Consider the following 55,454-nt stretch of genomic DNA (forward strand, 5'->3'; position numbering starts at 1 on the left):
CCGTCGATGACCTGCTCACAGCCGCGTTGATCCAGGTCAACGACTGGTACATCGACGCCTTCGCTTCGTTGTCCGCCGACGACGACCGCGCAATGGAGCAACTGGCCGAACTGATCGCCGCGGGCGGCGACCGCAACCGCGCCCACACGATGGCGGAGTACGAACTGTTCCTCATGGCGGGCCGGCGGCCCGACATGCGCGCCGAGATCGCGCGCTGGAACCAGGTGATCGACGCGTTCACCGCCAGGTTCACCGCGGACCCGCTCGACGGCACCGCGATCGCCGCGGCGATCGACGGCCTGTTCCTGCGCACGTTCACCACCGACGGACTGTCGACGGCCCCCGAGGTCCTCGCGGTGCTGAAACGCATCACCCGACGTCACCCATTCGCACCGGAGTAGCACGATGCCCACGATCCACCACGACCCGCGATATCCCGCGGCCGATTTCGACGAACCCGAGCCCTACGGCCTCATCTACCTCGGTATCGCGGTCGACCCGCCGCGCCGCGTGCCGTTCGTCCGCGGGAGCGCCCAGCGCGACGACGCCATCGAGGAGTACAAGGCGTTCGCCCGGCAGTTGGAGGAGGACGGCAACGTCGTCGAGGCCACCGTCTACGAGGCGGTGCTGATCCCGCCCATCACCGGCGGCCCGCGGTTCGACGTGGCCGTGCTCATCCGCACCACGACGCCCGACACCATCGCGGCGGTCCAGAAGGCGGCGCCGTACCTGCGGTTCAACGCCGACTTCGCCATGGCCGCGCGCAACATCAGGCGGATCGGCGAGACCGACCGGACCTCCGCGGGGACCTTCCTGTTCAACCACTTCACCGCGGCCGACCCCGAAGGGGCCGTGGCCGTGTGGGAGAACCTCACGGGCTGGTACACGCGGGAGACGGGCGTGGACAACTCCACCCTGCTGCAACCCGTCGACGGCTCGAAGTTCGCGTTCGTCAACTACGTGCGGCTGCCCACCGGCCCGGTCCGGTTCCTGCTCTCGCAGTTCGCCAAGCCGAGCTTCTTCCGCCACGTCCGGGGGCACCTGCGGTCGAACGGCATGGCGGCCATGCCCATCATGGCCCGCATCGCCTGAACCGGTGGGCCGGCGGCCCCGGGCGGGGGCGCGCGACGGCCCGCACGGTCCGGCGCCGCGCCACCGCCGCCGGGAGGCTGGGGCGCGCGCCGCCGGGACACCGGGACACGGGACGCGCGCTCTGGTGTACCGCGCGGCAGCGGGTTAACCTGCGACGGTATGACGCCGATCCCCCACCGTCCCGTGTTCATCCTGGGCTGTCCCCGATCCGGAACCACCTTGGTCCAGCTCATGGTGCACGCGCACCCGCGCTTCGCGATCCCGCCCGAGACCCGTTTCGTACTCGACGCGTACCAGCGCCGCAGGGAGTTCGGCGACCTGCGGGTGGCGGCGAACCGGCATCGGCTCGCCGCGTGGATCGTGCGGACGGAACGGCACCGGTTCGCCGACCTCGGCCTCGACCCCGACCGCACCGCCGCGGCCATCGCCGCTGCCCCGCCGACCCTCGGCTCGGCGATCGGCACGGTGTTCCGCTGCTACGCCGAGCGGTTCGGCAAGCCGCGCTGGGGCGACAAGCGTCCCGGGTACTACCAGCACGTCGACGTGATCACCCGGCTGTTCCCCGGCGCCCAGTTCGTGCACGTGGTCCGCGACGGCCGCGACTGCGTCGGCTCGCTGAAGCACCAGCCGTGGTACCGCCCCGACAGCTACGCCGCGATCGCCACCTGGGCCGAGGCCGTCGACTACGGCGACGCCGCCGCCGACCGCCTCGGCCCCGGCTCCTACCACCGGCTGCGCTTCGAGTCGCTCATCGAGCATCCCGAGCGCGAACTCGCCGCGCTGTGCGCGTTCCTCGGCGAGGAGTACGACCCGGCGATGTGCGAACCGGCCGCGGTCGCCCGTGTCGTCCTGCCCGCGCGCAAGACGTGGCACGACCGCACCCTCGGCCCGGTCGACCCGGCCGCCCAGGGGACGTGGCGGGCGCGGTTGGACCCGTGGGAGATCGAACTGTGCGAAACGGTGCTCGCGGGCCGACTGCGCGCGAACGGCTACGAGGTGTCGGGCGGGCGGCGCGCCTCCCCTTCCCGGCTCGCCCGTTACGCGGCAACGGCGTCCGCGCGCAGGCTCGCGCACCGCAAGCGGCGCATGACCGACACCGTGCGGCGGCTCGGCGAGCCCAGTCCCGCAGAGGTACCGGCCCCGCCCCACTGAGCGCGCCCCGGAACCATGACCGGTGTCCAGGGCGAGGGGATGTGCTCACGGCCCCGGCGCCCTCGTATCGCGCAGCGGGGCCGCGAGAGAACGCCCTCGTACCCGGCGTTGCGCGCCGCCGCTAGGACGCCTCGGCCGCCTCGGCGGCGATGCGGTCGGCCCATGCCGCTGCCGCGGGCGAGCCCTCGCCCAACTGGTCGCGCAGGGCCAGCACGAACGTGGTGTGCCCGTGCCCGGCGAGCGCCTCGACGACCCGCTCGGGGTCGCCCTCCTCGACCAGGTCGAGGATGCGGCTGTGGCGCGCCGCGTCCTCGCGCAGGGTCTCCATGCTGCGCCGCGCCCTGCGGTTCATCGCCATGCAGAGCCGCATCTGGAGGGCGAGGCCGCGGAACGCCGCTTCGAGCCGCCCGTGCCCGGACAGGCCGACCAGGGCGAGGTGGAAACCGAAGCCCTCCTCGGTCACGCCCGCGGAGTCGCCGGCAGCGGCCGCCGCCGCCAGCCGCGCCATGGCCTCGCGGCACCGCGCCATGGCGGCGGCGTCGTGCACGGGCACGCCGAGGCGGACCGCCATGTGCTCCAGTTCGTCGCGCAGCGTGCAGATCTCGTAGGCGTCCTGGAGGGTCACGGTGCGCACGAAGGTCCCGCGCCGGGGGACCTGCACCACCAGGCCCTCGGTCTCCAGTGACCGCAGGCCCTCGCGCAGCGGCGGCCGGCTCACGCCGAAGCGCGCGGACAGCCCCTCCTCGCCGAGCCGCGTGCCGGGGGGCAGGTCGCCGCGGAGGATCAGCTCCCTGATGCGGTCGGCCACCCACGCCGGCAGGCTCACCGGGACGTCGGACCGGCCGTGCTCGGTGCCGTTCACGCGGTCCCCCTCACTCATCGGACTCGGGCATCGGTTTATGATTGTAGACAATAGATTAAAGGCAATCGTGCGGGAACGCGGCTCATCCGGGGCCGAACCCCCGCGCGGTCGCGCCGCGCGACCGGCATCGGAGGAACTGTGCAGACCCAGAACGAGGCTCCCCTGCGGGGCGTCACCGTCCTCGAGGTCGGCGTCTTCATGGCGGCCCCTTTCGCCGCGATGCAGCTCGCCGACCTCGGCGCGCGGGTGATCAAGATCGAGCCGCCGGACTCGGGCGACCCCACCCGCGCCACCGGCCCCTTCCTCGACGGGGAGAGCTCGCCGTTCGTCCGGCTGAACCGCAACAAGGAGTCCGTCGCGCTCGACCTGAAGAGCGAGTCGGGCGCCGAGGCGTTCCGCGGCCTCGTCGCGCAGGCCGACGTCCTCGTGGAGAACCTGCGCCCCGGCGCCATGGCCCGGCTCGGCTTCGGCCCCGATGCGCTGCTTGCGCTCAACCCGCGCCTGGTCTACGCCTCGGGCTCCGGCTGGGGCCAGGACGGGCCGCTGTCGGCGCTGCCCGGGCTCGACATCATGGCCCAGGCCCGCTCCGGGCTGATGTCGATCACCGGGACCCCCGAATCCGGCCCGGTCAAGATCGGCGTGCCAATGTGCGACCTGGTGTGCGGCCTCTACCTGGCGCTCGGCGTGACCGCGGCGCTGCGGCACCGCGACAGCACCGGGGAGGGCCAGCACATCGACGTCTCCCTGCTCGAATCGGGCGTGTCCTTCGCCGTGTGGGAGGCCGGCGGCTACTTCGCCACCGGCGAGACCGGCCGCCGCAACGGCAGCGCCCACCAGAAGCAGGCGCCCTACCAGGCGGTCCGGGCGAAGGACGGCTGGGTCACCGTCGGCGCCATCACCCCGCCGACCTGGGCCGGGTTCTGCACCGCGCTGGGCCGCGACGACCTGCTCGCCGACGAGCGCTACGCCACCAGCGGCGAACGGCTCGCGCTGCGCCACGAGCTGATCCCCGCGATCGAGCGGACCACCCTCACGTGGACCGTCGAGGAGCTCGTCGCCGCGTGGGAGGCGGCCGGGGTTCCGTGCGCCCCCATCGCCGACCACGCCATGGCCTTCACCGATCCGCACCTCACCGAACGGGGCTTCTTCTGGGACGCCCCGCATCCCCGCCTGGGCGAGGTGCGCCAACTCGGGTCTCCGATGCGCATGTCGGCCACTCCGGCGCGCCGCGCCGCGGCAGGACCGGCCCTGGGCCAGGACACCGAACCGGTGCTGGCGGAGTTCGGCATCGCCGCCCCCGCGGCGGGACCCGCGGACGGGGCCGGCGAGTAGGCGGCACGCGCCCGCCGACAGCACACTGCGACACCCGACACCCCGACCGCCACCCGACACTCTACGGAGCCGCATGACCGCCCGCAGCACACCGGAGTCCGCACCCGACACCGCCGAACTCCTCGTCGAACGGGGCGACGGCGTCCTCACTGTCACCTTCAACCGCCCCGACGCGCGCAACGCCATGACCTGGGCCATGTACGAGGGCCTCTACGCGGCCTGCGAACTGGCCGACGGCGACCCCGGCATCCGGGCCATGGTGCTGCGCGGCAGCGGGACCAAGGCGTTCGTCGCCGGTACCGACATCGGCCAGTTCGCGGAGTTCACCTCGGGCTCCGACGGGGTCGCCTACGAGGCCCGCATCACCCGTGTCGTCAACCGCCTGGAGGACGTCGACGTCCCGACTCTCGCCGCGGTGCGCGGGTACTGCGTCGGCGGCGGCCTCGCCATCGCCGCGGCGTGCGACCTGCGTATCGGCGACGACACCGCACGGTTCGGCGTGCCGATCGCCAGGACCCTCGGCAACACCCTGTCGGCGAACTCCCTGTCGCTGCTGGTCCACCACCTCGGCCCGGCGCGGACGCTCGACCTGCTGCTGCGCGCCGACTTTCTCGGCGCGGCCGACGCGGCGGCCGCGGGCTTCCTCGCCGAGGTGTGCGCCCCGGCGGAGCTGGACGACCGGGTCGGCGCCGCGGCCGAACGGCTGCTCGGGCACGCGCCGTTGACCATGCGGGCCACCAAGGAGCTGGTGCGCCGCATGCGCCGCCGGCTGCTCGTCGAGGACGACGACGTCGTCGAGGCGGTGTTCGGCAGCGAGGACTTCGCCGCCGCCGTCAGCGCCTTCGGCAGCCGGACGCCCGTGCGGTGGCAGGGCCGCTGACGATCGGCCCGGTGGCGGTGCCGCGTGCGCGGCCGCGGATGGTCCCGCCCGGCCCCTCCGGGGCCGGGCGGGCGGCCCGGGGTTGCGAGCGGTGCCGGGACGCGCTCAGGAGTCGTGCAGCATGGCGCGGCGCAGCCGGGTCAGCGTCGAGTTGAGCAGGCGTGAGACGTGCATCTGCGAGCAGCCCATGGCCTCGGCGATCTGGGCCTGGGTCTGGTCGCCGAAGAACCGCAGGAGCAGGATGCGCCGTTCGCGGGGCGGGATCCCGACGAGCGCCTGTTTCAGCGCCTCGCGGTCGACCGCGAGCTCGATGCCGGGGTCGGCGGCTCCGATGGAGTCGCCGAGCATGGTCTCCTCCCCTTCCTCATTGGTGCCGTAGGGGCGGTCGAGCGACAGCGCGGAATAGGCCGAGCAGGCACCGAGCATCTCGCCGGTGGCCTTGGCGTCCAGCCCCATGTGCGCGCCGATCTCGGTGAGCGACGGCGAGCGGCTGTGCCGCTGGGTGAACTCCGTGGTGAACCGGTTCAGTTCGGCGCGGCGCTCCTGGTGGGCGCGCGGCGCGTGGACGGCCCACGTGTTGTCGCGGAAGTGCCGCTTGAGCTCGCCGGTCATCGTCGGCAGCAGGTAGGACATGAAGGGCTTGCCGCGCCCGGGGTCGAACCCGCGGATGGCCTTCATCAACCCGACCCTGGCCACCTGCCGCAGGTCCTCCTGCGCGACCCCGCGGTCGCGGTAGCGCCGCGCCTCGCGTTCGACCACCGGCGCGTGGATCTTCGCCAGGCGGGCGCAGATCCGGTGCGCCTCTTCGCTGTGGTCGGGGACCCGGGCGAGTTCGGCGAACAGCCATTCGGTGTCGTTGTCGCGGTGGGTGTCGCGGTGGTCGTCGCGCGCAGGCGGGCGGTGCCGCCTCGGCTCCGCGACGGAGTGCGTTCGCGTGGGTATTCGGGTGCCCAGCCGCGTACTGCTCATACCGGATCTCCTTCCGACAGAGCCAGATCGTCCGAACGGTGTGATGGTTACGGCGGTGTTGCTGCCAACCGCACCCGGATCGGGCGCTCTGCTCGCCGACGCCCGCAAGGGACATGTAGCCGGCCGCGTTTTCGGACCTGGAATGAGCCGTTCCCGACACGGAACCGCACAAACCCTCACATGACGGGGCCGGATCCGGGGTCGCCGGTGGGGTCGGCACTCCCGCGCGCGGGATTTGCGACTTCGTTACTGGTCGGCGCGGCTGCCCCGGGGGGCACCGGTGTTGTCACATTGTCACCGGAGAGAATGAATCAAGCGCGGTAAGGATGGGCAGGTTTGTGTTTCATGAGCCCTACACCCGATTGGGATGACCTCGACGACGAGCAGTTGCTGGCCGAAGCCGAGTCCGTCATCGACCAGGACCGGTTGAATCCCCGCGTGCTCGCCCTGATCGAGGCCATCCTCCAGGCGCCCGCCGACTCGCCTGGCGACGACTCCTCCGGCGACGACTCCCCGAGCACCGACGGGACACCGCCGCCGAACGGGTGACCGCTCGCCTCCCACCCCGCCGCCCCGCCGCCCCCGCCCCCGCATCGCCCCCGCAGCTCCGCCCCACCCCCGCAGCCCCGCACCGGCACCGCCGCTCCCATTGACCGGACGAACGCCCGCATTTTACTCTCCTAGGTAAGAGGTCTTACCAGAATATGAGGAGTGCATATGGGGCGTCTCCGCAGAACGGCAGCTGCCGGCCGGCCACCGGACGACGGGCTCACCGTCACCATCCAGCGCGGCGACCCCGGGGCACGGACCGGATTCCGCGTCGCCACCTTCACCCCGATGACCGTCCTCGACGTCCTCCTCGCCGTCCAGCGGGAGCACGACCCGTCGATCGGCTTCCGCTTCTCCTGCCGCGTGGGCATGTGCGGGACCTGCGGGGTGCGGGTGAACGGCCGGTCGGTCCTCGCCTGCCAGACGCCCGTGCCCGAGAACGGGGAACCGGTCGCCATCGCGCCCATGGCGGGGTTCCCCGTCGTCCGCGACCTGATCGTCGACACCACCCCCTTCTGGGACGAGTGGCGGCGCGTCACGCCCTACGTCGTACCGGCAGAGGACGCCGCCGAACCCGCGCGGATCGCGCCCGACTCCCCCGAGCGCCGCGCCATCGACCCCTCCCTCGACTGCGTCCAGTGCGGCGTGTGCTTCTCCAGTTGCGGTATCGCGGGCGGGTCGCGCACCTTCCTCGGCCCGGCCGCGCTCAACCGCGCACTCGTCCTCGTCAACGACTCGCGCGACACCGCGACGCAGGAGCGCCTCGACCTGGTGAGCGGGCCCGACGGCGTGGACCGCTGCCACTACATCTACGGGTGCAGCTCCGCCTGCCCCAAGGGGCTCGACCCCGCCGCGTCCATCCGCCGGCTGCGCAGGGGGCGATGAGGTGCCGTCCGACGACGCCGTCCACTACGAGGAGCTCACCACCGACGTCGCCATCGTGGGCGCCGGCGGGGCCGGGCTCATGTGCGCGCTGCACTGCCATGCCGGCGCACCGGGGCTCGACATCACCGTCATCAGCAAGGGCGCGGTCGGGCGGTCCGGGTGCACGCGCATGGTGCAGGGCGGCTACAACGCCGTCATCGACCCGGCCGACTCCCTCGACGCCCACCTCGTCGACACGCTCCGAGGCGGGAAGTACCTCAACGACCAGCGGCTCGCCGACGCCCTCGTGCGCGACGCCCCCAAGGTCATCCGCGAACTGGAGACCACCGTCGGCTGCTTCTTCGACCGCCGCCCCGACGGCGCCATCAAGCAGAAGGCGTTCGCCGGGCAGTCCTTCGACCGCACCGTGCACCGCGGCGACCTCACCGGCATCGAGATCATGTCGCGGCTGCGCGACCAGATGTTCCGCATCGGTGCACGCGAACTGGAGGACGTCCGGGCGCTCGACCTCGTCTTCGACGCCGAGGGCGAACTGGCGGGCATGACCTGCCTGGAGATCGCCACGGGGCGGTTCATCCTGGTCCGGGCGCGGGTCGTGGTCGTCGCCACGGGCGGCGCCGCGACGATGTACCGGATCGCGGCGCCCGCGCGGGAGAAGACCGGCGACGGCGTCGCCATGTGCCTGCGGGCCGGGCTGCCGGTCCGCGACATGGAGATGATGCAGTTCCACCCGACCGGCCTGCTCGCGGGGGCGTCCCGGATGACGGGGGCGGTGCTGGAGGAGGGGCTGCGCGGCGCCGGCGCCCACCTGTTCAACGCGCGCGGCGAGCGGTTCATGGCCTCCTACGACCCCGAGCGCATGGAGCGCTCGACCCGCGACGTCGTCGCGCGGGCCAGCTACACCGAGATCACCGCCGGCCGCGGCACCGAGGCGGGCGGGGTGCTGATCGACATCTCGCACCTGGGCGCCGAGGCCGTCGAGCGCTCCTTCCCCGGCATGGTGCAGCGGACCCGGCAGATCGGCCAGGACCTCGCCACCGGCCCGGTCGAGGTCTCGCCCACCGCGCACTTCCACATGGGCGGGGTGGTCATCGACCCGCACTGCCGCACGGCGGTCGACGGGCTGCTGGTCGCCGGTGAGGACGCCGGCGGGGTGCACGGCGCGAACCGGCTGGGCGGCAACGGCGTCGCCGAGTCCACGGTGTTCGGCTGCCGGGCGGGCGACACCGCTGCCTCGATGGCGGGCGGCCGCGGGCTGCGGACGCCCGACCCGGCGTCGGTGGCGGCGTCGTTCGCCCGCGCGCTCGCCCCGCTCGACGGGCCCGGCACCGAGTCGCCGTTCCCGCTGACCCGCGACCTCAAGGACCTGATGTGGGCGGACTGCGGGGTGGTGCGCGACGCCAAGGGCCTCTCTGAGGCCCGTACGGCGCTCGCGGCGCTGGGCGAGCGCGCCCGGCGCCTGGCCGTCCCCGGCCCCGCCGTCTTCAACCCCGCCTGGCAGGAGGCCCTGGACGTGCGCAACCAGCTCATCGTGGCGCGGACCATCGTGGAGTCGGCGCTGCTCCGCGAGGAGACCCGCGGCGCCCATGCCCGCTCCGACTTCCCCGACCGCCGCGACGACGTGTGGCTGCGGTCCATCAGGCTCACCTCCGACGGCCCCGACTCGGACCCGCGGCTGTGGACCGTGCCGGTGGAGTTCCCGTTGCGCGGCCCCGACGCGGACGCGGAGAGCGGGGGTGCTCGATGACGGCGGTGCAGTTCGCCTTCCTTGCCGGTCTCACGGTCGTCTCGGCCGCCATCGTCGCGTTCACCGCGCTGGTCCTGCTCAGCGCGCGCCGGATCGACGGCGGCCCGCACCTGCTCGCCGTGCTGCGCGCCCGGCTCGGACGCTCGCCCTACGACCTCGCCGAGGGCAACCGCTGGGCGTTCTACGTCCACCGCATCACGGGTTTCGCGGTGTTCGCCTTCCTCGCCCTGCACCTGCTCGACGTCGGGCTGTACGCGCTGTCGCCCGCCCTCTTCGACGAGGTGCACGCGCTGTACTCGACCCCGCTGATGCGGGTCTTCGAGTGCGGCCTGCTCTTCGCGCTGCTGTTCCACGCCTTGAACGGGCTGCGGCTGCTGGTCATCGACCTCGCCGATGTGGGCGCGCGGGCGGCGGGACGGCTGCTGGACGGGGTCGGCGTCCTCACGTTCGCGGGGACCGCGGCGGGCAGCGCGGTCATCCTGTGGCCGGTGTTCGCCCCATGACCGCCACGCCCCGCCCCGCCACCCCGCCGCCTGCCAGGGAGCCGACGATGCCGGACCAGGACACCGCCCGGGTGCGCACGGCGCGCAGCGGGACCTACCTCACCATCAGGGCCACGGGGGTGCTGCTGGCCGTCCTGGCGCTGGGCCACTTCGGTGTCACCCACATCGTCAACGACGTCGCGGCGACCGACTCCTCGTTCGTCGCGCGGCGGTGGAGCTCGGCGCTGTGGGTGGTCTGGGACGCGCTGCTGCTGGCGATGGCGCTGCTGCACGTGGGCGCGGCGATGGGCGCGGTGGTCCGCGACCACTGCCCCGGGCGGGGGGCGCGGCGAGCGGTGCTGGCGGGCATGCGCGTGCTGATCGCGGCGCTCTTCGTCCTCGGGGCGCTGACCCTCGTCGTCGCCGCGGGGTGACCCGGCGGCCGGACGGGATCGGCCCAGGATGCAGTGTTGCAGATCACAGTCTGAACGTGTCATGGTATGACCTCTTTCCACTTAGCGCAGAGGAGTGCACAGCGATGGAGCTCCGAACCTCGCCGGCCGACACGCCGGCGCCCCGCACATCGGCGCCGCTGCTCGACGTCGAACACGCGCGCGTCGGCTACGAACTGGACGGCCGCCTCCAGGTCGCCGTCGAGGACGTCAGCTTCGCCATCCACCCCGGCGAGCACGTCATGCTGCTCGGCCCTTCGGGCTGCGGCAAGTCGACCCTGCTGAAGACCATCGCCGGGTTCATCGAGCCCGCCGGCGGCTCGATCCGGCTGAACGGCCGCACGGACCTCTCCCCCGGCCCCGACCGCGCCGTCGTGTTCCAGGAGTTCGACCAGCTCTTCCCCTGGTTCCCGGTCGAGCGCAACCTCACCTACCCGCTGCGCGTGAACGGCCGCTCAAAGGCCGACGCCGCCCGGATCGCCGCCGAGTACCTCGACCTCATGGGCCTCTCCCACGCCGCCGACCGCTACCCCCACCAGCTCTCCGGCGGGATGAAGCAGCGGGTCGCCATCGCGCGCGCCATGGCGCTCGAACCGGTGCTGCTGCTCATGGACGAGCCCTTCGGCGCGCTCGACGCCCAGACCAGGTCCCGGTTGCAGCGCGAGCTGCACGAGGTCGCGCGCAGCGCCGAGGCCACCATCCTCTTCGTCACCCACAGCATCCAGGAGGCCGTCTACATCGGCCACCGCGTGGTCGTGCTCGGCACACCGCCGTCCACCGTGGTCGAGATCCTCGACGTCGCCCATCTCAGCGACCCCGCCGCACCGGAGTTCACCGACGCGATGCGCCACCTCCGGTCCCTCCTCTCCGCCGACGACTCCACCGCCGAATCCGCGACGTTCGAATGAGCTGGTGAGTGCCCATGCAGCAGACAGCAACACCCGCGACCGGGCCGCCGGACGGCGCCGCTCGGGCGCGGCCGCGCCGGGGCGGCTGGGCCGCCCTTCCCGTGGCCCCCCGCAGGGCCGCCCTCCTCCTGCTGATCCTCGGCGTCTGGCAGGGTTACGTCTCCCTGTCCGGTGTCAGCCCGCTGCTGGTGTCGGGCCCCGCCGACGTCGCCGCGGCGATCTACGCCGGGATCGCCGACGGCCGGCTGCTCGCGGCCACGGCGATCACCCTCCAAGTCCTGCTCAGCGGCATGGTCATCGGGATGGCGCTGGCCGCGGTGCTCACTACGCTGGCGTCCTGGTCGCGCCTCGGCGACGACCTGCTCGTCCTCCTCACCTCGATGCTCAACCCGCTGCCCGCCATCGCGATCCTGCCGCTGGCGATCCTGTGGTTCGGCCTCAGCACCACCGCCCTGGTCTTCGTCATCACCAACGCCGTGGTCTGGCCCATCGCCATCAACGTGAGCACCGGGTTCCGCACCGTCAACCCCACGATCATGGCGGTCGGCCGCAACATCGGGCTGCGCGGCTGGCGGATCGTGCGCGACGTCCTCATCCCCGCCGCACTGCCGCAGATCATCGCCGGGCTCAAGACCGGCTGGGCGTTCGGCTGGCGCACCATCATCGCTGCCGAACTGGTGTTCGGCGCAGCGGGCGGGCAGGGCGGACTCGGCTTCTTCATCAACGACGCCCGCTACTTCCTGCGCACGCCCGAGGTCTTCGCCGGACTGGTCACCATCGCACTGATCGGCATCGCGCTCGACCTCGTCTTCACCTGGATCGAGCGCCGCACCGTGATCCGTTGGGGGATGAAGAGCACGTGATCGGCACCGACGCGACCGCGCACCGGACGACAGGGCCGGCGGCCCGCCGAGGGCTCGCGGCACTCGCCTCGGCGGTGGTGCTGTGCACGGCCCTCGCGGCGTGCAACCCCGGGCTCTCGGGTCGCGAACTCGACACCATCAGCATCGGCTACCAGCCCGGTATCGGCTACGCGCCGCTGCTGCTGATGCGCCAGGAGCGGGTACTGGAGGAGCGGTTCCCCGACAAGGAGTTCGAGTGGCGCGAGCTCAACTCCGGCGCGGCGATCCGCGACGGCGCCATCTCCGGCGAGATCCAGATCGCCGCCGGCGGGATCGGCCCCTTCATCGTCGGCTACGGCAACGGCGTCCCCTGGAAGGTCCTCGTCGGGCTGGACGACGCCAACCTGCGGCTCATGTCGATGGACGCCGAGTCCCTCGCCGACCTGAAGGGCTCGGCGAAGATCGCCATGCCCGGCCCCGACTCCATCCAGGCGATCGTGCTGCGCAAGGCCGCGCGCGACGAGCTCGGCTCGGCGGGCGCCTTCGACTCCCAGATGGTCGCGATGGGCCACCCCGACGGCATGCAGGCGCTCATCAGCGGCCAGATGGGCGGCCACCTGACCGCCCCGCCGTTCCAGGAGCGCCTGACCAAGGAGGGTGCGAACACCGTGGTGCAGAGCTACGACGTGTTCGGCGAGCACACGTTCAACAGCGTCTACGTGCTGGAACCGTTCTACGGCGCGAACACCGAGGTGGTCCACGCGTTCCGCGACGAGGTCGCCGACTCCGTCGAGCGGTTGCGGGACGACCCCAAGGGGACCGCGCCGGAGCTGGCGGCGGTCATGGGCGGCGGCGTGACCGCCGCGGAGGTCGAGGAGCAGATCACCTCCGACGACATCAGCTACACCACCCGGCCGCGCGGGTTCATGGAGTACGCGCGGTTCATGCAGGAGATCGGCCTGGTCGAGGAGATCCCCGACGACGCGGGCGAGTTCTGCTACCCCGGCCCGCACACCAAGGACTGCACATGATGCCAGTGCGCGGTCCCGCGGTCCCACCGACGACGCCAGGAAGGTGACATGAAGCAGCTCGACGTCAACGGCGCCGACCTCTACCCGCAGCTGCGGGAGGTCGCGGCCGTCCTCTACAAGAAGGCGCTGACCGACCTGCCGCCCGACGTCCGCCGCTCGGTGGACGAGGCGCGCGAACGCGAGGAAGGGCTCGCCGGACGGCGCCTGGAGGTGATGGTCAAGACCATCCGCACCTCCGACGACACCGGCATCATCGTCTGCCAGGACACCGGCATCTGCGTGTTCTTCGTGCGGATCGGGACGGGGTTCCCGGTGAACCCGGCGAAGCTCGTGACCGCCCTGCGCGAGGGCATCGCCCTCGCGAGCGAACGCCACGCGCTGCGGTCCAGCATTGTTCACCCCCTCACCAGGGAGAACCGGCAGGACAACACCGGGCCCGGCGTGCCGGAGGTGCACCTGGACTTCGTCGACGGCGGCGAGGAGTTGGAGATCCTGCTGGTGCCCAAGGGGTCGGGGTCGGAGAACATGTCGTTCCTGCGGATGCTCTCGCCCGCCGACGGCACCGCCGGGGTCAAGGGCTACGTCCTGGACTGCGTGATCGAGGCCGGGCCGCGCCCCTGCCCGCCCACCATCGTGGGTGTCGGCCTCGGCGGGACCGCCGACCAGTGCGCGGCACTGGCGAAGAAGGCGATCCTGCGGCCGGTCGGCGAGCCGCACCCCGAGCCCGACATCGCCGACCTGGAACGGCAGCTGCTCACCGCCGTCAACACCACGGGCATCGGCCCGCAGGGGCTCGGCGGGGCGACGACCTCCTTCGCCGTCCACGTGGAGTACGCGTGGACGCACATCTCCATGAACCCGGTCGCCGTGAACATCCAGTGCTGGCGCGGCGAGCGGGCCAGCGCGACGGTCGGCCCGGAGGGGGCGGTCTCCTATGGGTACTGATGCCGCCAACGGCGCGGGCGACGGCACGGCCACCAGCGAGGGCGGCGGCCGGGTGCTGCACGCCACGACCCCGCTCGACGAGGCGTTCGTCCGCTCCTTGCGGTGCGGCGACGAGGTGTGGCTCGACGGCACGGTCTGGGGGGTCCGCGACGCCTCGCTGATCCGCTTCTTCGACGAGGGGAAGCGGGTCGACGCCGACTTCGGCGGCGCGGTGTTCCTGCACACGGCGCCGAGTGTGCGCCCCGACGGCTCGGGCGGGTACCTGCCGGTGTCCGTGGGCACGACCACGTCCATGCGCATGGACCGGTTCACCCGGGGCTGCCTCGACGAACTGGGCGTCCGCGCGATCGTCGGCAAGGGCGGGCTCTCCGCGGAGTCGCTGGAGCACCTGCGGCGCAGCGGCGGGGTGTACCTCGCTGTCACGGGCGGCGCGGCGAGCGTGCAGACTCGGCAGGTGGCCGAGATCGAGGACGTGCTCTGGGAGGACCTGATGCCCGAATGCCTGTGGCGGTTCCGGATGCGCGGCTTCGGGCCGCTGTTCGTGGGGATGGACTCCCACGGCGTGTCCGAGTACCAGCGGGTGCGCGACACCGCGCAGGAGCGCCGCGCGGCGGCCCGCAGGGTGCTGGGGCTGTAGGGCCGGGACGTGTCACTTCTGCTGATCGGCTCCGCCGGGGTGCTGCTCGCCGCGTTCCTCGGCGGCGCCACCGGGTTCGGCTACGCCCTGGTGTCCGTCCCGTTCCTGCTCTTGGCGGGGCTGCCGCTGGCGGACGTGGTCGTGGTCAACCTCGCGCTGGGGCTGCTGACCCGGGTCGCGGTCCTGTGGCGGTTGCGCGCCGCCCTCGACCGGGGCCGGGTCGGCCTGCTGCTCGGCGGCGGCCTGCCCGGGATCGCGCTCGGCTACGCGCTGGCCCGCGGCGTCGACGGGACGCTGCTGGAGATCGGCGCGGGCTGCGCCATCCTCCTCGGCGCGTCGCTGGCCGCGGTCAGGGAGCTCCGCTCCGGGGCGCCGCGCACGGCCTCGCGGGCGGCGGTGACCGCCGCCGGCGCGGCCGGCGGCGTGCTCGGGGTCACGACCTCGTTGAACGGGCTGGTCCCCGCCCTGGTGCTGCGCGGCGACGGCGCCGGGCCGCGCGGCTACGTCGCCAACCTCGCCGCCTATTTCGTGATCGGCAACGCCATCATGCTGGCGGTGCTGCTCGCCGCGGGCGAGGGCGCCGCGCAGACGCCGCTGTGGACGGCCATGGTCTGGCTGGCCGCCGGGCTGGCGGGCAACGCGCTGGGGGTGCGGGTCCTCGACCGGATCCCGGAACGCCTGTTCCACCGGGTGACGCTGGCGGTGGTCCTGGTCTCCGGGGCCGCCGCCCTGGCCCAGAGCCTCGCCCGGCTGTAGCGCGCGGTCGCACACCGCCGCCACGCGGCCGCCGGCGGCGCACCGGCGTCGGGCGGGCGCTCAGCCCGCGTGCTGGACGGTGCGGCCCGCCTCGGACCCGGCCTCGGCGAGGCGTCCCATCGCGGCCTTGCGGGCGTTCCTGATGTGCGTGCCGATGTGCCGCTTCGCGGCACCGGGGTCGCCGCCGACGATCGCCGTGAAGATCCGCTCGTGCTCGGCGCGGGAGCGCTCCAGCCGCCCGGGGACGGTCAGGGTGGTCTCCATGCCCTCGGCGAGGATCCGTTGCAGGACGCCCAGGGTCTGCTGGAGGAACCGGTTTCCGGCGGCGTCCACGATCGCCATGTGGAACCTGGCGTCGGCGGCGCCGAGTTCGGCGAAGTCGAGGCGGGCGCGGTCGGTCGCGGCGATGTCCTGCATGGACTCGTAGGCGGCCGTGAGTGCTTCGATGCCGTCGGGATCGCGTCGTTCGGCGGCCCACTGGGCCGCGGGGACCTCCAGCACCTCGCGCATCGCGAACAGCTCTTCGAGGGTCATCTGCTGGCGCGCCGTCGCCGAGTAGAGCCGGTCCTGGGGCGCCGGCGCCTCGACGAAGACCCCGACACCGTGCCGGATGGACAGCACGCCGCGGCTCTGGAGGAAGCGCAGGGCCTCGCGCAGTGAGGGCCTGCTGACGCCGAGGGTCGCGGCGAGTTCGCGTTCGGGCGGCAGCCGCTCCCCTGGCTTGAGCCGCCCCTCCTCGATGACGCGAAGCACCTGGTGCTCGATGCGCTCCCGGATGCTCCCGCTCCCCAGATGCTGCCACATGGTCGTGCTCCCTCTCCCTCTGCCCCGCGGACCCCTCTGGTCAGACCATTGTCCACGGGGCGGCGATGTGCTCGACCTTACCGGGCGGGCCGCGCGCTCCCGCCGCGCAACGGCGCGGGGCGGCGGCCGATTCGGCCGTCCGCCCCGCTCATGGTCCTCCCCCGCCTCACAGCAGCCGCGCACGGTCCTCCAGGTCGGCCAGCACCTCGCTGTCGATGTCGACCATGGTCGACCCGTCCAGCGACTCCGGCGGTGTCCGGCGCGATCCGGGCAGCCGCCCGCCCGCGGCGGCGGTGCGCTCGGCCAGCGCGTTCAGGCGCGCCGCCGACCCGCCGGGGTCGGCGGGGTCGCCGACGAGTTCCGGGTCGACCGCGACGACCAGGTGTGAGATCCGCTGCGGTTCGGCGTTGCGCGCGTCGTCGAAGAAGTCCGGGACGTCGGCCGACAGGTACGGGCCGACGAGCCCGGCGGTCAGCGCCTCGACGAGGAACGCCAGCGCGTAGCCCTTCGGCCCGCCGAGCGGCGCCAGCATGCCGCGCAGCGCCGCCATCGGGTCGGTGGTGGGGCGGCCCTCGGCGTCCAGCGCCCACCCCTCGGGCAGCTCCTCGCCCCGCTTCGCCAGCGCCGCCACCTTGCCTCGGGCCACGGCGCTGAGCGCCATGTCGACCACTGCCGGCCGCGGCTCGGTCGGGATGCCCGCGGCGATCGGGGACGTCGACAGCAGGGCGGCGCTGCCGCCCCAGGGCGGCAGCGCCGCCGGCCCGTTGGCGAAGACCAGGCCGACGAGGCCCGCGCGGGCGATGTCGAGCGCGTAGCAGCCCAGTGCGCCGCTGTGGCCGCCGTTGGCGACGCCGACCAGGGCGACGCCGTACCGGCCGGCGCGCTCGACGGCGTACTCCGCGGCCTCGGCGACCTGCCAGTGCCCGATCCCGCCGCCGCCGTCGAGCATCAGGACCGGCCCAGTGTCGCGCACGGCGGTCAGCTCGGCACCGGGCGGGTAGCCGCCCGCCGCGAGCCGGTCGAGGTACACGGGCAGCCGGAACATGCCGTGCGACCCGATGCCCCACGCGTCGGCGAGCGTGATGGCGCGGGCCGTGACGGCGGCGCGCTCCGGCGCGAGCCCGGCGCCGCCGAGCAGGGACTCCGTGAGCCGCCGCGCGCGGTCCAGGGTGATCTTCACGCCGGGCCTCCCGCCGTCGCCGCGGCGACGGCGTTGCGCGCCGCCCCGCCCGCGAGTACCGCGTCGATGTCGGCGCACAGCAGACCGGCGATGCGCTCCTGGGAGTCGGTGGTGATCCCGGCGACGTGCGGGGTGAGGACCACGTTGGCCATGGCCTCCAGGCGCCCCGGCACCGGCGGCTCGGTACTGCGGACGTCCAGCGCGGCGCCCGCCGGCCGTCCTGCCGCGAGGGCGTCGGCCAGCGCGTCCTCGTCGACGACCTCGCCGCGGCCCGCGCTGACCAGGATCGCGTGCTCGCCCATGAGGGCGATGCGCCGCGCGTCGAGCAGGCCCCGGGTGTCCGGTGTCGCCGGGAGGTGCACGCTGAGCACATCGGAGCGCGCGAGGACCCGGTCGAGCGGGTGGAGCTCGCAGCCCAGCTCGGCGAGGCGGGGGTCGGCGGGGTCGAGGTAGGGGTCGTAGGCGATGGCGCGCATGCCGAGTCCGCGCGCCAGGCGCAGGGTGGCGCGCGCGGTGGCGCCGGCCGAGAGGGTGCCCCACACCCCGCCGGCGAGTTCCCGGCCGGGTGTGCGCCGCCACGCGCCGGTGCGCACGGCGCCGTCGAGTTCGACGGTGCGCCGCGCGACGGCCAGGGCGAGGCCGAGGGTGTGCTCGGCGACGCTGACGGCGTTGGCGCCCAGTGCCGCCGCCACGACGACGCCGTGCTCGGCCGCCGCGGCGAGGTCGATGTTGTCCAGTCCGACACCGGCCCGCGCCACCACGCGCAGGTCGGGGGCCGCGGCGAGCAGGTCCCGGGTGACAGGGGTCCGGTTGCGCACGACCAGCGCCCGCGTGCCGCGGACCGCGTCGCGCAGAGCGGCCGGGTCGGACCAGGCGTCGGGCAGGTAGCGGATGTCGCGGCGGGCCGAGAGGGTGTCGAAGGCGGCCCCCCAGACGTCCTCGACGACAGTGACATCGGTGGTCACGTGGTGCACCTCGCTTGCGGGGTCGGGGCAGCGGGGCGGGGCGGCGCACTCCCGCGGCGCGCCCGCACCGCGTGGCACCGCGCCGCCCCGCCGCCGTGTCAGGCGCTCTGGTACAGCCGTGTCAGCACGAACTCCCGGTGCCCCAGGGACTCCGCGCACGTCAGGCGGCCGTTGATGGTGCGGTCGATCGACGCCATCAGGCCGTCGCCGGACTCCGTCAGGGTCATGTCGCGGCGCAGCAGGCCGGCGCAGTCGTAGTCGATGTGCTCGCTCATGGTGCGGACCGTCGAGGGGTTCGCCGACAGCTTCACGACGGGTTCGATGGGGTTGCCGATGACGTTGCCCTGGCCCGTGGGGAACAGGTGCAGCGCGGCACCCGCGGCCGCCATCAGGGTGATGCACTCCGCCGCAGCCGACGAGGTGTCCATGAAGTACAGGCCGGGGCCGTCCGCGGGTGCCTCGGCGGGGCCGAGCGCCCCGACGACGGGCTTGACCCCCGTCTTGGCGATGTTGCCCATCGCCTTCTCCTCGATGGTGGACAGGCCGCCCGCGATGTTGCCCTGGGTCGGCTGGCTGCCGAGCAGGTTGGCGCCGGTGCGCTCGATCATGGCGATGTAATCGTCATAGATCCGCTGGAACCGGGCGCGGACGGTGTCGTTCACGCAGCGTTCGGCGATCAGGTGCTCGCCGCCGGTCAGCTCGCTCGTCTCGCCGAAGAGGACGGTGCCCCCGGCGTCGACCCAGCGGTCGACGGCCTCGGCGGTGGTCGGGCAGGAGCCGAGCCCGCTGGTGGTGTCGGACTCGCCGCACTTGATCGACAGCAGGATCTCGGAGCGGTCGACGGGCACGCGGGCGGCCTCGCTGTCCTCCTGGAGGAAGCGCTGGGCGATGCGGGCGGCGGTCCTGATGGTCGCGAGGTCGCCGTGGCCCTCGATGGAGACGCCCTCGACGCGCTTGCCGGTCTTGGCGATGCCGTCGACCACCCGCGCCGTCCAGTTCGACTCGATGCCGATGACGACGACGCTGCCGACGTTGGGGTTGGCGCCGGTGCCGATCAGGGTGTCGAAGGTGAGGTCGAGGTCGGCGCCGAACTGCAACCGCCCGTAGGCGTGCGGGAGCGCGAGAACGCCCGGCACGACCGCGGCGACCGCCTCGGCGGCGGCGTTGGACAGGTCGTCGACGGGCAGCACCACCGTGTGGTTGCGGATGCCGACCGCCCCGTTCTCCCGCCTGAACCCCGTCAGGCCACGCTGTTCTGCCACCGGGCGCTCCTCACATTGTGGACGTGTACGTGGTCGCCTTCGGCGATGTCGGCGGTCGCGATGGCGACGAGCTGGCTGTACTCCCTGATCTCCGCGCCTTCGGCGATGGCGGACAGCGCCACCTTGTGGCCGAGGGGGATGTCGGCGGTGACGTCGACGTCCACTGCGGTCTCGGCGCGCAGGTAGCCGATGCGGGCGGGACCGGCCGCAACGTCGCGGACCGCGACGGCGACGGAGTCGCCCTCGTCGTGGGCGAGGAAGTCGGGCTGCTGGGTCACTCGCCTACTCCTTTCCATTGAGGTAAGACCTCTTACCCACAACAGTAGCCATGCGCCCAGAAGCGGGTCAATAGCGGACAGAGCACCGCCAGTCACGGCGAGCAGGACCTGCGGGAAAACTCCAGCGTGGTGCTTCGCACCGCCGGGTGCTCCGCAGCCGCGACGGTAGCCAACCCCCTCCACCTGAGGTCACCAGGGCCGTGCCGCACACCCCCATCACCAAAGGTCACCGGAGCCGTGAAAAACACCCTCGCGGCCGTTAGGGCAACGGGACTGGGGACGGGGCGCCGGTCTTCAGCAGCCTTCGGGGACGGCGGCGATGCGGACCAGGCGCTCGGCCGGCGCGCTCATCCGGGTCCGCCCCTGCCAGACCGCTGTGAGCGGCCGGCGCAGGTCGACGCCGCGCACGGCGACCTCGCGCAGCCGCCCGTCGGCGATCTCCCCCGCGACAGCGAGCACGCTCAGCACCGCCGGGGCGCCGCCGCCCGCGACCACGACCTTCACGGCGGCGTTCGACGACAGCTCCAGCGACGGCTCGGCCGGCCCCCTGCCCGTGGCGCGGCCCAGCGCCTGCTCCAGCGTCGTGCGGGTACCCGATCCCGGCTCGCGCATGACCAGCGGGGTCGCCGCCAACTCGGCGGCCTCGACCGGATGGTGGCGGTGGGCCCAGCGGTGCCCCGGCGCGGCGACGACGACGAGCCGGTCGGTGCCGACCCGGGTGGACGACAGGTCGCGGGGCACGTCCAGCGCCTCGATGAAGCCGACGTCCACCGCCGAGTCGCGGAGCAGCGCGGCGACGTCGTCGGAGTTGACCACCCGGAGGTCGACCTCGGCGTCGGCCCCTGCCGCGCGCAGGGCGGCCAGCCACCCCGGCATCAGGTACTCGGCGACCGTCATGCTCGCGGCGACCCGCACCTTGGCCGTTCGCCCCGCGCGCAGCGCCGCGACGCCCTCCAGCAACTCCGTGGCGGAGGCGACCGCCTTCGCGGCCCATCCGGCGACGCCGCGCCCCTGCGGGGTGAGCCGCGAACCGGTGGCACCGCGCACCAGCAGCGGCACACCGAGTTCGCGCTCCAGCGTGTCGAGCCGCCGGCTCGCCGACGCCTGGGTGAGCCCCATGTCCGCCGCCGCCCTGCCGATGCTGCCGTGCTCGGCGACGAGCAGCAGCAGGCGCAGGCTCGCGAGGTCGGGCCAGTGGCGGCGGACTCCGGTCATGCGGTCACTGTATGCCCTCCCGCGGTTTCGCCCTCTACCGCCCCGAATGCACCGCTTCCAGCATGGACGCATGCCTGCTGAGCACCACACATCCGGACCGGCCGCGCCCCCCGCCCCCGCCCCCGTTGCCGCGCACCCGCGTCGGCGGGAGCGGGCCGCCGCCCTGCTGCCCGGTGCGGCGGTCACGGTGCTCGGCACCGGTGCGGCCCTCGCGGTGAACGCGCTCGTCCCCGCGGTGAGCGCCCTGATGGCGGCGCTCCTCGCCGGTGCGCTCCTCGCCAACCTCGGCCTGCTGCGGCCCGCAACGGGCGCCGGGCTGAAGGCGGCGTCGAAGACGCCCATGCGCGCCGGGATCGTCCTGCTCGGGCTGCAACTCTCCCTCTCCGACGTGCTGGGCCTCGGCGCGCCCGTCCTCGCCGCGGTGCTGGTGACGGTCGCCGCGGCGTTCTTCGGCACCGTGCTGGCGGCCCGCCGCCTCGGACTCGGCACCGAGCGCGGCCTGCTGGTCGCCGCGGGGACCAGCATCTGCGGCGCCTCCGCCGTCGCCGCCATGAGCGGCGCGGTGGACGCCGAGGAGGAGGACGTCATGACCGCCGTCGCGCTCGTGACGCTCTTCGGCACCGTGTCCATCGCCGTCCTGCCCATGGTGCACGGCGCGCTGGGCATGGACGCCGCGGTGTTCGGTGCGTGGGCCGGCGCGAGCGTGCACGAGGTGGGCCAGGTCGCCGCGGCGGCGGGCGTGGTCGGCCCGGCCGCGCTGGCGCCGGCCGTCGTCGTGAAGCTGACCAGGGTCGCCCTGCTCGCCCCGATGATGATCGGGGTGAGCCTCTGGCTGCGCCGCAAGGGCGCGGCGGCCCCGGACGGCGCCCGGCCGCCGATCGTCCCGCTGTTCGTCGCCGGATTCCTGGCCGCGGTCGGGATCGGTTCGCTGGGCGTGCTGCCCGCCCCGGTGCTCGACACCGCCGCCTTCCTCCAGACCGTCCTGCTCAGCGCGGGCCTGTTCGCGCTGGGGACCTCGGTGCGGCTGCGCCCGCTCGTCCGGACCGGCGGCCGCAGTCTGGTCCTTGGCGCCGTGGGCACCCTCATCGTGACCGCTGTCGCCTGGGCCGGGATCGCCCTGGCGATGTGACCGGCCCCCGCCGCCCCGGGCGTGCGCCGAGAATGCGACTCTGGACCGCACCGGCCCGGTCGGGCTGCGCTGTCACGGGGCGTCCGCGTCCCGCCCGGCGCCCGCCGGCCGGCCCGAGAAGGAAACTGCGCAGGTGCGGCACCGGCGGTCCCCGCGACCCGCCCGGTTCGGCGCCCGCGCCCCCGACCACGTTGGAGGAAGCGCCATGACGCGGCGTCAGTACACGGTTGCCCTGATCCCGGGCGACGGAATCGGGCAGGAGGTCGTGCCCTCGGCGCGCGCCTGCCTCGACGCGGTCGCCACCAAGCACCACTTCGGGTTGGAATTCGACGAACTGGACTGGGGCTCCGCCCGCTACCGGCGCGACGGCGCCATGATGCCCGAGGACGGGTTCGACCGGCTCGCCGCGTCCGACGCCATCCTGCTGGGCGCCGTCGGCGAGCCCGACATCCCCGACACGGTCACCCTGTGGGGGCTGCTGATCCCCATCCGCCGCACCTTCCACCAGTACGTCAACCTACGGCCGATGCGGCTGCTGCCCGGCGTGACCAGCCCGGTGCGCGGCGGGGAGAACATCGACCTCGCCATCGTGCGGGAGAACGTCGAGGGCGAGTACTCCGAGGTCGGCGGGCGGATGTACCGGGGGCGGCCCGAGGAGTCGGCCGTCCAGGAGTCGGTGTTCACCCGGGTCGGGGTCGAGCGGGTCGCCCGCTACGCCGGCGACCTCGCCGCCCGCCGCCGCGGCTTCGTGACCTCGGCGACCAAGTCCAACGGCATCGTCCACACGATGCCGTTCTGGGACGAGGTCGTCGAGCAGACCCTGGCGGCGTACCCGGATGTCCGGCGGGAGCAGATCCTGATCGACGCGCTCGCCGCCCGGCTGGTGCTCGACCCGAGCCGCTTCGACGTGATCGTCGCCTCCAACCTCTTCGGCGACATCCTCTCCGACCTCACCGCCGCGCTCGCGGGGTCGATCGGCATCGCCCCCAGCGGCAACATCAACCCCGAGCGGGACCACCCCTCGATGTTCGAGCCGGTCCACGGCTCGGCACCCGACATCGCGGGCAAGGGGGTCGCCAACCCGGTCGGGCAGCTGTGGGCGGCGTCGATGATGCTGGAGCACCTGGGCGAGCAGGAGGCGGCGGCCGACCTCCTCGGCTCCGTGGAGGCCGTCATGGCCAAGGGCGTGCTGACCCGCGACCTCGGCGGCGACGCGTCCACCGCGGACGTCACCGCCGCCGTCACCGAGCAGATCGGCGGGTAGTCCCGGCGGGCCGCGCCGCCGCGGGCGCCGGACCCGGTCCCGCGCCCGCGGCGGCACCGGGTCCGGCGCCTCAAATCGGTCCCGGCGCGGTCCCGAATACCCCGATTTCCCTGGTGCGGCACCACTACCGGCTGGTATTCCCGAAGGTAACCGGTTGTCGATCCGATGCCGGACCGTCCTGCCCCGCAGCTCTGGGCACGGTTCGGTCCCACTCCGACGGCACGCGGGGCGGAGTCCGGTCGTACGGAAGATCACGGGGAGTCGCTGTGCGTTGGGTGTGGCGCGCCGAATCGGGCGCGGGCAAGATCGAGTACGGGGCGCTGGTCGTGCTCGCCGCCGTGATCATCGCGGGCCTCCTCGCGTCGGGGCTGCCCACCGACGTCACCCCCGCGGTCTCCAGCGCCACCTGCGAACTGTTCGGCGGGAAGGACTGCGAGCCCAAGGACGAAGCCGGCGCCGGCGCCGACGACCCCTCGGCCGCCCCGTCGCCCGGCGCGCCCGCCCCGGAGGAGGACGACGACGGCGAAGGCCGCGACCAGGACCTGATCGACGCCGAGACCGAGTACAACGAAGCGCAGTGGGAGCTGCACCAGTCGGAGTCCGACTTCGGCAACATCGAAGAGGAGCTGCTCGACCTCCTGGCCGACCTCATCGGGCTCACCGACGCGAAGAAGTGCCTGCTCGAAGGCGACATCGGCGGGTGCCTCTCCACGGCGATCGGCCTCATCGGCCCGCTGAAGCTGATCAAGATCGGGACCAAGATCCCGAAGATGTGGCGGCTTTACGACCGCTTCAAGGGGATGCGCGCGGCGCGCAACGCCGCGAAGGGCCGGGCTTCCCGTGCGAACGGCAAGCTCGACGACGCCATCGCGGCGTGCGGCGGTGTCGCGGCCGGGCCCGGCACCGTGACCGCCGTCCCCGCTGCGGCGCCGGCCCTCGCGCCGAGCGGATCCGGTGCCGCGGTCGCCGTGCCCGCCTCCGGCGGGGGCGGCGGGGCGGCGATCGAGGCGGTGCGCAGCAAGAAGGGCGGCGACGCCTGCAAGTACACCCCGCCCCCCAAGGACCTCAGCGGCTTCCCCGGCGCCAAGCCGGCCAAGCCGAAGACATCAGTGCAGGGCGGCGGCGGCAAGCGCAAGCGGTGGAAGGACGAAAAGGGCAACATCTACGAGTGGGACTCCCAGCACGGGACAGTGGAGAAGTACAACAAGCGGGGCAAGCACCAGGGCGAGTACGACACCGACGGCAACCAGACCAAGCCCGCCAACAAGGACAGGAGCGTGGAGCCGTGACCGATGCGACCGACGGCGGAGGGCCACTGCACCGCGAGATCTCCGGCTTCGACCGCGATAGCGAGGAGCTGGTCTGGTCGGCGGCCGTCGGCGAGGACGTCGTCGCCCTCCTCGCGCTGCTCCTCGACAACGGCCCCGACCTCGACCTCGTGGAGTCCTACGAGCTGGCGGGCGCGGCCCTGGACGCCGCCGCTGCCGCGGCGGGGTTCACACCGCGGCCCGGCGTCGACTACTTCCTGGAGACCCACGCCTGAGCCGCTCCGCGCAGCGGCGCGGGGCGAGCCGGGGCGGCGGCAGGGTGTGGGAATGGGGCGGGACCGGCGCTCGCCAGGGTGTGTGGTGACCCTTTGGGTGGTTGTACCGGTGACAGGAGTACCCGTGACCGAAAGGACGCGACTACGTGCGGTTGGTCGGCGCCGCTCGGAGCGGGCCGACATCGCCGCGATGACCCGTTACAACGAACACACCTGCTGAGTGCGTGGTAGGCGGATAGGCGAACAGACCAGTGACGACCGCTACCTGCTACGAACCGACACTTCGGTGCGCCGGCCCCGCTGTGTCCGGCACGCTACCAGTGCGCCCGGGCGGCGCGCCCGCCCGGTCCGCTCAGTCGAGTTCGACGAGCTCGGTCTTGTTCGCCCGGTTGATGGCCTGCTTCACCCGCTGGGCGAACTCGCCGATGCGGTCGATCTCGTCCCACTGCGCACGGCGGTCGGCGCCGTAGTCGGTGACCTCCACGATGTCGTAGCCCAAGAGGTCCATCTGCTCGACCTTGAGCCCCTTCTCGCTGAACGACTCCCGCTTGCGCTCGATCTTCTGCACCGTCCGGTACCGGATCCAGCCCTCCCCGCTGTCGTACACACCGACGTCGTCGGCGCGCAGCGGCACGGCGCGGGCGGCCTGCTCCAGCTTCGGGATGGTGTCGTCCTTGATGACCAGCAGTTCCGGGATCGACAGCACCCGGGTGGCGCCGTCGAGGTCGACGATCTCGGCGCGCGCCCGCTGGTTGGTGCGCGAGATCCGCAGCGCCAACTGCTGGTCCTCGGCGAGGATGGCGTCGATCCTGGCCCGGCACTCCTCGACCGTGTAGGTGCGGGTCCGCGACTTCTCGGTCCCGGGGTCGGGCCGGTAGGCGCCCTCGCCCTCCAGCGCCTGGGTCCGGTAGCTGTGCCGCTCGGCTCCTGCGAGGTTCAGCCGGTTGATCCAGCTCTGGAGGTCGGCCGAGAGCTTCTTGCGACGGTTGAAGGCGTCGCCCAGGGTCATGTTCACGGGACGGGAACCTAGCAGCACTGCACGGGACGGGAACCTAGCAGGGCTGCACGGGACGGGAAACCGGCGGCAGCCCGCGCACCCCACCAATGGCGGGCGCCTACCATGGGCCCGGGCGGCCGGCCGGGCGGCCGGCCGGGCGCCCGGCCGACGAAGCGAGGGGTGCGGATGTCCGATACCGACGGCGTGGCGCGGGCGCTGGTGGTCATGGCCCACCCCGACGACATCGACTTCGGCTGCGCCGGCACCGTCGCGCAGTGGACCGACTCCGGCACCGACGTCAGCTACCTGCTGGTGACCGATGGCGACGCGGGCGGCGACGACCGCATCGGCACCGGGGTGGAGATGGCCGAGCTGCGCAGGACGGAGCAGCGCAAGGCCGCCGATGTGGTCGGCGTGCACGACGTCCGGTTCCTCGGCTACCCCGACGGCAGGGTGCTGCCGAGCCTGGAGCTCCGCCGCGACATCGCGCGGGTCATCCGCCAGGTCCGCCCGCAGCGCATGGTCATCCCCAGCACCGAACGCGTCTGGGCGCACATCGGGGTGAGCCACCCCGACCACCTCGCCACCGGCGAGGCGTCGATCAACGCCGTGTACCCCGACGCCCGCAACCCGCACGCCCACCCCGAACTCGGCGACGAAGGCCTGCCGGCGTGGACGGTGCCCGAGGTCTGGATCGCGGGCGGCCCGGCCCCCGACCACTTCGTCGACATCACCGCCGGGATCGACCGCAAGATCGCCGCCCTCGCCTGCCACGCCAGCCAGATCCCCGACATCGACGCCTTGGCGGTCCACCTGCGCGAGCATCTCGCGACGATGGCGACGCAGGGCGGCCTGCCCGAGGGCCGGTACGCGGAGTCCTTCCAGGTGATCAACACAGCCTGAGTCGCGCCCGTGCGGCGGCGACGCTCAGCCGCCGCCGCGGGTGCCGTCGGCCGGATCGGCGTCGCGGGTCTCGTCGGCGGCGTCGGTGTCGGTGTCGGTGTCGGTGGCGACCTCGCACCAGACCACCTTGCCGCCGAACTCCGGGTAGTAGTGGCCCCAGTGGCTGCTGATCATGTCGACCAGCAGGATTCCCCTGCCGTCCTCGGCGTCGAACCCGACCTCCTTGCGCACCGGCGGGGCCATGGCGCGGTCCCAGACGTAGATGTGCAGCACGCCGTCCTCGGCGCGCAACTCCATGCCGATGAGGGCGAGCCCGCGCAACTCGGTGTAGCGGAGTGGGCGGTCGGTGTCGTCGCCGGTGGCGGTCACGGCATTGGTGACCAGCTCCGATGCCAGCAGCTCCGCGGCGTCCAGCAGCCCGGGCAGGTCCCATTCCCTGAGGGTGTGGGCGACCTCGCGCCGCGCGCAGCCCACGGCCGTCGATATCGCGGCGTAGCGCGCCATCCGGGTCCACGCCCGCCCACGGTCCATGGTCCCCCCATCGGTCCGTCGACCTGGCCGACCGACGCACGGCGGACATGCCCGCGAATCCGCGTTTGCCCAGATCAACACCGATTCTAACGAGGAGGTCGGCGGTGCTCCGCGCGCAATGCCGACCGCGTCCCACATTCCACGCCCTGCCGGGGCGACTTGCCTCGTGATCATCGGGGTAGCACGCTCGTCTCCGACGCGTTGAGAACGATCCTGGAGGCAGCAATGGACCGACCGCCATCTCCCTACGACTTTCTGCCGGAGGTCCCGTCCTTCCGCGTGGTCAGCGACGACTTCGCCGACGGCCAGGTGCTCCCCACCGCGCAGGTGAGCGGGATCATGGGCGCGGGCGGCGCGGACGTCTCCCCGCACCTCGCGTGGAGCGGGTTCCCCGAGGCGACCCGGAGCTTCGCCGTGACGTGCTTCGACCCCGACGCGCCCACGGCGAGCGGGTTCTGGCACTGGGCGGTGTGCGACATCCCCGCCTCGGTGACGGAGTTGCCCGCCGGTGCGGGCGGCGAGGGCGGCGGCCTGCCCGAGGGCGCCGTGACGCTGCGCAACGACGCCGGCGGCCTGCGCTATGTGGGCGCCGGCCCGCCCGCCGGGCACGGCCCGCACCGCTACATGTTCGCGGTGCACGCCGTGGACGTCGAGTCGCTCGGCGTCGACTCGTCCGGGACCCCGGCGTTCCTCGGTTTCAACCTGTTCTTCCACTCGATCGGCCGGGCCGTGATCGCGCCGGTCTACGAACAGCGGTAAGCCGCGCCGCCATCCGGGGGCGCACATGTATCATGTTCAAAACGGCATTCTTTGAACATCGAAAGAGGTTTAATGAACACCGATCTTGGTCATGGCGCCCCCTCCCCCCTCACCACCGTCGTCTTCGACTACGGCGAGGTCATCTCCCAGCGGCCCGGCGAAACCGCGCGCGACGGCATGGAGCGCATCGCCGGGGTGCCCGCCCCCGAATTCTGGCGCGCCTACTGGGCCGAGCGCCGCGACTACGACGCCGGGATCAGCGAGGCCGAGTACTGGGGCCGGGTCGCCGCGGGCCTCGACCGGACCTTCGACGCCGACACCGTGCGGCGCCTCTCCGCCGCCGACACCGACTCCTGGAGCACACTCTCCCCCGGCGTCACCGACCTGATCGCCCGCCTGGCGGCGCGCGGCGTGCGGCTCGCCCTGCTGTCCAACGCGCCGCACGCCATGGCGGAGTCCCTCCGCCGCTCCACGGCGCTCACCGGGTTCGAGGCCCTGTTCTTCAGCTGCGAACTGGGTCTGTGCAAACCCGACCCCGCGATCTACGAGCAGGTGCTCGGCGCGCTCGGCAGCACACCGGAGCAGATCGCGTTCATCGACGACCGCGAGGACAACATCCTCGCCGCCAAGCGGCTCGGCATCGACGCCCACCACTACGAGGACCCCACGGGGCTGGAGGCGTTCCTCACCGACCGGTTCGGACCCCTGTAGCCGGCCGGTCCATGGACGCACACGCGCGACGCGCTGGTTCGGTTGTCCGCCGATCCGGAACCGGCCATAGCCGACCGCCGCACCCTTCGCCGGTCTACGCTCGGTGTACGGATTTCCCCAGAGCGGAAGGGTTCACGGTGTCCGCTGAACAGCTCCATGAGCGACCGACCGTAGTCGTGACCACCGCCGGATCCGCGTCGACACCGGGCACGATCCAGCATCTGCGACGCATCGGCTACCGGGTCGTCGCCACCGACATGGACGCTAGCGCACCGGGCCTGTACCTGGCCGACCGCAGCTACCTGGTGCCGCCCGGCTGCTCCGACGACTTCCTGCCCGAACTGCGCGGCATCTGCCTCAAGGAGGGTGCCGTCGCGCTCGTCCCGCTCGTGGACGAGGAGCTGCCCGTCGTCGGCGAACTCGAATACGACGGCATCGCCGTCCTCGCCCCGCGCGCCGAGTTCATCGCGACCTGCCTCGACAAGTACGTCCTCATGGACCGCCTGCACGCGCTCGGCGTCCCCGTACCGGAGACCCGGCTCGCCACCGAGAGCCCCGACGGCCTGCGCTTCCCCGTCGTCGTCAAGCCCCGCACGGGGCGCGGCAGCCGCGGCGTCACGGTGTGCGGCTCCGCCGCCGAACTGGGCCGGGTGATCGCAGCGGGGCCCTACCCGGCCGCCGACCTCCTCGTCCAGGAGCGCGTCGCCGGGCAGGAGTTCACCGTGTCCGTCGTCGCCTGGCGCGACGGCGCGGTGCAGGCCGTGGTCCCCAAGGAGGTCATGCTCAAGCGCGGCGTCACCAAGTTCGCGGTCACCCGCCGCAACGACCGCGTCGACCAGGTGTGCCGCGACATCCAGACCCTGCTGCGGGCCGACGGCCCGTTCAACGTCCAACTCGCGCTCGACCGCGCCGGCGAACCGCGGGTGTTCGAGATCAACCCCCGGTTCTCCTCGACGGCGCCGCTCACCGTCGCCGCGGGCGTCGACGAGATCGGCGGCCTGGTCGGCCAGGCGCTGGGCGACGGCGGGCGGCTGGGCTGCGAGTGGCGCGAAGGCGTCGTGATGGTCCGGCGCTGGGCCGACGAGTTCCTGCCGGAGCACGAGTTCGACCGGTACGGCATCCGGCCGGCGGCGTCCGCCGCGATCCCGCCCCCCACCGGCGTCGCGGCCGCGTCATGACCGCCCGCCGGCGTCCGATGGAGCTCGCCGACCGTGTCGCACGGGCCGTCCGCGACGTCGGTGTGCTGCTGCGCGAGTGGCGGTCCGACTCCCGTGCCGTCTCCGGGGTCTGGGACGGCCTCCAGTTCAAGGCCCGCGCCGACTCCATGGCGCACGAGGCCCTCAGCGAGCGGCTGCGCGCGATCGAGCCGGGCACGCCGGTGGTCAGCGAGGAGGACCCCGCGTCGATCCTGGCGCCCCGCCCGCCCCGCTACTGGCTCATCGACCCGATCGACGGCACGGCGAGCTACGCCCACGGCTTCCCCGGGTACGTCACCCAGGCCGCCCTGATCGACGCCAGCCGCCCGGTCCTCGCCGCCGTCTACGCCCCGGAGCCCGACATCGGGTACCGCGCCGTGCGGGGGCTCGGGGCCACCGCCAACGGCCGCGCGCTGCCGCGGCTCGGCGCCGCGCCGCCCGGCTCCGGCGTCCTCATCGACAACACCCCCGCACCCACGGGCGTGGCGCGCGCCGCCTACGCCATGTTCGGCTACACCGACTACGCCGAGTGCGGCAGCATCGCGCTGAAGCTGTGCCGCATCGCCGAGGGGTCCGCCCACCTGTTCGTCAAGGACGTCCCCGTCCGCGACTGGGACATCGCTGCACCGCACCTGCTGCTCCACGAGACCGGTGGTTCGCTGCGGCGCCTCGACGGCACCCCGTTCGACTACAGCGGCGGATACGAGCACACGGGTCTCATCGGCGCCGCCGACCCCGCCACCGGTGCCGCGGTCGCCGAATGGCACCGCTCCGGGCAGCCGTCGCGCGAACGCCCGCGCCCCCGCACCGGATGACACCCGTCGCCGTGCGTGCACGCGGCGCCCTTCGGCCCGCCCGGAACCGGCCGCCGGGCCGGCAGCGGCCCCCGAAGGGGTTCGCGGCCTTTTCCTTGGGCATACCGACACGTATCGTGTGAACACCCGCAGAATTGTGGTAGGGGGTGCGCCATGGACGAGGAGCACGTACCGCCAGAGCGCATGCGCGCCTCTGATTCCGACCGCGACTCCACCGCGGCGCGGCTCGCCGCCGCCCTGACCGAGGGCCGTCTCGACCTCGACGAGTACCAGCGCCGGCTCGACCTCACCATGCGCGCTGTCGTCCGTGGCGACCTCACCCCGATTACGGCCGACCTGCCCGAACCGGTGCTGGTCGCGCAAGAGCAGAAGGGCGACACCGAGCGGAGCCGCGACGTGTCGTCGCTGGTGTCGCCGTGGAAGGACTGGGTCGACGAGTGGCGGTGGTGGCTCGGCGGCGCGATCATCATGACCGGTATCTGGACCGTCACCAGCGTCATGGCCGGCGACCCGCTCACCTTCTGGCCGCTGGTCCCGCTCGGCATCTGGGCGGCGATCCTGGTCGCCGCGGCGGTCTGGCCCGACGAGAGCTCCGGGACCCGGAACTGAAGGCCGGTATAGCCTGAACCATGGACGACGACCGCGTTCCACCCGAACGGATGCGCGCCTCGGACGCCGACCGGGACGCCGCTGCGGCACGCCTTTCAGCGGGCCTGCGCGAAGGGCGCCTCGACCTCGACGAGTTCGACGACCGGCTCGCCGCCACCATGCGCGCCACGACTATGGGCGACCTCGCCGCACTGACCGCCGACCTTCCCGAACCCGCCGAGCCCCAGCAGGTCGACCTCGCCGCGACCGCCGACCCGCCCACCCGCAGCGAGGCGTGGCGCCGCCGCATCGAACCCTGGCGCGGGCCCATCGGGGTGTCGTTCCTGTTCATCGCCATCTGGGCGGCCACCAGCCTGCTCGCGAACGAGCGCCTGGTGTTCTGGCCGATGATCCCGATCGGGATCATGTTCATATTCACGCTGGCCGGCACCATCAGCGGCGACGACCGCGGCGGCAACCACGGCCCCGGAACAGAGTCCTAGCTGCCCGTGCGGCGGCGGACCCGCGGGGTCGGCGGACTCAGCCCGCGGCGTGCAGCCAGCGCACCGGGGCGCCGTCGCCCGCGTAGCGGAAGGGTTCGAGCTCTTCGTCCCAGGCGCGGCCGGTGAGGCGGGTGAGTTCGTCGCCGAGGTCGAGTTCGCCCGCAGCCGCGTGCTCCACCGCGGCGCGCAACCGCGCCTCGGGGACGAGCACCTCACCCGAGGCGCTCGTGACGGCCGTGAACACGCCGAGCGAGGGCGTGTAGCTGTAGCGCACTCCGTCGCACCCCGGGGTGGCCTCTTCGGTGATCTCGTAACGCAGCCGCTGCCAACCGTTCAGCGCGGACGCCACCGAACCCGAGGTGCCGGGGGCGCCCTGCCAATTGAGCTCGGCACGGTAAGACCCCGGGGCCGCGGGCTGCGAATCCCAGTCAAGTTTTACGGGTACGCCAACCACACCCGCGACCGCCCACTCGACGTGTGGGCACAGCGCCGCGGGCGCGGAGTGGACGTACAAGACGCCACGTGCGGACACCGAACCTCCTGATACGACCGAGTGCGCTTCCCCGACGCCCTCGTATCCAGACAAGGGGAGATGTCCGTAGCTGGTTGTTCTGCTCGTCCCATTGTGCCCCATTGACCCCGGCGGTACCAGGGCCCACCCGTGGCCAGAACCGGCAAGCAACCTCCGCTCGGTCGACCCGGTGGTTACCGTGTTCGCGCACATTGGTTGGATTGCCGATTCTACTGGGGTGACGCGCTGGTGGACGACGACTCCGGCACGGACCGCGGCCGGCACTCCCCGCCGACCGCCGAACTGGTCCGCCGCGCCGCCCAGGACGACCCCGAGGCGTGGGACCAGTTGCTGCGGCGCTACGAGCACCGGGTATGGCGGCTGCTGCGCTCCTTCCGGCTACCGGCGCACGACGCCCACGACGTCGCCCAAGAGGTGTGGCTGATCGTCGCCCAGAAGCTCCCGACCATCGCCCGCCCCGACCGGTTCGAACGCTGGCTGCACACCGTGGCCCGGCACGAGTGCGTCCGGCACCTGCGCAGGGCGCGGCGCTGGGTGCCGGTGCCGCCCGACCGGCTCGACCTGCCGGTGGAACGCGACCCCTCGGCCATCCACGCCGAACGCGAAGGGGTGCGCGCGGTGCGCGCCGCGCTCGACCGGCTGCACGACCCCGACCGCCGGATCGCGACACTGTGCCTGGAGGCCCCGGAGCTCACCGGGCCGGAGATCGCCGTGCTCGTCGGGATCCCGGCCGCCGAGCTGCCGAACGCCCGCAGGCGCGCCTTCCGGCGCCTGCGCAGGCTGCTGCGCCCGCCGCAGTCCGCCGAACCACCGGCCGACCAGGACACGAGAGAGGCGGGCGCTGATGCGCACCGAAAGCGGTCCCACCGGCGATGACCCCGAACACAGCGGCCCCGACGACGAGAACCGCGCCCGCACCCGGTGGGACTCCGCAGACCCCGAGCCCAGCGGCCCCGACGACGACGAAAGCCACGTCCGCGCCCGGTGGGGCGCACCGGGAACGGCGGAGCGGGCCCCAGAATCGCTCCGGCGCAGCGCCCGCGCGGCCTACGCGCAGCGCAGGCCGGGCGCCGTGCTCGCCGACCTCACCGACGACTCCGTGTTCGCCCACGGCAGGCGCCCCGGGCCCGGCGACGACGGGCCGCGCTACCTCACCTACCGCGCCGCCGGAGTCGCCGTCCGCATCGAGGTCACGGCGCACGTCCGCGACCGGTCCATCGTCGGCCAGGTCACTCCCGCCGGACCGGTCGAGGTGACCGTGCACTGGCAGCGCGGCCGCCGGGGCGCGGAGGCCGACGCCGACGGCGCGTTCATCGCCGAGGGCGTCCCCCCGGGACCCATCAGCCTGACCGTCCGGCGCCCGGCCGAACACCCGATCGCCACCAGCTGGACTACCGTCTGACCGTGTGGACTCGGCTTCATGCCGACGGTAAAGGCCGAGAGCGTCCTTCCCCGCAGCGGACCAGGGCAAGGCTGCCGGGAAGCCTGGGCACCGTCCCCTGGGGCAAAGGACGCCCTCGCCCCGGACGCCCTCATTTTTGGACGCCCTCGCACCCGGAGGGCCGCGCGTCGGCAGCCCTTTTATCGCCCGTGTCCGCCCGGGTCGCCCGGGTCGCCGGGCCTGTGAGCATGCCTTCGTGCCCGTCACGCCAGCGCTGTTGGAAGGCACGAAACACCAAGGGCCGCCTGGCACACCAGACCCCGGGGCAGTTCCGCGGGCGCGGTGTCCGGGTGCGGACGGGGCTTTGCGGCGCGTCCCAAAAAGCGTGCGCGGTGATGCGTAACACGGGAAAGCGTTCCCCGGTCGACTACCGGGTGTTATGTTCACTGCGCGGTTCGACCGGGTGGCTGACCGGAAGGGTGCTGCGGCGCATGGACGCTCATCGAGATCCTCGACGTACAAAGCCGCAGCAGCCCGGCGCCCGGTGGATCGCGGGCCTCGGCGCATGAGCTCGCGGCGGCCGCATCCCCCGTTGTCGGTGGCCCTCGTCGGCCGCGATCCCGTTCAGGCGGGCCGCGCGGCGGAGCGGCTGCTGGCCGAACGTCCGGGCCCCGCCGATCGGGCGGTCGCCCTGCGGGTGCTCGGCATGGCGCGCGACGAGATGGGCGACCCCGGCGCGGCGCACCGGCTGCTGCGGAGTTCGGCCGCGCTCGCAGCGCGGGCCGGGCGGCACGACCTCGCCGCCCTCGCGCGGGCCTCCCGGCAGGGGCTGCTGGCCCGGCACGCCCGCGGGCCCGGTCCGGGCGCGCCGCCCGCCGACAGGGACCCCCGCGGGCTCTCCGCCATGAACCTGGGCGTCGCCGCGGCGCAGCGCGGCTGGTTCGGCAGCGCCGCGGCGTGGTTCGGCACCGCGCGGCGCTCGCTCGGCTCCGACGACCCGCTGCTGCCGGGGCTGCTGAGCAACCTGGGACTCGCGCTGCTGTACGCGGGCCGGTTCGGTGCCGCCGAGGAGCGGCTCGCCGCCGCACTGGACCTTTCGGAGCGGCACGGCCTGCGCCTGCTGCGGGGTGTGGTGGTGCAGAACCTCGGCTGCCTGGCGGTCCGGCGCGGCGATATCGGCACCGCCATGGAGCGGTTCGACGGCGCCGCGGCCGTGCTGCCCGCGCACCGGCTGGCGGGTGTCCAGCTCGACCGCGCCGAGGGGATGGTCGCGGCCGGGTTGGGACGCGACGCCGCGGCGCTGATCCGCGCGGCCGCGCTCGGCCGCGCCGACCACCGGCCCGATTTCGACGCCGATCGCGCCGCGGCCCTGCTGCTGCGGGCCAAGGTGCACCTGGCGGGGGGCGAGCACGGGGCGGCACTCGCGCTGGCGCGGCGCGTGCGGGCCCGTTTCGGCGCGGCGTCGGCCTGGTCCCGGATCGCCCGCCAGGTCGAGTGGTCGGCCCGTGTCGCCCCGGCCGAGGCCGGTCAGCGCGGGGGCGCCGCCGGGCGGGCCGCAGGCGGGCGCCCGCACCCGGGCGTCCCGCAGCACCGGGCGGCGCACCCCAGGTCCCATGGCAGGCCGCCGGACCCGGACGCCGTCGTGCACCTGCCCGGCTGGGCGCGCGGGCTACCGCCGACATCGGGCACCGCGCGGGCGCTCGCGCCGCGGGTGGCGGCCGCGCCGCTGGGCCCGCCCCGGCTGGCGCGGCCGGGCCCCGGCCACACCGGCGTCCTCGACGCGCTGGCGCGCGGCGACCACCGGCGCGCCTGGGCACTGCTGTGCGGCCTGCCCGCCGCGAGCTCGGCGCATCACCTGGAACTCCGCGCCCATGCGGGTGCCGCCGAACGCGCGCTGCTGGCGCTGGGGGCGCGGACCGCCCTGCGCAACGGCGACCCCGAAGGGGCGCTGGAGTGGGTGGAGTACCGTGCGGCGCCCGCGGTCCCCGGCGGCTGCCGCGATCCCCTCTGGGCCGGTGCGCTCGACCGCGCCCGCGCCGCCGAGCGAGGCAGCGGCGCAGCGGCGACGCTGCCAATGGGACTCGCGCAGTGGCACCGCGGCTGTGCCGCGACCCCGGCGGCCCCTGCCGCCGTGCCCGGCGGTCCCGTCGCCGCGGAGCTGCGCGCCGCGCTGGGCCGCCGGGTCTATGCCCGCTTCGTCCGCCTCCACGGCCTCGACGTGCTCCTCACCATGGTCGACGGCAGGGTGGCCGCGCACCGCGTCCCCGCCGGCAGGGGTCCCGCGTCGGCGGTGGCGAAGCTGGCGCACACCGCCCGGGTGCAGGCCGGTGCGCCCGGCGGCGAGCTCGCACCGGTGCTGCGCGAGCAGGCCCGGCGGGTGGAGGCCCTCCTGCTGGGGCCGATCCGCGGTGCGGCGGCGGGGCGGCCGCTGGTGCTGGCCCTCTCCCCCGGGCTCCTCGGCGTCCCGTGGGGGCTCCTTCCCGGGCTGGCCGGGCGCGAGGTCGCCGTGGCGCCCTCCGCCCGTTCATGGCTCGGCTGCGCGGGGTCGGCGCGCCGAGCGGGCGGGGCGGCCCTGCTGGTCGGCGACGACGCGCTTCCCGGCGTCCGGGCCGAGCTCGCCGCGCTGCGCGGCCTCTATCCGGGCGCCAGGGTGCTCGCCGGACCGGCCGCCACCGCGCCCGCGGTCCTCGCCGCACTCGCCGACCCCGCCATCGGCACCGCGCACATCGCCGCGCACGGGGCGTTCACCGCCGCGGCGCCCCTGGCTTCGGCGCTGTCCCTGTCCGGCGGCCCGTTGTTCGGCTATGACCTGGAGCGGCTGCCCCGGGTCCCGCCGGTGACCGTCCTGTCCGCGTGCTGGATGGGGCGCTCCGACGCCGCGCCCTCCGGGGTGCCGCTGGGCATGGCCGCCGCGATGCTGGCACTGGGCGGCGCGACCGTCGTCGCCGGTGTCCTGCCGGTCCGCGACAACTCCATGGCGGCGGCGATGCGGCGCGCACACGCCGACCTCTGCCGCGGAGCGGGGCCGGCGCGAGTGGTCGCCGACCATCTCGCCGACGCGGGCTTCGTCTGTTTCGGCGCAGGCTGAGCGGTCAGTGGAACCGGCATGACCGAGAACCGCGAGGACCCGGTGAACCAGCAGGCGTCGGACTGGGAGGCGGCGGGGCTGCCCGCCCAGGAGGACAGCACCGAGGACCAGGCGCTCCCCTCCGACGAACCCATCGGCCTGGACGACTTCGGCACCACGGACACCGAGGAGGAGGCCGGCGAGCCGCTCGACCGCGCGTTGGCGCGCGAGGAGCCCGATACCCCGCTCCCGCAGGGCGACGCGGACCCGGAGGCGACCGACTGGCCCGACGGCGATCCGCGTTCGGCCGAGCAGGCGGCGATCCACGAGGTGGACCCGCCGCCCTGACCCGCCGCGCACCGCGAGCGGGCCCGGTGCCGCCGGGACGGCCCGCGGCGGCGCCGCTCGACGGGTCGACGGCCCGTCCCCGGTGGCGCCGGGGCCGGTGCGCCACCTCGGTGGACGCGGCGGCCGCCCCGTCCGCCGCTCGATAACCGGTTGACGGCGCGCCGCCCGCACAGTCGAATCGGGTGATGACACGTGCCGCCGCCGATCCGTCCCCCGGCCGCCGCGCCCGCGAGGTCTACGCGTGCTACGACGACGCGACCATCACGGTGTACCAGGCGTACCCGCCGGAGATCGCCGACCCCGCGGTCGAGGCGGGCACCTTCGTCGCCCCGTTCTCGATGGGCCGCATGACCTGGATCAAGCCGTCCTTCAACTGGATGATGTACCGCTCGGGCCACGCCACCAAGGAGGGCCAGACACGGGTCCTCGCGATCCGGATCCGGCGCGCCGGCTTCACCCGGGCGCTGCTCGAAAGCTGCCCGAGCCACCACGACCGCTCCCTGCACGCGACCATCGACGAATGGCGCGCGGCGCTGCGCGCGGCGCCGGTCCGGGTCCAGTGGGACCCGGAACGCGACCCGCGCGGCGATCCGCTGGAGCACCGCTCGATCCAGATCGGGCTCAGTGGCCCCGCTGTGCACGCCTACGTCGGCGAGTGGATCACCGGGATCACCGACATCACACCTGACGTGCGGCGGGTGCGCGCCGCCGTGCGCGGTGGCGACCTCGCGGCCGCGGCGGCACTCGCGCCGCGCGAGCGGCGGTTCCCGCTGGACGCCGACGCGGCGGCGCGGGTGGGCGCCGACTGACGGCGGCGCGGACCGGCAGCGGGCCGGTGCCCGCCGCCCCGGCCCGTCCGCTACCAGCCGCGTTCGCGCCAGTCGGGCAGCTGCGGGCGCTCGGCGCCCAGCGTGGTGTCCTTGCCGTGCCCGGGGTAGACCCAGGTGTCGTCGCCGAGTTCGCCGAAGACGCGCCGCTCGACGTCGTCGAGCAGGGAGCGGAAGTCGGCGTCGCTGCCGGTCTTGCCGACCCCGCCGGGGAACAGGCTGTCGCCGGTGAACAGGTGCGTGTGCCCCGCGGGGTCGTCGTAGCGCAGCGCGATGGACCCGGGCGTGTGGCCGCGCAGGTGGACGACCGTGAGCGCGGAGTCGCCGACCGGGATGGTCGAACCGTGCTCCGCCGCCTCGTCGACCGAGACCGGGAGAGCCTCGGCGTCGAGCGGGTGCGCGACCGTGCGCGCGCCCGTGGCGCCGACCACTTCGGCGAGCGCCTGCCAGTGGTCGCCGTGGCGGTGCGTGGTGACCACGCGGGTGAGGCCCTCGCCGTCGAGGAGGTCGAGCAGGCGGTCGCCTTCGTCGGCGGCGTCGATGAGCACGGCGTCGCCCGTGCGCGTGCAGCGCAGCAGGTAGGCGTTGTTGTGCATCGGCCCGACGGCGAGTTTGCTGATCGTGAGCGCTGGCAGTTCGCGAACGTCGGCGGGGCCGCCGACGCTCGTATCTCCGGAGTAAGTCACGCCCTCTATTGTGCGGGGCCCTGTGCCCGCACCGCTACAGCACCCAGCGGGCGCGGCGGCGTTCGAGGAACGCGGCCCGGCCCTCGGCGGCGTCGTCGCTGCCGAAGAACTCCGCCGACAGCGCGCCCATGTCGGCGAACGCGGCCTTCCGCTCGCGGAAACCGCCGTTGATCAGCGTCTTGGTGCGGGCGAGCGCGCGGGGCGCGCCGGCCCGCAGCCCGTCGAGGACGGCGTCGACGGCCGCTCCGAGGCCGGATTCGGGGACGGCGCGGGTGATGAGCCCGGACCGCTCGGCCTCGCCCGCGTCGAACGTCTCGCCGGTGAGGAAGTACCGGCTGAGTTGGCGGTCGTGCATGCGCCGCGCGACGGGCACCGAGATGACGGCCGGGACCACGCCGATGCGGACCTCGGTGAACGCGAAGGTGGCGGTCTCGGCGGCGAGCGCGATGTCGGCGGCGGCGACCAGGCCGATTCCGCCGGCCCGCGCCGGCCCGTCGACCCGGGCGACGACCGGCTTGGGGGCGTCCATGATGGCGGAGAACAGGTCCGGCATGCCGGGGGCAGCGGGGTCGGCCGACAGCCCGCCGGCGGCGATCTCCTTGAGGTCGGCGCCGGCGCAGAACGCCGGGCCGGCCGCGTCGATCAGCACCGCGCGGACGTCGGGGTCGGCGACGGCCGCCGCCAGGGCGTCGGCGAGGTCGACGCGCAGCCGCGCCGAGAGCGCGTTGCGGTTGTGCGGGGAGTCGAGGGTGAGCGTGCGGATGCCGCGGTCGTCGCTGCCGCGGACGAGCGGTTCGGTCGGTACTGCCATGCGTCTCCTTGACCGTGGTCGGGGCCGCCGGGGCGGTGTCAGCGTTCGGCGTGCGCGCGCAGGGACTTCAGGGCGCCGTCGGCGTGCGCCCGCATGCGGGTCTCGCTGCCGACGACGCCGATGACGGAGCGGTCGGTGGCGATGACGAAGGTCTTGCGCCGGCTGGGCGACAGCGCGGCAAGGGGTCCGCTGCGGCGCACCCCGAACTGTCGGGCGACGGCGCCGTCGGGGTCGGACAGCAGGGGGTAGTCGAAGCCGTTGGTCTCGGCGAACTCGCGCTGGCGCTCGACGGAGTCGCCGCTGATGCCGACGCGCTGCGCGCCGAGTTCCGCGAACTCGGCGGCGAGGTCGCGGAACTCGCAGCCCTCGGCCGTGCACCCCGAGGTGAGGGCCGCGGGGTAGAAGAACAGCACGACGGGGCCCGCGGCGAGCAGGCCGTCGAGGGTGCGCGGCGTGCCGGTGTGGTCGGCGAGTTCGAACGCGGGCGCCTGGTCTCCGATTCGCATACCGGCCACTCTATGGCGTGCCTCGCGGATCACTCCGGGCGCGTGTCCACGGGGCGATCTAGGCGCTGGTGGCCTCGGACAGGGCGTGGGAGAAGGCGAGCATCGCGCCGACCGCCTCGGGGCCGTCGGCGGCCTGGCTCACGCGCAGCGACAGCGGTTCGGACACGACGCTGCCGGTGTACCCGTGGTCGAGGTCGCAGGATTCGTCCGGGCAGGACGCCGGCTCGATGTCGATGGTGGCGATGGGGCGCAGGCTCACCCCGAGGCCGACCTCCAGCATGACCTCGCTGGGCAGGGTGCCGGGGACGTAGGACGCGGGGTCGGGCACCACCCGGGTGAGCGCGACCGACTGGACGTTGCCGAGCTTGATGGCGTCGGTGGTGGTGGACGCCTGCGCGGGTTCGGCGGGGTCGGCCGACGGGTGCTCGTCGGTATGGCAGTAGACCAGCCGGGTGGGGGTGAGCAGCATGACCGTGATGTGCCGCCGCATCTCCATGCCGGGGTCGAAGACGGCTTCGTGGTGCACCACGAACGCCTCGGTGTCCTCGCCGCCGAGGGCCGTCGAGACCGCGTCGGTCACGAGCCCCGGGTAGTAGCCGCTGCGCTCGATCTCCGCACGCCAGTCGATGGACACGTCACGTGTTTTCCTCATGCCACCATCCTGCCCTCTTCGGGCGACAGAACGCACACGGAAGCGGTCCGAGCACGCCTCCCGCGGATGGGTAACGCGATGTCAGGCGGGTAGGGGCTGCCCCATGAACGCGACCGTGCCTCCCATTCCGACACCGCCACCAGGACCGGATCCGGTGCCGCCGGGCCCGTCGCCGGTGCCGCCCGAGCCCCCGGTTCCCGAACCGGAGCCGGGCCCGGTGCCGCGGCCGCCGTCGCCGCAGCCGCCGGCACCCGGCCCGCAGCCCCCCGAACCGATGCCGGAGCCCGCGTGACCCCCTGGTAGGGGACGCGGCGGCTAGTAGGGGACGCGGAGGCGGCGGGGGCCCTGGTCCTGGCGGACCTCGGGCGCCTCGCGCAGCCACACCCGCGCGCCGAGCGCGTGCGCGCCGGTGGTGTTGACGATCACCGGGTCGAGGTCGACGTGCGCGACCTCCGGCAAGGCGTCGACCAGCCGCGACACCCGTACGAGCAGTTCCTCCAACGCGTCGACGTCGGGCTGGTCGGCCAGCGACGTGGCGCCGGCCGGCAGGCCGAACAGCAGCGGCGAGGCGCGCACGGCGCGCGCCAGGCCGGCGGCGTCGGCGTCGGTGAGCGGCGCCAGCCGGTGCGCGCGGTCGTCGAGGAGTTCGGCGGTGACGTCGGCGAGCCCGAACGCGATGACCGGGCCGAAGGAGGGGTTGTCGCCCGCGCGCACCATGCAGGGCACGCCGGGCTCGGTCATGCGCTGCACCACGAGCATGGCGTCCTCGCCCAGGCGGTCGTGCAGCGCGGTGAACGCCCGGCGGACGTCGCCCGCCGAGCGCAGGTCGGCCCGTATCCCGCGGCCGCCGGCACGCAGCCGCAGGTCGGGGGCGTTGGCCTTGACGACGACCGGGTAGCCGAGCGCCTCGGCCGCTGCCTCCGCCTCGTCGGCCGATGCGACGGGGATGTCGGGCAGCACCGGCACCCCGAAGTGCCCGAGCAGTTCGCGGGCGGCGTCGGCGGACACCGCGCCCTGCTCGTTGTACATGGTCTCGGTGGTGAACGAGACGCCGTGCGCCGCGGCGTCGGGCGATTCGGGGTCGTCGAGGGTGCGCGCGATGAGGCCGCGCGCCGCGGCGAGGTCGATGCCGCCGAGTTCGGGGTGCCTTCCGGGGTCGCGTTCGCGCCACATGGCGTAGCGGGTGGCGTGGGCCAGCGCCCGGACGGCGTCCTCGGGCGCGGGGTAGGACGGCACCGAGCCGCGCACCGCCGCGCCGTCGGGGCCGGTGCGGCGCAACTCCTCGGGGAGCCCCTGGTAGCCGAGGTAGGTGGTGAGGATGGGCTTGGTGGAGTGCGCCGAGCGCTCGCGCATGACCTCGGCGACCCCGCCGGTGATGGGGGTCAGCGCGGGGATGAACACGACCACCACGGAGTCGACGGAGTCGTCGGCGAGCGCGGCCTCCAGCGCGGTGTCGAAGTCGGCGGCGGTCGCACCGGGGCCGAGGTCGATGGGGTCGCGCGGGCGCAGCCCCGAGCGCAGGCAGGCGTCCTGGACGAGCAGCCCCAGCGAACCGGAGTTGCCGAGGACGGCGACCCGCGGCCCTTCGGGGAGCGGCTGGTAGGCGAACAGCTGCGCGACGTCGAACATCTGCGTGATGTCCTCGACCCGGACCACGCCGGCCTGCTCGAACAGTGAGCTGACGGCGTAGTCGGGCAGGGCGAGGGTGTCGACGGCGTGCCCCGTGGGGATGCCCTTGGACGATCCGCCGCTGCGCACGGCGACGACCGGCTTCTGCTGGGCGAGGCGGCGGCTCAGCCGGGTGAACTTGCGCGGGTTGCCCAGCGACTCCAGGTACTGGAGGACGACCTCGGTGGCGGGGTCCTCCTGCCAGTACTGGATGAGGTCGTTGCCTGAGACGTCGGCCCGGTTGCCGGCGGACACGAAGGTCGACAGCCCCATGCCGCGGTCGGCGACCCGTTGCAGGATGGCGCGGCCCAGCGCGCCGGACTGGGAGAAGAAGCCGATGGGCCCGCGCGGGGGCAGGTGCGGCGACAGGGTGGCGTTCAGCAGCACCGTGGGGTCGGTGTTGGCGACGCCCAGGCAGTTGGGGCCGACGACGCGCATGCCCGCGGCGCGGGCGGTGCGCACCAGGTCGTCCTGGCGGACCTTGCCGTCGGGGCTGGCCTCGCCGAACCCGGAGCTGAGCACCACCAGCCCGTGCACGCCCTTCTGCGCGCACTGCGCGACCACCTCGGCCACCATGTCGGCGCGCACCGCGACCACGGCGAGGTCGACGGGGTCGGGGATGTCGAGCACCCGGGGGTACGCGCGGACCCCCGCGACCGCCTTGGCCTCGGGGTGCACCGGGTAGACGGGCCCGGTGAAGCTGCCGAGGATGAGGTTGCGCAGCGCGGTCTGGCCGATGGTGTGCGCGGTGCGGCTCGCCCCGATGACGGCGACCGACTCGGGGAACAGCAACCGCGCGATGGAGCGGGCCTCGGCCCGCTGCTCCCGCGCGCGCATGACGCTGCGGGAGTCGTCGGTGGGCTCGATGTCGAGGGTGAGGCGGATCACGCCTTCGTCGAAGGTCTGCTGCGCGGTGAACCCGGCCTCGCGGAAGACGTTGATCATCCGCCGGTTCTCGGGCAGCACGTCGGCGACGAAGCGGCGCACACCCCGCTCGCGGGCCGCCGCCCCGATGTGCTCAAGCAGCACCGACGCGAGGCCCCGCCCCTGGTGGGCGTCCTCCACCACGAAGGCGACCTCGGCCTCGTCGTCGCTCACCTTGTCGTAGCGGACCACCGCCACCAGCGCCTCGCCGATGGTCGCGACCAGCGCGACCCGGTCCTCGTAGTCGACGGTGGTGAAGCGCTCGACGTCGCGCCGGGACAGCCGCGGGTAGGGTGCGAAGAACCGGTAGTAGATGGTCTCGGGCGAGAGCCGCGAATGGAACTCCGTGAGGAGCTCGGCGTCCTCGGGGGCGATGGGTCGCAGGTGAGCGGTGCCACCGTCGGTGAGTACGACGTCGGCTTCCCAGTGGCTCGGGTAAGGCTGCACGTGTCGGAGCCTATTCGAGAAGCAGAAGTGCCGCGATTGCTCATCCGGTTCGTTACCCGCCACCGGGTCGGGACCTGTTAACGTCTCAGAACGCGCGTTTCGGGTCGGTCCGCGCGGTACAGGCGGCGAGGTGGTGGCGTATGGCACGGGTGGTCGTGATCGGGGATCTCATGACCGACGCTGTGGCGCGGGCTTTCTTCCCGCTCGCACGCGGCAGCGACACCCCCGCGTCGGTGATCACCTATGGCGGCGGATCCGGCGCCAACGTCGCCGCGTGGCTGGCCGTCGAAGGCACCGACACCACGCTGGTGGGCCGCCGCGGCTCCGACATCACGGGGCGCACCCGTGAGATGGAGCTCATGGGCTACGGCATCGACGCCCGCATGGTCATGGACCTCGAACGCCCTACCGGTACCTGCGTCGTCATGATCACCCACCGCGGCGACCGCACCATGCTCAGCGACCCCGGCGCCAACGCCGCGCTGCAACCCGAGGACCTCCCCCGCGACGTCTTCGGCCCAGACGCCCACCTGCACGTCTCCGGCTACACCCTGATCAACGAAGGGTCGCGCCGCGCGGCGCGGGTCGCGCTGCGCCACGGCCGCGAGTCCGGCATGTCGATCTCGGTCGACGCCGGGTCGCACGCGCCGCTGGAGCGCGCCGGGGCCGAGGACTTCCTCGACTGGACCAACGGCGCGCGGCTGCTCTTCGCCAACAGCGACCAGGCCACCGTCCTGACCGGGCGCGACGACCCCGAGGCCGCGGCGAAGGTGCTGAGCGCCTGGTTCCCCAACGTCGTCATCAAGATGGGCGACGCCGGGGCCCTGTGGTCGTCCAAGCAGCACAGCGACATCGTGACCGTGCCGGCCGAACCGGTGGAGCCCTCGCCGGGCTCGGTCGGGGCCGGCGACGCGTTCATCGCCGGGTTCCTGCCGCCGTGGCTGGCCGGCAAGCACCCGCGCGACGCCCTCGCAGCGGCCCAGCGGCTCGGCGCGCGCGCCCTGCACCAGCCGGGCGCCCGCCCCGACCTCGGGCCGTGACCCCGGCGGTCCGTGCCGGCTGAAGGGCAGTGCCGGTCGGAGGTCAGTGCCGGTCGGAGGTCAGTGCTGGTCGAACAGCGCGCTGACCGATTCGCCGTCGTGGATGCGCTTGATCGCCTCGGCGAGCGCCGAGGCGATCGACAGCACCGTGAGTTCGGGGATGCGGTTCTCCTCGGGGATGGGCGCGGTGTTGGTGCACACGATCTCGGTGACCCCGGTGGCGGTGATGCGGTCGAGCGCGCCGTCGGCGAACAGGCCGTGCGTGCACGCCACCCGCACACTGCGCGCGCCGCGTTCGCGCAGCTTGTGCACGATCTCGACAGTGGTGCTGCCGCGCGCGATCTCGTCGTCGAGGACGATCGCGTCGCGGCCCGCGACGTCGCCGATGATGTCGGTGATGACCACCCGGTCGTCGCTGAACCGCTGCTTGGCGCCCGCCGCGACGCTCACCCCGAGCATCCGCGAGAACGCCGTGGCGGTCTTGGCGTTGCCGAGGTCGGGCGAGACCACGACCGTGGACGACAGGTCGTGGTTCTTGAAGTGCCCGGCGAGTTCGCGCAGCGCGTGCAGGTGGTCGACGGGGACGCTGAAGAAGCCGTGGACCTGCGGGGAGTGCAGGGTCATGGTGAGGATGCGGCCCGCGCCCGCCGCGACCAGCAGGTCGGCGACGAGGCGGCCGCCGATGGAGATGCGCGGGGTGTCCTTCTTGTCGGAGCGCGCGTAGGCGAAGTGCGGCATGACCACCGTGGTGCGCGCCGCCGAGGCGCCGCGGGCGGCGTCGAGCATCAGCAGCAGTTCGACCAGGTTCTCCTGGACCGGGGCGACCAGCGGTTGGATCAGGAAGACGTCGCGTTCGCGGCAGTTGGCCTGCAACTGGACTTCGAGGCAGTCGTTGGCGAAGCGGGAGACGTGCGACGGTGAGACCGGTTCGCCGAGGTGCGCGCAGATCTCCTCGGCGAGTCCCGGATGTGCGCTGCCGCTGAAGATCGCGATCTCTCGCACAGGTGTGTCCCTTTTCGTGCTGTAACGACGGGGTCGCTGCGAGGATACCCCGCGCGGCTCAGGAGCGGCTCGCCAGGGCGAGGGGGAGCACGGCGGGGGCGCCGGATTCGCGGAGCAGCCGGGCGGCGACGGTGAGGGTCCAGCCGGTGTCGGTGGTGTCGTCGACGAGCAGCACGGGGCCGTCGAGGTGCCGGAGGCGCTCGGCGACCGGGGCGGGGACGGTGAACGCCGACCAGAGCGACGCGAGCCGCTGCGCGCTGTTGTGGCGGCGAGCCCCGGCGCCCTCGGGGCGGGCGTACTCCAGTGAGCCCACGGGTTCGAGCCGCCCCACCTGGGCCAGCCGGGCGGCGAGGTCGGTGATCATGCGGGGGCGGGTCAACGACGGCAGCGCCACCACGCCCACCGGGCGCTGCTCCCACTGCCAGCCGGCGAGGACGCCGACGACCCCGGCGAACACCTGGTCGCTGACCGGGGAGTCGGCGGCGTCGGGGGCGAGCAGGGCGCGCAGCGCCGTGCCCCACCCGATATCGGTGAGGCGGCCGAGGGCACGGCCCTCGGCGGCCTGCTGCTCGGCGCGGATGCGCCCCGACACGTCGACGCCCAGCGCCGCCATGCCGGTGGGCCACTGCCGGCGCGGCGCGACGGGGGTGCCGGGGCGGTCGAGGTGCTCGGTGGCCGCCTCGCGGTACTCGGCGTCGACGGCCGCGGACCAGCGGTGGCCGGTGCAGTTGTCGCACCGGCCGCAAGGGGCGGCCTCGGGGTCGTCGAGCTGGCGGCGCAGGAACTCCATGCGGCAGTGGTCGGTGGCGATGTAGTCGAGCATGGCGCGCTGCTCGGCCTCGCGCGCCGCGGCGACCGCCTTGTAGCGCTGGTCGTCGTAGCTCCACGGCGCGCCGGTGGCGGTCCAGCCGCCGCGCACCCGGCGCACCGCGCCGTCGACGTCGAGGACCTTGAGCATCTGCTCCAGCCGGCTGCGGCTGAGGTCGACCTGTGCCTCCAGGCGCGGGAGGGACATGGGGCCGCCGGCGTCGGCGAGGGCGGCGAGCGTGCGCCGGACGGTGTCCTCGGCGGGGAAGGACAGGCCGGCGAAGTAGGCCCAGATCTGGCGATCCTCGCGGCCGGGGAGCAGGATGACCTCGGCGCGGCGGACCCCGCGCCCGGCACGGCCCACCTGCTGGTAGTAGGAGATGGGCGACTGCGGCGCGCCCAGGTGGATGACGAAGCCGAGGTCGGGTTTGTCGAAGCCCATGCCGAGCGCGCTCGTGGCCACCAGCACCTTGGTGCGGTTGGCGAGGAGGTCGTCCTCCGCGCGGCGGCGGTCCTCGGGGTCGGTCTGCCCGCTGTAGGCGCGGGCGTCGTACCCGCGCTCGGTGAGGAACGCGGCGGTCTCGGTGGCGGCGGCGACGGTCAGCGTGTAGACGATGCCGGAGCCGGGGAGCTCGGCGAGGTGCTGGGCGAGCCAGCTCAGCCGGGCGGGGGTGTCGGGGAGGTCGACCACCGCCAGGTGCAGGCTCTCGCGTTCGAGCGCGCCGCGCAGCACGAGGGTCTCGGCGCCGTCGCCGACTTCGAGCTGTTCGGCGACGTCGCGGGTGACCCGCTCGTTCGCGGTGGCGGTGGTCGCCAGCACGGGGATGCCGGCGGGCAGCTCCTGGAGCAGGGTGCGGATGCGGCGGTAGTCGGGGCGGAAGTCGTGGCCCCAGTCGGAGACGCAGTGGGCTTCGTCGACGACCACCAGGCCGGCGCCGGCAGCGAGTTCGGGCAGCACCCGGTCGCGGAAGTCGGGGTTGTTCAGGCGTTCGGGGCTGACCAGCAGGACGTCGACCTCGCCGGCGCCGATGGCGGCGTAGGTCTGCTCCCAGTCCTCGGGGTTGGCGCTGTTGATGGTCCTGGCCCGGATGCCGGCGCGTTCGGCCGCCGCGATCTGGTTGCGCATGAGGGCGAGCAGCGGCGAGATGATGACGGTGGGCCCGGCCCCCTGGGCGCGGCGCAGCAGGGTGGCGACGAAGTACACGGCCGACTTGCCCCACCCGGTGCGCTGCACCACCAGGGCGCGCCTGCGCTCGGCCGCCAGCGCGTGGACGGCGCTCCACTGGTCCTCGCGCAGCCGGGCGGACTCGCCGGCCAGGGCGCGCAGGTGCCGCTCGGCCTCGGCGCGCATGGCGGAGGGTGCTGCGGGCGCGGGGTCGGGGTTCGCGGTGGTCACCATGGTCACCTTGCTACCAGAGCCGGGCGACAGGCGGCGCCATAGTCCACAGGTCCCGCCGCGACCTGCGGCGGGACACGGCATCGGCCGAGGCGCCGGGCAGGGCGGGGGTCAGGGCGTGCGGCCCGGCGGCAGTTCGCGGTCGTCCGCCGCGGCGATCGCGTCTGCGAGTTCGTCGACCACGAGGTGGTCGGGGTCGACCTCGCCGCGGCTGTAGGCCACCCGGCCCAGGGTCTGGGCGAGTACCGGGACGGTCACGAGCTGGAACAGCGCCACCAGGGCGAGCGGCGCCGCCGAGCCGATGTCGGGGAGTTGGAACGCGGCGCCGACCAGCAGCAGGACCAGGCCGACGGTGTCGGGCTTGGTCGCGGCGTGCATCCGGCCGAGCAGGGTCGGGAAGCGCACGACGCCGATGGTGCCGACCAGGGAGAACAGGGCGCCGAGCGGCAGCAGCACCGCCGTGCACCAGTCGGCGGCGGTCATTCCTGCGGTGAGGTCACCCACGGTCGTGCGCCCTCCTCTCCGCGAACCGGGCCGCGGTGAGCGTGCCCACGAAGCCGAGCAGTGCGACGGTCACCATCAGGCCGATGTAGGCGGAGTCGCCGCGCAGCGCCGCCTCGGCCGCCATGGCGCTGACGACCAGCACCGACATCGCGTTCAGGCAGACGATGCGGTCGAGGACCGAGGGGCCCCGCACCACCCCATAGAGGATGCACAGCACCCCGGCGCCGAGCATGGTGAAGGTCGCGACGAACACGTGGTCGAGCACTGTCATGGGGCCTCCTTCGGTGCGCCGTCGGCCGCTTCGGCGGTGCGCCGTTCGAGCGCGCGCTGCGCGGCCTCGAACTCGGCGACGTCGGCGGCGGTGCCGAACGCGCGGACGAACAACTCCTCGGTGCGCTGCACCTGGGTGCGCAGCTTCGCGGCGTCCTCGGCGGAGTCGACGGGGATGCCGTGCAGGTACACGACGCCGTGCTCGCGGTTCAGCTCGATCACCAGGCTGCCGGTGACCAGCGACAGGCCGCCGCTCATCATCGCGAGGAGGAAGTCGGACCCGGTGCGGGTGGGCACGGCGACGATCGCGCCGCGCGTCCGGGTGGGCCGCCACAGCACCAGGAGCGCGACCTGTGCGCTGGAGACCAGCAGGTCGAGTCCGAAGTAGCCGATCAGCCGCAGCAGCCACAGCGGGCGGATGCGCAGGGGGACGGGGATGTGCGGGAGCTTGGCGACCGCGTAGCAGCCGCAGGCGACGCCGAACCCGGCGATGACGGTGCCCGGGCTGGGGTCGCCCCAGAGGATGACCCACATGGCGGTGAGCCACAGGATGGTCGGCAGCCGGCCGATGACCCTGCGGTGCAGGGAGCGCTCGGCGATGCTCGTGCTCACCCGCTCCCCCTTCCCAGTACCGCCTCGACGTAGGCCCCGCCGTCGAGGAGGTCGACGGCCGCGGTGAAGCTGACCTGCGCGAGGGGCCCGGCCGCGACGGCGACGGCGACCCCGGTCGCGACCATGACCCCGGTCATGGCGGTCATGATGCGCAGCCCGGAGGTGTTGGGCCCGCTGCGCAGGCGCTCACGGGCCTCGACCATGTCGGGCAGCGGCGTCCCCCAGTACGCGCGGGTCCAGATGCGGAAGATCGCGATGAGGGTGAGGAGGCTGGTCAGCACGCCGACGGCGAGGCCCAGTCCCACGAGCCAGCCGCCCTCGGCGGTGACCGCCGCCTGGAACAGCGCGGTCTTGGCGATGAACCCCGACATCGGGGGCAGGCCGGCCAGGCTGAGCGCCGGCAGGAAGAAGAACACGGCGAGCGCGGGCGACACCGTGGTGAGGCCGCGGATGGCGCGCAGCGAGGTGTGCCCGACGTACTGCCGCATGAGGCCGTTCACCAGGAACAGGGTCGCCTGCACCACGATGTGGTGCACGAGGTAGATGATCACCCCGGCGAGTCCGGCGACGGTGTTCAGCCCGAGCCCGAAGATCATGAACCCGATGTGGCTGACCAGCGCGAACGCCATGACCCGGTTGACGTCGTCCTGGACCAGCGCGCCCAGGATCCCGACGATCATCGTGGCGATGGCGACCCACAGCAGCACCGATGTGACGTCGTCGCGCACGAACAGCAGGGTTTGGGTGCGGATGATGGCGTAGACGGCGACCTTGGTCAGCAGCGCCGCGAATATCGCGGAGATGCGGGTGAGCGCCACCGGGTAGCTGTCGGGCAGCCAGAAGTGCATCGGGACGATGGCGGCCTTGATGCCGAACACCACGAAGAACATCAGGGCGAGCACCATGCGCAGTTCGGGGGGTGCCGCGCCGAGCTTGCCCGCGATGTCGGCCATGTTCACGGTGCCGGTCAGCGCGTACACCAGCGCGATGCCGGTGAGGAACAGGATCGAGGACGTCAGGCTGACGACGGTATAGATCATGCTGGCCCGCACCCGCGCCCGGGTCGGCGCCTGGGTGATGAGCGCGTAGCTCGCGGTCAGCATGATCTCGAAGCCGACGAACAGGTTGAACAGGTCGCCCGCGATGAAACTGAGGCACACCCCTGCGGTCAGGACCAGGTAGATGGGGTGGAACACCTGCGGCATGGCGCGGCTCAGGCCGCCGATGTCCTGGCCGATGGCGTACAGCAGCACGACCAGCAGCACCACGGAGGAGACCAGCACCAGCAGCGCCGCCATGGGGTCGGCGACGAGGGTGATGCCGAGGGGCGCCGCCCAGCCGCCGGCCTGGCTGACCACCACCGCGCCGTCCCAGGTGTGCCACAGCAGCAGGGCGGCGTCGACGACCACCGCCGCCAGGCTGATGGTCGCCGTGACCTGCTGGGAGCGGGGTGTGCGCCGCATCAGCAGGGTGATGGCGGCGCCGAGCAGCGGCACCACCAGGGGGACGGCGAGCAGCGCGTTCACGACGGCTCCTCGGGCTCCGTGAGCTTGCTGATGCGGCGGTCCTCCACGTCGTCGGGTACTTCGTCGTTCTCGTCGCCCAGCCAGACCCGGTAGGCGAGCGCGAGCAGGAAGGTGGTCACACCGAAGGTGATGACGATGGCCGTGAGCGCCATGGCGTGCGGCAGGGGGTCGCTCATCTCGCCGGAGCCGCCGCTGAGCAGCGGAGGCAGGGTGATGGCCTCGTCGGTGAGCAGCAGCGACACGTTGGCGGCGTGGCCGAGCATCAGGATGCCGAAGACCACCCGCATCAGCGACCGCTGGAGCAGCAGGTAGAACCCGCACGAGTAGAGGACGCCGACGCTGGCGATGAGGACGAAACCGGGTGTTGTCACTCGTGTCCCTCCTTTTCGGCCCGGAGCCGCCTGCGTTCGCGGCGGGCCTGGTCGATCTCCTGCTCCTGGCGCGCCTCGGCCTCCTCGGCCTCCATACGGGCCCCCAGCGCGGCGACGACGCTGAGGACCAGCCCGACGACGACCAGGAACACCCCGACCTCGAAGACCAGGGCGCTGAGCAGCTTCACCTCGCCGAACACGGGGAGGACGAGTTCGAGCTTGGCGGTGTCGAGGACCGGCTTGCCGAAGAGCAGCGGGAGCCCTGCCGTGGCGCAGGCCAGGAGCAGCCCGAGGGCGAGCAGCCCGTTGGGCCGCATGGGCAGTCCCGCCGCGAGTTCGTGCCGGCCGCCCGCGATGTAGCGCAGCACGTAGGCCATGCTCGCGACCAGCCCGCCGGCGAAGCCGCCGCCGGGGCGGTCGTGCCCCGACACCAGCAGGAACACCGACAGCATCAGGATGGCGGGGATGAGCAGCCGGGCCGCGACCTCCAGCAGCAGCGAGCGCGGGCCGAACGCCGGCCGGACGACGGTGCTCAGCCAGCGCTCCTTCGGCGCCTCCCACCCTTCGGGCGGGCCGGTTCCGCGCACACCCATCAGCGCCTCCCCTCGGTCTGCGCTCCGCCGGCGGGCTGCCCGACGCCGCCGGCCGGCAGCGGCTCACCCGCGCCCTGCCCGTCCGGTCCCGGTTCGTCCCGCCCCTGCTCGTCCTCCGCGGGCTCGTCCTCCTCCGGCTCGTTGACCACCCGGTCCCTGCGGTTCAGCAGGACGAGCGACGCCACGGCGACGGCGGCGGTCGCGAGGACGACGATCTCACCGAAGGTGTCGAGCGCGCGGAAGTCGGCGAGGATGACGTTCACCAGGTTGCCGCCGCCGGCCCCTTCGGCGTGCTCGGCGTAGCCGCCCGACACGGGCGGTGCCGTCCGCGCGGCGGTGGCCAGCCACAGGGTCACCGCGATGAAGGTCCCCGCAGCGGTGCACATGAGGACGGTCATGCGCTTGCCCCAGCCGTTGGGCCGGGTGTGGAAGGTGGCGGGCAGCCGCCGCAGCACGAACACCAGGATGATGGTCGTGAGGGTCTCGACCAGGACGAGGGTCAGCGCGAGGTCGGGCGCGCCGTGCAGCACGAACAGCCCCGCGGTGCCGAACCCGAGCGCGCTGATGATGATCAGCGCGGGGAACCGGCGGTGCTCGCGCACGGTCGCAACGGCGGTGACGACGAGGGTGACGGCGACAACGAGCTCCAGCGGGTTGTCCCAGAGCCGGAACGACTCATCGCCGGTCGGCAGGGCGAGGTCGCCCCGCACCAGGGCGACGAGGAGCCGCACCCCGGGCAGCGCGAGCAGCGTCGCCAGGATGATCCCCAGGTAGACGGGCAGGGAGCCGGTCTGCAAGCGGCGGGTGACGCTCAGCGCGGCCGCGTAGCTGGAGTGGACGAACAGGTGGTAGCCGAGGTCGGCCTCCGGAGAGCGGGGCACGGCCTTCTGGAACCGCGCCACAGCGGAGCGTCCGACGAACATCAGCACGCCCAATGCCACGACCAGGACGGAAAGTCCGAGGGCCGGGGTGAGGCCGTGCCACAGCGCGAGGTGGTAGGGCTTCTCGTGGGGGTAGCCGGCGGCGTAGGCCGCGGCGAGCGGGTCGGCGAGGAACGGGGCCGCGCCCAGCACCAGGCCGGCGCCAGAGAGCAGGACCGGCGCCGCGGTGAACGCCGCGGAGGGCAGCGGGAACCGGCGCTCGGAGACGGTGGGCTTGTCGGCGAACGCGCCCCAGAGGAACCGGGCGCTGTAGGCGAAGGTCAGCACCGACGCGGCGACCAGTCCGATGAGCACCGCGACCGAGGCGGCGGCGGGGACGCCGGGGGCGTGGCCGGGGACGAACGCCTCCAACGCCGCCTCCTTGCCCACGAAGCCGAGCAGCGGCGGGAGGCCGGCCATCGACGCCGCAGCGAGCCCCGCCGCCGCGGCGAGCACGGGCATGCGGCGGCCCAGCCCCGACAGCCCGCTGATGCTGCGGATGCCGGTCTGGTGATCGATGATCCCGACGGTGAGGAACAGGGTGGCCTTGAACAGGCCGTGGGCGAGCAGCATCGCGATGAGGGCCGCTGCGGCGGTGTGCGTGCCGGCGCCGGCGAGCAGGGTGAGGAAGCCGAGCTGGCTGACCGTCCCGAAGGCCAGCAGCAGTTTCAGGTCGTCCTGGCGCAGTGCGCGCCACCCGCCGATGAGCATGGTCGCCAGGCCGAAGCCGAGCACCAGCCAGCGCCAGGGTTCGACCTCGGCGAAGCCGGGCGACAGCCGGGCGATGAGGTACACGCCGCCCTTGACCATGGCCGCTGCGTGCAGGTAGCCGCTGACGGGGGTCGGCGCGACCATCGCGCCGGGCAGCCAGTAGTGCAGCGGCACCTGCGCCGACTTCGCGAACGCCCCGGCGAGGATCAGGATGAGCGCCAGCGGCAGCCAGGGGCTGTCGAGCGGCGGGGCCGCCACCAGCTCCGAGATCCGGTAGGTGCCGCCGATGGTGCCGAGGATGATGAAGCCGACGAGCATCGGCAGCCCGAACCCCGCTGTGGTCACCAGCGCCTGGGTGGCGGCCCGCCGGGCGTTCTCCTTGCGGTCGTCGTGGCCCACCAGCAGGAAGGAGGAGACCGAGGTCAGCTCCCAGAAGACGTACAGCGCGAACAGGTTGTCGGCCGTGACCACGCCCAGCATCGACCCGGCGAACACCACGAGCACGGACGCGAGGCGGCCCAGCGCCCGTTCGTCGTCGCGGAAGTAGCCGGCGCTGTAGCAGAAGATCACCGCGCCGATGCCCGACACCAGCAGGATCATGGCGAGGGAGAGCGCGTCGACCCGGAAGTCGAGGCTGATGCCGAGCGAGGGCACCCAGGGAACGGACGCGGCGGCGGGGCGTCCCCCCACGATGGCGGGGGCCGCGCTGAGCGCCCACACCGCGGACGCCGCGAGGGGCAGGCTCGCGACGAGGAATGCGCGGGCGCCCATGACTCGGGTCAGTGGCGGTACCAGCACCGCCACCGCGGCGTGGATCGCGATGAGGAAGGGCAGCATAGGCACGTCAGACACGGTCGGACCGGACGGGGATACCTGAAAAGGTTAGCTTGCGCTCCGAGTCCCGCCTTGACGCGCCCGGCATCGGGTGTACCATCCGCAGCCCGCCCCACCGACTCCAGGACCGTCACTCTTCGTATTTGTACTGCCTAACCAGGAAACATGCCGACCGGCGCGCCGCACGCCGCGCCGATCTGCCTCGGATCACAGTGTCTGATCTCACCGGACACCCGAGGTGAAACTTTGCGTTCCACTTATTTCGGACGCGCCCATCCCCACCCGACCATCGATACCGATCACTTTCAGTGACATTCGGTGTGATGAGTTCGCGGCAGTCACCCCGCAGGGCCAGAATGACGGGCATGGCCCGAACAACGTCTGCTCCCCCTGAGGAACTCGCCGAGAAGATCATCGACATCGATGTGTCCGAGGAGATGCGCGGCAGCTTCCTCGAATACGCGTACTCGGTCATCTACCAGCGTGCCCTCCCCGATGCCCGCGACGGCATGAAGCCCGTCCAGCGGCGCATCCTCTACCAGATGAACGAGATGGGCCTGCGCCCCGACCGCGCGCACGTCAAGTGCGCCCGCGTTGTGGGCGAGGTGATGGGGCGGCTGCACCCGCACGGCGACTCCGCCATCTACGACGCCCTGGTACGGCTGAGCCAGTCGTTCGCCATGCGCGTGCCGCTGGTCGACGGGCACGGCAACTTCGGCTCGCTCGGCGGCGACGACGCCCCCGCGGCCATGCGCTACACCGAGGCGCGGCTCGACCGCGCCGCGCAGCTCCTGGTGTCGTCCATCGACGAGAACGTCGTGGACTTCCGGCCCAACTACGACGGCCAGGAGCTCG

General features: G+C 73.5%; 59 protein-coding genes (2 of these 59 cut by a window edge). 34 read left to right on the forward strand and 25 right to left on the reverse strand.

Going from position 1 to position 55,454, the window contains the following annotated elements:
- From CLV63_RS00445 to CLV63_RS00455, 3 genes are all read left to right on the forward strand, one after another.
- On the forward strand, positions 1–401 hold the 3' portion of the coding sequence (locus tag CLV63_RS00445; RefSeq protein ID WP_106580820.1) for a TetR/AcrR family transcriptional regulator. It extends 187 nt beyond the left edge of the window; 401 of the gene's 588 nt are visible here — the last part of the coding sequence; the start codon falls outside the window, past its left edge; the stop codon is at positions 399–401.
- Between the two features lie 4 nt (positions 402–405).
- Positions 406–1,092: a hypothetical protein gene (locus CLV63_RS00450; protein ID WP_106580821.1), complete on the forward strand. Its 687-nt coding sequence runs from the start codon at positions 406–408 to the stop codon at positions 1,090–1,092.
- 159 nt (positions 1,093–1,251) lie between these two features.
- On the forward strand, positions 1,252–2,244 hold the full coding sequence (locus CLV63_RS00455; RefSeq protein WP_106580822.1) for a sulfotransferase family protein: 993 nt from the start codon (positions 1,252–1,254) through the stop codon (positions 2,242–2,244).
- A 121-nt stretch (positions 2,245–2,365) separates the two neighbouring features.
- Here CLV63_RS00455 and CLV63_RS00460 read toward each other — a convergent pair whose 3' ends face one another.
- Complete coding sequence (locus tag CLV63_RS00460) at positions 2,366–3,106, reverse strand: GntR family transcriptional regulator (RefSeq protein WP_211301082.1); 741 nt, start codon at positions 3,104–3,106, stop codon at positions 2,366–2,368.
- A gap of 138 nt (positions 3,107–3,244) precedes the next feature.
- On the opposite strand from CLV63_RS00460, the gene CLV63_RS00465 reads away from it, so the two are divergent.
- Positions 3,245–4,438: a CaiB/BaiF CoA transferase family protein gene (locus CLV63_RS00465; RefSeq protein ID WP_245928492.1), complete on the forward strand. Its 1,194-nt coding sequence runs from the start codon at positions 3,245–3,247 to the stop codon at positions 4,436–4,438.
- Positions 4,439–4,511: 73 nt separating this feature from the next.
- Positions 4,512–5,318: an enoyl-CoA hydratase gene (locus tag CLV63_RS00470; RefSeq protein WP_106580824.1), complete on the forward strand. Its 807-nt coding sequence runs from the start codon at positions 4,512–4,514 to the stop codon at positions 5,316–5,318.
- A gap of 105 nt (positions 5,319–5,423) precedes the next feature.
- Here CLV63_RS00470 and CLV63_RS00475 read toward each other — a convergent pair whose 3' ends face one another.
- The gene (locus tag CLV63_RS00475; protein ID WP_106580825.1) at positions 5,424–6,287 is read right to left on the reverse strand and encodes a SigB/SigF/SigG family RNA polymerase sigma factor; all 864 of its coding nucleotides are present in this window, start codon (positions 6,285–6,287) and stop codon (positions 5,424–5,426) included.
- Positions 6,288–6,632: 345 nt separating this feature from the next.
- Here CLV63_RS00475 and CLV63_RS00480 point away from each other — a divergent pair, with 345 nt between their 5' ends.
- The 11 genes from CLV63_RS00480 (at position 6,633) to CLV63_RS00530 (ending at position 15,521) form a co-directional block, all read left to right on the forward strand.
- A complete protein-coding gene (locus tag CLV63_RS00480; RefSeq protein WP_106580826.1) occupies positions 6,633–6,836 on the forward strand; it encodes a hypothetical protein in 204 nt (67 codons plus the stop codon).
- A gap of 168 nt (positions 6,837–7,004) precedes the next feature.
- Positions 7,005–7,721: a succinate dehydrogenase/fumarate reductase iron-sulfur subunit gene (locus tag CLV63_RS00485; RefSeq protein WP_106580827.1), complete on the forward strand. Its 717-nt coding sequence runs from the start codon at positions 7,005–7,007 to the stop codon at positions 7,719–7,721.
- 1 nt (position 7,722) lies between these two features.
- Complete coding sequence (locus CLV63_RS00490; RefSeq protein WP_211301083.1) at positions 7,723–9,468, forward strand: FAD-dependent oxidoreductase; 1,746 nt, start codon at positions 7,723–7,725, stop codon at positions 9,466–9,468.
- On the forward strand, positions 9,465–9,971 hold the full coding sequence (gene sdhC, locus CLV63_RS00495; RefSeq protein WP_106580828.1) for a succinate dehydrogenase, cytochrome b556 subunit: 507 nt from the start codon (positions 9,465–9,467) through the stop codon (positions 9,969–9,971). Before CLV63_RS00490 ends, sdhC begins: the two co-directional genes overlap by 4 nt.
- A 47-nt stretch (positions 9,972–10,018) precedes the next feature.
- Positions 10,019–10,384 carry a succinate dehydrogenase hydrophobic membrane anchor protein gene (locus CLV63_RS00500; protein WP_106580829.1) on the forward strand — a complete coding sequence of 122 codons (366 nt, stop codon included), beginning with the start codon at positions 10,019–10,021 and terminating at the stop codon, positions 10,382–10,384.
- A 104-nt stretch (positions 10,385–10,488) separates the two neighbouring features.
- The gene (locus CLV63_RS00505) at positions 10,489–11,310 is read left to right on the forward strand and encodes an ABC transporter ATP-binding protein (RefSeq protein WP_106580830.1); all 822 of its coding nucleotides are present in this window, start codon (positions 10,489–10,491) and stop codon (positions 11,308–11,310) included.
- Between the two features lie 14 nt (positions 11,311–11,324).
- The gene (locus CLV63_RS00510) at positions 11,325–12,173 is read left to right on the forward strand and encodes an ABC transporter permease (protein ID WP_106580831.1); all 849 of its coding nucleotides are present in this window, start codon (positions 11,325–11,327) and stop codon (positions 12,171–12,173) included.
- Positions 12,170–13,183 (forward strand): ABC transporter substrate-binding protein, encoded by a 1,014-nt coding sequence (locus tag CLV63_RS00515; RefSeq protein ID WP_170134101.1) that lies wholly within the window; start codon positions 12,170–12,172, stop codon positions 13,181–13,183. The genes CLV63_RS00510 and CLV63_RS00515 overlap by 4 nt, the downstream gene beginning before the upstream one ends.
- Before the next feature lie 48 nt (positions 13,184–13,231).
- Positions 13,232–14,128 (forward strand): fumarate hydratase, encoded by an 897-nt coding sequence (locus CLV63_RS00520; protein ID WP_106580832.1) that lies wholly within the window; start codon positions 13,232–13,234, stop codon positions 14,126–14,128.
- Entirely contained in the window at positions 14,118–14,765 is a 648-nt protein-coding gene (locus CLV63_RS00525) for a fumarate hydratase C-terminal domain-containing protein (RefSeq protein WP_106580833.1), read from the forward strand. The genes CLV63_RS00520 and CLV63_RS00525 overlap by 11 nt, the downstream gene beginning before the upstream one ends.
- Positions 14,766–14,774: 9 nt before the next feature.
- The gene (locus tag CLV63_RS00530; RefSeq protein ID WP_106580834.1) at positions 14,775–15,521 is read left to right on the forward strand and encodes a TSUP family transporter; all 747 of its coding nucleotides are present in this window, start codon (positions 14,775–14,777) and stop codon (positions 15,519–15,521) included.
- A gap of 60 nt (positions 15,522–15,581) precedes the next feature.
- Here CLV63_RS00530 and CLV63_RS00535 read toward each other — a convergent pair whose 3' ends face one another.
- From CLV63_RS00535 to CLV63_RS00560, 6 genes are all read right to left on the reverse strand, one after another.
- Positions 15,582–16,325 carry a FadR/GntR family transcriptional regulator gene (locus CLV63_RS00535; RefSeq protein WP_106580835.1) on the reverse strand — a complete coding sequence of 248 codons (744 nt, stop codon included), beginning with the start codon at positions 16,323–16,325 and terminating at the stop codon, positions 15,582–15,584.
- A 166-nt stretch (positions 16,326–16,491) separates the two neighbouring features.
- On the reverse strand, positions 16,492–17,505 hold the full coding sequence (locus CLV63_RS00540) for an Ldh family oxidoreductase (RefSeq protein WP_106580836.1): 1,014 nt from the start codon (positions 17,503–17,505) through the stop codon (positions 16,492–16,494).
- Positions 17,502–18,470, reverse strand: coding sequence for an NAD(P)-dependent oxidoreductase (locus tag CLV63_RS00545; RefSeq protein WP_106580837.1), 969 nt, complete (start codon positions 18,468–18,470; stop codon positions 17,502–17,504). Before CLV63_RS00545 ends, CLV63_RS00540 begins: the two co-directional genes overlap by 4 nt.
- Before the next feature lie 98 nt (positions 18,471–18,568).
- Positions 18,569–19,732: a UxaA family hydrolase gene (locus CLV63_RS00550; RefSeq protein ID WP_106580838.1), complete on the reverse strand. Its 1,164-nt coding sequence runs from the start codon at positions 19,730–19,732 to the stop codon at positions 18,569–18,571.
- Complete coding sequence (locus CLV63_RS00555; protein WP_106580839.1) at positions 19,711–20,010, reverse strand: SAF domain-containing protein; 300 nt, start codon at positions 20,008–20,010, stop codon at positions 19,711–19,713. The genes CLV63_RS00550 and CLV63_RS00555 overlap by 22 nt, the downstream gene beginning before the upstream one ends.
- A gap of 294 nt (positions 20,011–20,304) precedes the next feature.
- The gene (locus tag CLV63_RS00560; protein ID WP_106580840.1) at positions 20,305–21,225 is read right to left on the reverse strand and encodes a LysR family transcriptional regulator; all 921 of its coding nucleotides are present in this window, start codon (positions 21,223–21,225) and stop codon (positions 20,305–20,307) included.
- A gap of 70 nt (positions 21,226–21,295) precedes the next feature.
- On the opposite strand from CLV63_RS00560, the gene CLV63_RS00565 reads away from it, so the two are divergent.
- The 4 genes from CLV63_RS00565 (at position 21,296) to CLV63_RS00580 (ending at position 25,161) form a co-directional block, all read left to right on the forward strand.
- Complete coding sequence (locus CLV63_RS00565) at positions 21,296–22,354, forward strand: YeiH family protein (RefSeq protein WP_245928493.1); 1,059 nt, start codon at positions 21,296–21,298, stop codon at positions 22,352–22,354.
- Positions 22,355–22,559: 205 nt separating this feature from the next.
- Complete coding sequence (locus tag CLV63_RS00570; protein WP_106580841.1) at positions 22,560–23,618, forward strand: tartrate dehydrogenase; 1,059 nt, start codon at positions 22,560–22,562, stop codon at positions 23,616–23,618.
- Positions 23,619–23,884: 266 nt separating this feature from the next.
- On the forward strand, positions 23,885–24,907 hold the full coding sequence (locus CLV63_RS33955) for a colicin E3/pyocin S6 family cytotoxin (protein ID WP_211301084.1): 1,023 nt from the start codon (positions 23,885–23,887) through the stop codon (positions 24,905–24,907).
- Positions 24,904–25,161, forward strand: a complete 258-nt coding sequence (locus CLV63_RS00580; RefSeq protein ID WP_245928495.1) for a hypothetical protein — start codon at positions 24,904–24,906, stop codon at positions 25,159–25,161. Before CLV63_RS33955 ends, CLV63_RS00580 begins: the two co-directional genes overlap by 4 nt.
- Before the next feature lie 352 nt (positions 25,162–25,513).
- On the opposite strand, the gene CLV63_RS00585 is transcribed toward CLV63_RS00580, so the two are convergent.
- Positions 25,514–26,170: a hypothetical protein gene (locus CLV63_RS00585; RefSeq protein ID WP_245928531.1), complete on the reverse strand. Its 657-nt coding sequence runs from the start codon at positions 26,168–26,170 to the stop codon at positions 25,514–25,516.
- A 174-nt stretch (positions 26,171–26,344) separates the two neighbouring features.
- Here CLV63_RS00585 and CLV63_RS00590 point away from each other — a divergent pair, with 174 nt between their 5' ends.
- Positions 26,345–27,061, forward strand: coding sequence for a PIG-L deacetylase family protein (locus tag CLV63_RS00590; protein WP_211301085.1), 717 nt, complete (start codon positions 26,345–26,347; stop codon positions 27,059–27,061).
- A gap of 24 nt (positions 27,062–27,085) precedes the next feature.
- Here the strand turns inward: CLV63_RS00590 and CLV63_RS00595 are convergent, their stop codons facing one another.
- On the reverse strand, positions 27,086–27,592 hold the full coding sequence (locus tag CLV63_RS00595) for an ATP-binding protein (RefSeq protein ID WP_146165492.1): 507 nt from the start codon (positions 27,590–27,592) through the stop codon (positions 27,086–27,088).
- Between the two features lie 225 nt (positions 27,593–27,817).
- Here CLV63_RS00595 and CLV63_RS00600 point away from each other — a divergent pair, with 225 nt between their 5' ends.
- The 6 genes from CLV63_RS00600 to CLV63_RS00625 all read left to right on the forward strand — a co-directional run bounded on the left by CLV63_RS00600 (position 27,818) and on the right by CLV63_RS00625 (position 32,164).
- Entirely contained in the window at positions 27,818–28,351 is a 534-nt protein-coding gene (locus tag CLV63_RS00600) for a YbhB/YbcL family Raf kinase inhibitor-like protein (protein WP_106580845.1), read from the forward strand.
- Between the two features lie 72 nt (positions 28,352–28,423).
- Positions 28,424–29,062: an HAD family hydrolase gene (locus CLV63_RS00605; RefSeq protein WP_106580846.1), complete on the forward strand. Its 639-nt coding sequence runs from the start codon at positions 28,424–28,426 to the stop codon at positions 29,060–29,062.
- A 176-nt stretch (positions 29,063–29,238) separates the two neighbouring features.
- A complete protein-coding gene (locus CLV63_RS00610) occupies positions 29,239–30,240 on the forward strand; it encodes an ATP-grasp domain-containing protein (RefSeq protein WP_245928496.1) in 1,002 nt (333 codons plus the stop codon).
- Positions 30,237–31,073 (forward strand): 3'(2'),5'-bisphosphate nucleotidase CysQ family protein, encoded by an 837-nt coding sequence (locus CLV63_RS00615; RefSeq protein WP_106580848.1) that lies wholly within the window; start codon positions 30,237–30,239, stop codon positions 31,071–31,073. The genes CLV63_RS00610 and CLV63_RS00615 overlap by 4 nt, the downstream gene beginning before the upstream one ends.
- Before the next feature lie 153 nt (positions 31,074–31,226).
- Positions 31,227–31,682, forward strand: a complete 456-nt coding sequence (locus CLV63_RS00620) for a DUF1707 SHOCT-like domain-containing protein (RefSeq protein WP_245928498.1) — start codon at positions 31,227–31,229, stop codon at positions 31,680–31,682.
- A 20-nt stretch (positions 31,683–31,702) separates the two neighbouring features.
- A complete protein-coding gene (locus CLV63_RS00625; protein WP_106580850.1) occupies positions 31,703–32,164 on the forward strand; it encodes a DUF1707 SHOCT-like domain-containing protein in 462 nt (153 codons plus the stop codon).
- Between the two features lie 37 nt (positions 32,165–32,201).
- Here the strand turns inward: CLV63_RS00625 and CLV63_RS00630 are convergent, their stop codons facing one another.
- The gene (locus CLV63_RS00630) at positions 32,202–32,696 is read right to left on the reverse strand and encodes a DUF3145 domain-containing protein (RefSeq protein WP_211301086.1); all 495 of its coding nucleotides are present in this window, start codon (positions 32,694–32,696) and stop codon (positions 32,202–32,204) included.
- 228 nt (positions 32,697–32,924) lie between these two features.
- Here CLV63_RS00630 and CLV63_RS00635 point away from each other — a divergent pair, with 228 nt between their 5' ends.
- The 5 genes from CLV63_RS00635 (at position 32,925) to CLV63_RS00655 (ending at position 38,301) form a co-directional block, all read left to right on the forward strand.
- Positions 32,925–33,572, forward strand: coding sequence for an RNA polymerase sigma factor (locus CLV63_RS00635; protein WP_170134104.1), 648 nt, complete (start codon positions 32,925–32,927; stop codon positions 33,570–33,572).
- Positions 33,541–34,098, forward strand: coding sequence for a carboxypeptidase-like regulatory domain-containing protein (locus tag CLV63_RS00640; RefSeq protein WP_106580853.1), 558 nt, complete (start codon positions 33,541–33,543; stop codon positions 34,096–34,098). The genes CLV63_RS00635 and CLV63_RS00640 overlap by 32 nt, the downstream gene beginning before the upstream one ends.
- Positions 34,099–34,642: 544 nt before the next feature.
- On the forward strand, positions 34,643–37,165 hold the full coding sequence (locus CLV63_RS00645) for a CHAT domain-containing protein (RefSeq protein ID WP_146165493.1): 2,523 nt from the start codon (positions 34,643–34,645) through the stop codon (positions 37,163–37,165).
- Between the two features lie 18 nt (positions 37,166–37,183).
- Positions 37,184–37,492 carry a hypothetical protein gene (locus tag CLV63_RS00650; RefSeq protein WP_106580855.1) on the forward strand — a complete coding sequence of 103 codons (309 nt, stop codon included), beginning with the start codon at positions 37,184–37,186 and terminating at the stop codon, positions 37,490–37,492.
- Positions 37,493–37,677: 185 nt separating this feature from the next.
- Complete coding sequence (locus CLV63_RS00655) at positions 37,678–38,301, forward strand: DUF4291 domain-containing protein (protein WP_106580856.1); 624 nt, start codon at positions 37,678–37,680, stop codon at positions 38,299–38,301.
- 50 nt (positions 38,302–38,351) lie between these two features.
- On the opposite strand, the gene CLV63_RS00660 is transcribed toward CLV63_RS00655, so the two are convergent.
- The 5 genes from CLV63_RS00660 to CLV63_RS00685 form a co-directional block, all read right to left on the reverse strand.
- Positions 38,352–39,005 carry an MBL fold metallo-hydrolase gene (locus CLV63_RS00660; protein ID WP_106580857.1) on the reverse strand — a complete coding sequence of 218 codons (654 nt, stop codon included), beginning with the start codon at positions 39,003–39,005 and terminating at the stop codon, positions 38,352–38,354.
- Positions 39,006–39,039: 34 nt separating this feature from the next.
- Entirely contained in the window at positions 39,040–39,816 is a 777-nt protein-coding gene (locus tag CLV63_RS00665; RefSeq protein ID WP_106580858.1) for an enoyl-CoA hydratase-related protein, read from the reverse strand.
- 38 nt (positions 39,817–39,854) lie between these two features.
- Entirely contained in the window at positions 39,855–40,322 is a 468-nt protein-coding gene (locus CLV63_RS00670; RefSeq protein ID WP_106580859.1) for a peroxiredoxin, read from the reverse strand.
- A 58-nt stretch (positions 40,323–40,380) separates the two neighbouring features.
- Positions 40,381–40,974, reverse strand: coding sequence for a DUF5998 family protein (locus CLV63_RS00675; protein WP_106580860.1), 594 nt, complete (start codon positions 40,972–40,974; stop codon positions 40,381–40,383).
- A gap of 315 nt (positions 40,975–41,289) precedes the next feature.
- Complete coding sequence (locus CLV63_RS00685) at positions 41,290–44,013, reverse strand: bifunctional acetate--CoA ligase family protein/GNAT family N-acetyltransferase (RefSeq protein WP_106580862.1); 2,724 nt, start codon at positions 44,011–44,013, stop codon at positions 41,290–41,292.
- A gap of 149 nt (positions 44,014–44,162) precedes the next feature.
- On the opposite strand from CLV63_RS00685, the gene CLV63_RS00690 reads away from it, so the two are divergent.
- On the forward strand, positions 44,163–45,053 hold the full coding sequence (locus CLV63_RS00690) for a carbohydrate kinase family protein (RefSeq protein ID WP_106581233.1): 891 nt from the start codon (positions 44,163–44,165) through the stop codon (positions 45,051–45,053).
- Between the two features lie 60 nt (positions 45,054–45,113).
- Here the strand turns inward: CLV63_RS00690 and CLV63_RS00695 are convergent, their stop codons facing one another.
- From CLV63_RS00695 to mbhE, 9 genes are all read right to left on the reverse strand, one after another.
- Positions 45,114–46,055, reverse strand: coding sequence for a ribose-phosphate diphosphokinase (locus tag CLV63_RS00695; protein ID WP_106580863.1), 942 nt, complete (start codon positions 46,053–46,055; stop codon positions 45,114–45,116).
- A gap of 58 nt (positions 46,056–46,113) precedes the next feature.
- Positions 46,114–48,261 carry a RecQ family ATP-dependent DNA helicase gene (locus CLV63_RS00700; RefSeq protein WP_106580864.1) on the reverse strand — a complete coding sequence of 716 codons (2,148 nt, stop codon included), beginning with the start codon at positions 48,259–48,261 and terminating at the stop codon, positions 46,114–46,116.
- 108 nt (positions 48,262–48,369) lie between these two features.
- Positions 48,370–48,762 carry a monovalent cation/H(+) antiporter subunit G gene (mnhG, locus tag CLV63_RS00705; protein WP_394339723.1) on the reverse strand — a complete coding sequence of 131 codons (393 nt, stop codon included), beginning with the start codon at positions 48,760–48,762 and terminating at the stop codon, positions 48,370–48,372.
- Positions 48,755–49,033 carry a monovalent cation/H+ antiporter complex subunit F gene (locus CLV63_RS00710; RefSeq protein ID WP_106580865.1) on the reverse strand — a complete coding sequence of 93 codons (279 nt, stop codon included), beginning with the start codon at positions 49,031–49,033 and terminating at the stop codon, positions 48,755–48,757. Before CLV63_RS00710 ends, mnhG begins: the two co-directional genes overlap by 8 nt.
- Positions 49,030–49,644 carry a Na+/H+ antiporter subunit E gene (locus tag CLV63_RS00715; RefSeq protein ID WP_245928500.1) on the reverse strand — a complete coding sequence of 205 codons (615 nt, stop codon included), beginning with the start codon at positions 49,642–49,644 and terminating at the stop codon, positions 49,030–49,032. The genes CLV63_RS00710 and CLV63_RS00715 overlap by 4 nt, the downstream gene beginning before the upstream one ends.
- Complete coding sequence (locus CLV63_RS00720; RefSeq protein ID WP_106580866.1) at positions 49,641–51,170, reverse strand: Na+/H+ antiporter subunit D; 1,530 nt, start codon at positions 51,168–51,170, stop codon at positions 49,641–49,643. Before CLV63_RS00720 ends, CLV63_RS00715 begins: the two co-directional genes overlap by 4 nt.
- Positions 51,167–51,541: an NADH-quinone oxidoreductase subunit K gene (locus CLV63_RS00725; protein WP_106580867.1), complete on the reverse strand. Its 375-nt coding sequence runs from the start codon at positions 51,539–51,541 to the stop codon at positions 51,167–51,169. The genes CLV63_RS00720 and CLV63_RS00725 overlap by 4 nt, the downstream gene beginning before the upstream one ends.
- Positions 51,538–52,134, reverse strand: a complete 597-nt coding sequence (locus CLV63_RS00730; RefSeq protein WP_106580868.1) for an MnhB domain-containing protein — start codon at positions 52,132–52,134, stop codon at positions 51,538–51,540. The genes CLV63_RS00725 and CLV63_RS00730 overlap by 4 nt, the downstream gene beginning before the upstream one ends.
- Positions 52,134–54,617, reverse strand: a complete 2,484-nt coding sequence (gene mbhE, locus CLV63_RS00735) for a hydrogen gas-evolving membrane-bound hydrogenase subunit E (protein WP_245928501.1) — start codon at positions 54,615–54,617, stop codon at positions 52,134–52,136. Before mbhE ends, CLV63_RS00730 begins: the two co-directional genes overlap by 1 nt.
- Before the next feature lie 347 nt (positions 54,618–54,964).
- On the opposite strand from mbhE, the gene CLV63_RS00740 reads away from it, so the two are divergent.
- Positions 54,965–55,454, forward strand: the 5' end (the start) of a protein-coding gene (locus CLV63_RS00740; protein ID WP_106580870.1) for a DNA gyrase/topoisomerase IV subunit A. Its footprint extends 1,988 nt past the window's final position; the window shows 490 of its 2,478 coding nt (coding positions 1–490); it begins with the start codon at positions 54,965–54,967; the stop codon falls past the right edge of the window.

Source organism: Murinocardiopsis flavida, assembly GCF_003014485.1.
GTDB classification, from domain to species: domain Bacteria; phylum Actinomycetota; class Actinomycetes; order Streptosporangiales; family Streptosporangiaceae; genus Murinocardiopsis; species Murinocardiopsis flavida.

What these genes read in the sequence shown, in the direction of transcription:
- CLV63_RS00450 (WP_106580821.1), top strand. Translation starts at nt 406, where the DNA reads ATGCCCACGATCCACCACGACCCGCGATATCCCGCGGCCGATTTCGAC.
- CLV63_RS00455 (WP_106580822.1), top strand. Translation starts at nt 1,252, where the DNA reads ATGACGCCGATCCCCCACCGTCCCGTGTTCATCCTGGGCTGTCCCCGA.
- CLV63_RS00470 (WP_106580824.1), top strand. Translation starts at nt 4,512, where the DNA reads ATGACCGCCCGCAGCACACCGGAGTCCGCACCCGACACCGCCGAACTC.
- CLV63_RS00475 (WP_106580825.1), bottom strand. Translation starts at nt 6,287, where the DNA reads ATGAGCAGTACGCGGCTGGGCACCCGAATACCCACGCGAACGCACTCC.
- CLV63_RS00480 (WP_106580826.1), top strand. Translation starts at nt 6,633, where the DNA reads ATGAGCCCTACACCCGATTGGGATGACCTCGACGACGAGCAGTTGCTG.
- CLV63_RS00485 (WP_106580827.1), top strand. Translation starts at nt 7,005, where the DNA reads ATGGGGCGTCTCCGCAGAACGGCAGCTGCCGGCCGGCCACCGGACGAC.
- sdhC (WP_106580828.1), top strand. Translation starts at nt 9,465, where the DNA reads ATGACGGCGGTGCAGTTCGCCTTCCTTGCCGGTCTCACGGTCGTCTCG.
- CLV63_RS00500 (WP_106580829.1), top strand. Translation starts at nt 10,019, where the DNA reads ATGCCGGACCAGGACACCGCCCGGGTGCGCACGGCGCGCAGCGGGACC.
- CLV63_RS00505 (WP_106580830.1), top strand. Translation starts at nt 10,489, where the DNA reads ATGGAGCTCCGAACCTCGCCGGCCGACACGCCGGCGCCCCGCACATCG.
- CLV63_RS00510 (WP_106580831.1), top strand. Translation starts at nt 11,325, where the DNA reads ATGCAGCAGACAGCAACACCCGCGACCGGGCCGCCGGACGGCGCCGCT.
- CLV63_RS00520 (WP_106580832.1), top strand. Translation starts at nt 13,232, where the DNA reads ATGAAGCAGCTCGACGTCAACGGCGCCGACCTCTACCCGCAGCTGCGG.
- CLV63_RS00525 (WP_106580833.1), top strand. Translation starts at nt 14,118, where the DNA reads ATGGGTACTGATGCCGCCAACGGCGCGGGCGACGGCACGGCCACCAGC.
- CLV63_RS00535 (WP_106580835.1), bottom strand. Translation starts at nt 16,325, where the DNA reads ATGTGGCAGCATCTGGGGAGCGGGAGCATCCGGGAGCGCATCGAGCAC.
- CLV63_RS00560 (WP_106580840.1), bottom strand. Translation starts at nt 21,225, where the DNA reads ATGACCGGAGTCCGCCGCCACTGGCCCGACCTCGCGAGCCTGCGCCTG.
- CLV63_RS00565 (WP_245928493.1), top strand. Translation starts at nt 21,296, where the DNA reads ATGCCTGCTGAGCACCACACATCCGGACCGGCCGCGCCCCCCGCCCCC.
- CLV63_RS00570 (WP_106580841.1), top strand. Translation starts at nt 22,560, where the DNA reads ATGACGCGGCGTCAGTACACGGTTGCCCTGATCCCGGGCGACGGAATC.
- CLV63_RS00585 (WP_245928531.1), bottom strand. Translation starts at nt 26,170, where the DNA reads ATGACCCTGGGCGACGCCTTCAACCGTCGCAAGAAGCTCTCGGCCGAC.
- CLV63_RS00590 (WP_211301085.1), top strand. Translation starts at nt 26,345, where the DNA reads ATGTCCGATACCGACGGCGTGGCGCGGGCGCTGGTGGTCATGGCCCAC.
- CLV63_RS00595 (WP_146165492.1), bottom strand. Translation starts at nt 27,592, where the DNA reads ATGGACCGTGGGCGGGCGTGGACCCGGATGGCGCGCTACGCCGCGATA.
- CLV63_RS00600 (WP_106580845.1), top strand. Translation starts at nt 27,818, where the DNA reads ATGGACCGACCGCCATCTCCCTACGACTTTCTGCCGGAGGTCCCGTCC.
- CLV63_RS00605 (WP_106580846.1), top strand. Translation starts at nt 28,424, where the DNA reads ATGAACACCGATCTTGGTCATGGCGCCCCCTCCCCCCTCACCACCGTC.
- CLV63_RS00615 (WP_106580848.1), top strand. Translation starts at nt 30,237, where the DNA reads ATGACCGCCCGCCGGCGTCCGATGGAGCTCGCCGACCGTGTCGCACGG.
- CLV63_RS00620 (WP_245928498.1), top strand. Translation starts at nt 31,227, where the DNA reads ATGGACGAGGAGCACGTACCGCCAGAGCGCATGCGCGCCTCTGATTCC.
- CLV63_RS00625 (WP_106580850.1), top strand. Translation starts at nt 31,703, where the DNA reads ATGGACGACGACCGCGTTCCACCCGAACGGATGCGCGCCTCGGACGCC.
- CLV63_RS00640 (WP_106580853.1), top strand. Translation starts at nt 33,541, where the DNA reads ATGCGCACCGAAAGCGGTCCCACCGGCGATGACCCCGAACACAGCGGC.
- CLV63_RS00645 (WP_146165493.1), top strand. Translation starts at nt 34,643, where the DNA reads ATGAGCTCGCGGCGGCCGCATCCCCCGTTGTCGGTGGCCCTCGTCGGC.
- CLV63_RS00650 (WP_106580855.1), top strand. Translation starts at nt 37,184, where the DNA reads ATGACCGAGAACCGCGAGGACCCGGTGAACCAGCAGGCGTCGGACTGG.
- CLV63_RS00655 (WP_106580856.1), top strand. Translation starts at nt 37,678, where the DNA reads ATGACACGTGCCGCCGCCGATCCGTCCCCCGGCCGCCGCGCCCGCGAG.
- CLV63_RS00665 (WP_106580858.1), bottom strand. Translation starts at nt 39,816, where the DNA reads ATGGCAGTACCGACCGAACCGCTCGTCCGCGGCAGCGACGACCGCGGC.
- CLV63_RS00670 (WP_106580859.1), bottom strand. Translation starts at nt 40,322, where the DNA reads ATGCGAATCGGAGACCAGGCGCCCGCGTTCGAACTCGCCGACCACACC.
- CLV63_RS00675 (WP_106580860.1), bottom strand. Translation starts at nt 40,974, where the DNA reads ATGAGGAAAACACGTGACGTGTCCATCGACTGGCGTGCGGAGATCGAG.
- CLV63_RS00700 (WP_106580864.1), bottom strand. Translation starts at nt 48,261, where the DNA reads ATGGTGACCACCGCGAACCCCGACCCCGCGCCCGCAGCACCCTCCGCC.
- CLV63_RS00710 (WP_106580865.1), bottom strand. Translation starts at nt 49,033, where the DNA reads ATGACAGTGCTCGACCACGTGTTCGTCGCGACCTTCACCATGCTCGGC.
- CLV63_RS00730 (WP_106580868.1), bottom strand. Translation starts at nt 52,134, where the DNA reads ATGGGTGTGCGCGGAACCGGCCCGCCCGAAGGGTGGGAGGCGCCGAAG.